The sequence below is a fragment of the Variovorax sp. 05N34 genome, from assembly GCF_056397405.1.
The window spans coordinates 555,153-598,545 of record NZ_JBFTNI010000003.1 but is presented as its reverse complement, the minus strand read 5'-3'; the positions used below and the strand labels follow the sequence as shown (position 1 = coordinate 598,545).

General features: G+C 62.9%; 53 protein-coding genes and 1 pseudogene (1 of these 54 running past the window's edge). 44 read left to right on the top strand and 10 right to left on the bottom strand.

Annotation, left to right across the window (positions count from 1 at the left end; genetic code table 11):
- The 15 genes and pseudogenes from AC1DMA_RS11935 to AC1DMA_RS11865 form a co-directional block, all read left to right on the top strand.
- A pseudogene (locus AC1DMA_RS11935) lies at positions 1 to 845 on the top strand (GTP-binding protein); the annotation flags it as partial.
- Between the two features lie 22 nt (positions 846 to 867).
- Complete coding sequence (rpsJ, locus tag AC1DMA_RS11930; RefSeq protein WP_028250951.1) at positions 868 to 1,182, top strand: 30S ribosomal protein S10; 315 nt, start codon at positions 868 to 870, stop codon at positions 1,180 to 1,182.
- Between the two features lie 148 nt (positions 1,183 to 1,330).
- A complete protein-coding gene (locus tag AC1DMA_RS11925; RefSeq protein WP_478144293.1) occupies positions 1,331 to 2,902 on the top strand; it encodes a hypothetical protein in 1,572 nt (523 codons plus the stop codon).
- A gap of 134 nt (positions 2,903 to 3,036) precedes the next feature.
- Positions 3,037 to 3,441: a hypothetical protein gene (locus tag AC1DMA_RS11920; protein WP_478144292.1), complete on the top strand. Its 405-nt coding sequence runs from the start codon at positions 3,037 to 3,039 to the stop codon at positions 3,439 to 3,441.
- 175 nt (positions 3,442 to 3,616) lie between these two features.
- Positions 3,617 to 4,297 carry a 50S ribosomal protein L3 gene (gene rplC / locus AC1DMA_RS11915; RefSeq protein WP_478144314.1) on the top strand — a complete coding sequence of 227 codons (681 nt, stop codon included), beginning with the start codon at positions 3,617 to 3,619 and terminating at the stop codon, positions 4,295 to 4,297.
- Positions 4,297 to 4,917, top strand: coding sequence for a 50S ribosomal protein L4 (gene rplD, locus AC1DMA_RS11910; protein WP_478125264.1), 621 nt, complete (start codon positions 4,297 to 4,299; stop codon positions 4,915 to 4,917). The genes rplC and rplD overlap by 1 nt, the downstream gene beginning before the upstream one ends.
- Positions 4,914 to 5,249, top strand: a complete 336-nt coding sequence (gene rplW, locus AC1DMA_RS11905) for a 50S ribosomal protein L23 (RefSeq protein WP_478125263.1) — start codon at positions 4,914 to 4,916, stop codon at positions 5,247 to 5,249. The genes rplD and rplW overlap by 4 nt, the downstream gene beginning before the upstream one ends.
- A 2-nt stretch (positions 5,250 to 5,251) precedes the next feature.
- A complete protein-coding gene (rplB, locus tag AC1DMA_RS11900) occupies positions 5,252 to 6,076 on the top strand; it encodes a 50S ribosomal protein L2 (protein WP_028250945.1) in 825 nt (274 codons plus the stop codon).
- A 10-nt stretch (positions 6,077 to 6,086) separates the two neighbouring features.
- Entirely contained in the window at positions 6,087 to 6,365 is a 279-nt protein-coding gene (gene rpsS / locus AC1DMA_RS11895) for a 30S ribosomal protein S19 (protein ID WP_062478874.1), read from the top strand.
- Positions 6,366 to 6,374: 9 nt separating this feature from the next.
- Complete coding sequence (gene rplV, locus AC1DMA_RS11890; protein WP_019657678.1) at positions 6,375 to 6,707, top strand: 50S ribosomal protein L22; 333 nt, start codon at positions 6,375 to 6,377, stop codon at positions 6,705 to 6,707.
- A 16-nt stretch (positions 6,708 to 6,723) separates the two neighbouring features.
- Positions 6,724 to 7,644, top strand: coding sequence for a 30S ribosomal protein S3 (gene rpsC, locus AC1DMA_RS11885; protein WP_478125262.1), 921 nt, complete (start codon positions 6,724 to 6,726; stop codon positions 7,642 to 7,644).
- 28 nt (positions 7,645 to 7,672) lie between these two features.
- Positions 7,673 to 8,089 carry a 50S ribosomal protein L16 gene (rplP, locus tag AC1DMA_RS11880; protein WP_028250943.1) on the top strand — a complete coding sequence of 139 codons (417 nt, stop codon included), beginning with the start codon at positions 7,673 to 7,675 and terminating at the stop codon, positions 8,087 to 8,089.
- Positions 8,090 to 8,103: 14 nt separating this feature from the next.
- Positions 8,104 to 8,355 (top strand): 50S ribosomal protein L29, encoded by a 252-nt coding sequence (gene rpmC, locus AC1DMA_RS11875; protein WP_478144291.1) that lies wholly within the window; start codon positions 8,104 to 8,106, stop codon positions 8,353 to 8,355.
- A gap of 9 nt (positions 8,356 to 8,364) precedes the next feature.
- Positions 8,365 to 8,634, top strand: a complete 270-nt coding sequence (rpsQ, locus tag AC1DMA_RS11870) for a 30S ribosomal protein S17 (RefSeq protein WP_478125260.1) — start codon at positions 8,365 to 8,367, stop codon at positions 8,632 to 8,634.
- 71 nt (positions 8,635 to 8,705) lie between these two features.
- Entirely contained in the window at positions 8,706 to 9,218 is a 513-nt protein-coding gene (locus tag AC1DMA_RS11865; protein WP_478125259.1) for a redoxin family protein, read from the top strand.
- Positions 9,219 to 9,244: 26 nt separating this feature from the next.
- Here the strand turns inward: AC1DMA_RS11865 and AC1DMA_RS11860 are convergent, their stop codons facing one another.
- On the bottom strand, positions 9,245 to 9,826 hold the full coding sequence (locus tag AC1DMA_RS11860) for a GNAT family N-acetyltransferase (protein ID WP_478144290.1): 582 nt from the start codon (positions 9,824 to 9,826) through the stop codon (positions 9,245 to 9,247).
- A complete protein-coding gene (locus AC1DMA_RS11855) occupies positions 9,823 to 10,497 on the bottom strand; it encodes a cytochrome b/b6 domain-containing protein (RefSeq protein ID WP_478144313.1) in 675 nt (224 codons plus the stop codon). The genes AC1DMA_RS11860 and AC1DMA_RS11855 overlap by 4 nt, the downstream gene beginning before the upstream one ends.
- Positions 10,498 to 10,686: 189 nt before the next feature.
- On the opposite strand from AC1DMA_RS11855, the gene AC1DMA_RS11850 reads away from it, so the two are divergent.
- Positions 10,687 to 11,133, top strand: coding sequence for a c-type cytochrome (locus AC1DMA_RS11850; protein ID WP_478144289.1), 447 nt, complete (start codon positions 10,687 to 10,689; stop codon positions 11,131 to 11,133).
- A gap of 42 nt (positions 11,134 to 11,175) precedes the next feature.
- Here AC1DMA_RS11850 and AC1DMA_RS11845 read toward each other — a convergent pair whose 3' ends face one another.
- Entirely contained in the window at positions 11,176 to 11,673 is a 498-nt protein-coding gene (locus AC1DMA_RS11845) for a TlpA disulfide reductase family protein (protein WP_478144288.1), read from the bottom strand.
- Positions 11,674 to 11,767: 94 nt separating this feature from the next.
- Between AC1DMA_RS11845 and AC1DMA_RS11840 the strand changes: the two genes are divergently transcribed.
- The 8 genes from AC1DMA_RS11840 (at position 11,768) to AC1DMA_RS11805 (ending at position 18,704) form a co-directional block, all read left to right on the top strand.
- Entirely contained in the window at positions 11,768 to 12,328 is a 561-nt protein-coding gene (locus AC1DMA_RS11840; protein ID WP_478125254.1) for a hypothetical protein, read from the top strand.
- A gap of 76 nt (positions 12,329 to 12,404) precedes the next feature.
- Entirely contained in the window at positions 12,405 to 12,860 is a 456-nt protein-coding gene (locus AC1DMA_RS11835; RefSeq protein ID WP_478125253.1) for a PTS sugar transporter subunit IIA, read from the top strand.
- On the top strand, positions 12,829 to 13,098 hold the full coding sequence (locus tag AC1DMA_RS11830) for an HPr family phosphocarrier protein (RefSeq protein ID WP_478125252.1): 270 nt from the start codon (positions 12,829 to 12,831) through the stop codon (positions 13,096 to 13,098). Before AC1DMA_RS11835 ends, AC1DMA_RS11830 begins: the two co-directional genes overlap by 32 nt.
- 37 nt (positions 13,099 to 13,135) lie before the next feature.
- Positions 13,136 to 14,950 carry a phosphoenolpyruvate--protein phosphotransferase gene (gene ptsP, locus AC1DMA_RS11825; protein ID WP_478144287.1) on the top strand — a complete coding sequence of 605 codons (1,815 nt, stop codon included), beginning with the start codon at positions 13,136 to 13,138 and terminating at the stop codon, positions 14,948 to 14,950.
- 100 nt (positions 14,951 to 15,050) lie between these two features.
- Positions 15,051 to 15,509: a Spy/CpxP family protein refolding chaperone gene (locus AC1DMA_RS11820; protein WP_478125250.1), complete on the top strand. Its 459-nt coding sequence runs from the start codon at positions 15,051 to 15,053 to the stop codon at positions 15,507 to 15,509.
- Between the two features lie 67 nt (positions 15,510 to 15,576).
- On the top strand, positions 15,577 to 16,263 hold the full coding sequence (locus tag AC1DMA_RS11815; protein ID WP_478125249.1) for a response regulator transcription factor: 687 nt from the start codon (positions 15,577 to 15,579) through the stop codon (positions 16,261 to 16,263).
- Entirely contained in the window at positions 16,260 to 17,540 is a 1,281-nt protein-coding gene (locus AC1DMA_RS11810) for a HAMP domain-containing sensor histidine kinase (protein ID WP_478144285.1), read from the top strand. Before AC1DMA_RS11815 ends, AC1DMA_RS11810 begins: the two co-directional genes overlap by 4 nt.
- Positions 17,541 to 17,669: 129 nt before the next feature.
- Complete coding sequence (locus tag AC1DMA_RS11805; RefSeq protein ID WP_478144284.1) at positions 17,670 to 18,704, top strand: NADP-dependent oxidoreductase; 1,035 nt, start codon at positions 17,670 to 17,672, stop codon at positions 18,702 to 18,704.
- Here the strand turns inward: AC1DMA_RS11805 and AC1DMA_RS11800 are convergent, their stop codons facing one another.
- The 3 genes from AC1DMA_RS11800 to AC1DMA_RS11790 are packed head-to-tail and all read right to left on the bottom strand — an operon-like array spanning position 18,705 to position 22,220.
- Complete coding sequence (locus AC1DMA_RS11800) at positions 18,705 to 19,553, bottom strand: DMT family transporter (RefSeq protein WP_478144283.1); 849 nt, start codon at positions 19,551 to 19,553, stop codon at positions 18,705 to 18,707.
- A 35-nt stretch (positions 19,554 to 19,588) separates the two neighbouring features.
- Positions 19,589 to 20,716: an SLC13 family permease gene (locus AC1DMA_RS11795; protein WP_478144282.1), complete on the bottom strand. Its 1,128-nt coding sequence runs from the start codon at positions 20,714 to 20,716 to the stop codon at positions 19,589 to 19,591.
- Entirely contained in the window at positions 20,697 to 22,220 is a 1,524-nt protein-coding gene (locus AC1DMA_RS11790) for a class I adenylate-forming enzyme family protein (RefSeq protein ID WP_478144312.1), read from the bottom strand. Before AC1DMA_RS11790 ends, AC1DMA_RS11795 begins: the two co-directional genes overlap by 20 nt.
- A gap of 317 nt (positions 22,221 to 22,537) precedes the next feature.
- On the opposite strand from AC1DMA_RS11790, the gene AC1DMA_RS11785 reads away from it, so the two are divergent.
- The 18 genes from AC1DMA_RS11785 to AC1DMA_RS11700 all read left to right on the top strand — a co-directional run bounded on the left by AC1DMA_RS11785 (position 22,538) and on the right by AC1DMA_RS11700 (position 39,541).
- Positions 22,538 to 22,843, top strand: coding sequence for an acyl carrier protein (locus AC1DMA_RS11785; protein ID WP_478144311.1), 306 nt, complete (start codon positions 22,538 to 22,540; stop codon positions 22,841 to 22,843).
- Positions 22,840 to 24,045 (top strand): beta-ketoacyl-[acyl-carrier-protein] synthase family protein, encoded by a 1,206-nt coding sequence (locus AC1DMA_RS11780; RefSeq protein ID WP_478125243.1) that lies wholly within the window; start codon positions 22,840 to 22,842, stop codon positions 24,043 to 24,045. The genes AC1DMA_RS11785 and AC1DMA_RS11780 overlap by 4 nt, the downstream gene beginning before the upstream one ends.
- A 16-nt stretch (positions 24,046 to 24,061) precedes the next feature.
- Positions 24,062 to 24,766 (top strand): ABC transporter ATP-binding protein, encoded by a 705-nt coding sequence (locus AC1DMA_RS11775; RefSeq protein ID WP_478144281.1) that lies wholly within the window; start codon positions 24,062 to 24,064, stop codon positions 24,764 to 24,766.
- Positions 24,760 to 26,217, top strand: a complete 1,458-nt coding sequence (locus AC1DMA_RS11770) for an ABC transporter permease (RefSeq protein ID WP_478144280.1) — start codon at positions 24,760 to 24,762, stop codon at positions 26,215 to 26,217. Before AC1DMA_RS11775 ends, AC1DMA_RS11770 begins: the two co-directional genes overlap by 7 nt.
- Positions 26,210 to 27,019, top strand: coding sequence for an outer membrane lipoprotein-sorting protein (locus tag AC1DMA_RS11765; protein WP_478144279.1), 810 nt, complete (start codon positions 26,210 to 26,212; stop codon positions 27,017 to 27,019). The genes AC1DMA_RS11770 and AC1DMA_RS11765 overlap by 8 nt, the downstream gene beginning before the upstream one ends.
- Positions 27,016 to 28,395, top strand: coding sequence for a hypothetical protein (locus tag AC1DMA_RS11760; protein WP_478144278.1), 1,380 nt, complete (start codon positions 27,016 to 27,018; stop codon positions 28,393 to 28,395). The genes AC1DMA_RS11765 and AC1DMA_RS11760 overlap by 4 nt, the downstream gene beginning before the upstream one ends.
- A 91-nt stretch (positions 28,396 to 28,486) precedes the next feature.
- Positions 28,487 to 30,034, top strand: a complete 1,548-nt coding sequence (locus AC1DMA_RS11755; protein ID WP_478144277.1) for an acyl-CoA ligase (AMP-forming), exosortase A system-associated — start codon at positions 28,487 to 28,489, stop codon at positions 30,032 to 30,034.
- A complete protein-coding gene (locus AC1DMA_RS11750) occupies positions 30,031 to 30,948 on the top strand; it encodes an ATP-binding cassette domain-containing protein (RefSeq protein WP_478144276.1) in 918 nt (305 codons plus the stop codon). Before AC1DMA_RS11755 ends, AC1DMA_RS11750 begins: the two co-directional genes overlap by 4 nt.
- Positions 30,945 to 32,054, top strand: coding sequence for an ABC transporter permease (locus tag AC1DMA_RS11745; protein WP_478125236.1), 1,110 nt, complete (start codon positions 30,945 to 30,947; stop codon positions 32,052 to 32,054). Before AC1DMA_RS11750 ends, AC1DMA_RS11745 begins: the two co-directional genes overlap by 4 nt.
- A gap of 51 nt (positions 32,055 to 32,105) precedes the next feature.
- Positions 32,106 to 32,363, top strand: coding sequence for an acyl carrier protein (locus tag AC1DMA_RS11740; RefSeq protein ID WP_478125235.1), 258 nt, complete (start codon positions 32,106 to 32,108; stop codon positions 32,361 to 32,363).
- Positions 32,363 to 33,541, top strand: a complete 1,179-nt coding sequence (locus AC1DMA_RS11735) for a type III PLP-dependent enzyme domain-containing protein (RefSeq protein WP_478125234.1) — start codon at positions 32,363 to 32,365, stop codon at positions 33,539 to 33,541. The genes AC1DMA_RS11740 and AC1DMA_RS11735 overlap by 1 nt, the downstream gene beginning before the upstream one ends.
- Entirely contained in the window at positions 33,538 to 34,128 is a 591-nt protein-coding gene (locus AC1DMA_RS11730) for a hypothetical protein (protein ID WP_478125233.1), read from the top strand. Before AC1DMA_RS11735 ends, AC1DMA_RS11730 begins: the two co-directional genes overlap by 4 nt.
- Positions 34,125 to 34,994: a hypothetical protein gene (locus AC1DMA_RS11725; protein ID WP_478144275.1), complete on the top strand. Its 870-nt coding sequence runs from the start codon at positions 34,125 to 34,127 to the stop codon at positions 34,992 to 34,994. Before AC1DMA_RS11730 ends, AC1DMA_RS11725 begins: the two co-directional genes overlap by 4 nt.
- 13 nt (positions 34,995 to 35,007) lie before the next feature.
- Positions 35,008 to 35,976, top strand: a complete 969-nt coding sequence (locus AC1DMA_RS11720; protein WP_478125231.1) for a hypothetical protein — start codon at positions 35,008 to 35,010, stop codon at positions 35,974 to 35,976.
- Complete coding sequence (locus AC1DMA_RS11715; protein ID WP_478144274.1) at positions 35,949 to 36,983, top strand: 3-oxoacyl-[acyl-carrier-protein] synthase III C-terminal domain-containing protein; 1,035 nt, start codon at positions 35,949 to 35,951, stop codon at positions 36,981 to 36,983. Before AC1DMA_RS11720 ends, AC1DMA_RS11715 begins: the two co-directional genes overlap by 28 nt.
- A 13-nt stretch (positions 36,984 to 36,996) precedes the next feature.
- A complete protein-coding gene (locus AC1DMA_RS11710) occupies positions 36,997 to 37,458 on the top strand; it encodes a DsrE family protein (protein ID WP_478125229.1) in 462 nt (153 codons plus the stop codon).
- A gap of 7 nt (positions 37,459 to 37,465) precedes the next feature.
- Positions 37,466 to 38,287 carry a c-type cytochrome gene (locus tag AC1DMA_RS11705; RefSeq protein ID WP_478125228.1) on the top strand — a complete coding sequence of 274 codons (822 nt, stop codon included), beginning with the start codon at positions 37,466 to 37,468 and terminating at the stop codon, positions 38,285 to 38,287.
- Positions 38,288 to 38,293: 6 nt separating this feature from the next.
- Complete coding sequence (locus AC1DMA_RS11700) at positions 38,294 to 39,541, top strand: SulP family inorganic anion transporter (protein ID WP_478144273.1); 1,248 nt, start codon at positions 38,294 to 38,296, stop codon at positions 39,539 to 39,541.
- A gap of 26 nt (positions 39,542 to 39,567) precedes the next feature.
- Here the strand turns inward: AC1DMA_RS11700 and lipA are convergent, their stop codons facing one another.
- From lipA to AC1DMA_RS11680, 4 genes are read right to left on the bottom strand one after another with little or no spacing between them, the layout of a single operon-like run.
- The gene (gene lipA / locus AC1DMA_RS11695) at positions 39,568 to 40,581 is read right to left on the bottom strand and encodes a lipoyl synthase (protein ID WP_478125226.1); all 1,014 of its coding nucleotides are present in this window, start codon (positions 40,579 to 40,581) and stop codon (positions 39,568 to 39,570) included.
- 19 nt (positions 40,582 to 40,600) lie between these two features.
- Positions 40,601 to 41,281, bottom strand: a complete 681-nt coding sequence (gene lipB / locus AC1DMA_RS11690; RefSeq protein ID WP_478144272.1) for a lipoyl(octanoyl) transferase LipB — start codon at positions 41,279 to 41,281, stop codon at positions 40,601 to 40,603.
- Positions 41,282 to 41,291: 10 nt separating this feature from the next.
- The gene (locus tag AC1DMA_RS11685) at positions 41,292 to 41,603 is read right to left on the bottom strand and encodes a YbeD family protein (RefSeq protein ID WP_478125224.1); all 312 of its coding nucleotides are present in this window, start codon (positions 41,601 to 41,603) and stop codon (positions 41,292 to 41,294) included.
- A complete protein-coding gene (locus tag AC1DMA_RS11680; protein WP_478125223.1) occupies positions 41,600 to 42,505 on the bottom strand; it encodes an aminotransferase class IV in 906 nt (301 codons plus the stop codon). Before AC1DMA_RS11680 ends, AC1DMA_RS11685 begins: the two co-directional genes overlap by 4 nt.
- A gap of 172 nt (positions 42,506 to 42,677) precedes the next feature.
- On the opposite strand from AC1DMA_RS11680, the gene AC1DMA_RS11675 reads away from it, so the two are divergent.
- Both AC1DMA_RS11675 and atpB read left to right on the top strand, forming a co-directional pair.
- Positions 42,678 to 43,166, top strand: a complete 489-nt coding sequence (locus AC1DMA_RS11675; RefSeq protein WP_478125222.1) for an ATP synthase subunit I — start codon at positions 42,678 to 42,680, stop codon at positions 43,164 to 43,166.
- 12 nt (positions 43,167 to 43,178) lie between these two features.
- On the top strand, positions 43,179 to 43,393 hold the beginning of the coding sequence (atpB, locus tag AC1DMA_RS11670; protein ID WP_478125221.1) for a F0F1 ATP synthase subunit A. Its footprint extends 655 nt past the window's final position; only the first 215 of its 870 coding nucleotides appear in the window; its start codon is at positions 43,179 to 43,181; its stop codon lies off the right edge, out of view.

Below are 43,393 nucleotides of genomic sequence, written 5' to 3'. Positions count from 1 at the left end.
AAGGCCTACGACCAGATCGACGCGGCGCCCGAAGAGAAGGCGCGCGGGATCACGATCAACACCGCGCACGTGGAGTACGAGACGGCCAACCGTCACTATGCGCACGTGGACTGCCCGGGGCACGCTGACTATGTGAAGAACATGATCACTGGCGCGGCTCAGATGGACGGCGCGATCCTGGTGTGCTCGGCTGCTGACGGCCCGATGCCCCAGACGCGCGAGCACATCCTGCTGGCCCGCCAGGTGGGCGTGGGCTACATCATCGTGTACCTGAACAAGTGCGACATGGTGGATGACAAGGAGTTGCTCGAACTGGTTGAAATGGAAGTTCGCGAGCTCCTGGACAAGTACGAATTCCCCGGCGACGACACCCCCATCATCCATGGCTCGGCCAAGCTGGCGCTGGAAGGCGACAAGGGCGAGCTGGGCGAAGGCTCGATCATGAAGCTGGCCGAGGCGCTGGACAGCTACATCCCCACGCCTGAGCGCGCGGTGGACGGTACGTTCCTGATGCCGGTGGAAGACGTGTTCTCGATCTCGGGTCGCGGCACGGTGGTCACTGGCGCGGTCGAGCGCGGCGTGATCAAGGTGGGCGAAGAAATCGAGATCGTGGGTATCCGCCCGACGCAAAAGACTACCGTCCGCAGTTCTACTTCCGCACGACGGACGTGACTGGCGCGATCGAGTTGCCCAAGGACAAGGAAATGGTCATGCCGGGCGACAACGTGTCGATCACAGTGAAGCTGATCAACCCGATTGCCATGGAAGAGGGCCTGCGCTTCGCAATTCGCGAAGGTGGCCGCACCGTCGGCTCGGGCGTCGTGGCAAAGATCCTCGACATCTGATCGAACGCACCAAGGAATTACCATGGCTACCAAGCAAAAAATTCGCATCCGCCTGAAGGCGTTCGACTACAAGCTGATCGACCAATCGGCTGCAGAGATCGTGGACACGGCCAAGCGTACAGGCGCGATCGTCAAGGGTCCCGTGCCCCTGCCGACTCGCATGAAGCGCTTCGACATTCTGCGTTCGCCGCACGTCAATAAAACGAGCCGGGATCAATTCGAAATCCGCACGCATCAGCGTCTGATGGACATCGTTGACCCAACCGACAAGACGGTCGATGCACTCATGAAGCTCGACTTGCCCGCAGGCGTCGACGTGGAGATCAAGCTGCAATAAGAGCCTTTGCTTACTTCAAAGCCCGCTGGCCTTTGTGTCAGCGGGCTTTTTTTGCGCCTGATATGGCATCCTAGAAGCAAGGCGGCAGGCCGTTGTGAAGGCCAGGGAGGCGCGGGATATGGGAAGTGAAGTGTTAAGGCGAGGATTAGTGTTATCTGCAGCACTGGCCCTCCTGGCGGGCTGCGGGGGCGGGGGTGGTGGCGGAACCGTCGGCGTCTCTCCCTCGGCGTCGCCCGCCTCTGGCGCGTCGGTGGCGGTAGCCAATGTTCGCTTGAGCGGAGCCGTTACCTATGACTCTGTCCCGAACATCACGGGCGCTCTGAACTATGCGGCAACAGTTGCGAAGCCGGTTCGAGGAGCAGTGGTCGAAATCTTGAACGCCGCATCAAACATCGTTGCCTCCGCCAATACGGATGAGAAAGGCCTGTACTCGGTGGCGGTCCCGTCGAATACATCGCTGATAGTGCGCGTCAAAGCTCAGTTGTCGCAACTGGGTGCTGGGCCGAGTTGGGATGTCTCGGTCCGCGACAACACCCAGGCCAATGCCATCTACGCAATGGAGACGCCTACGTTTGCCTCCGGCACCGCTGCTGTGCTCGCGCGTGACGTTCATGCGCCGTCCGGGTGGGGCGGGTCCGGATATAGCGGGATGCGTGTCGCGGCGCCGTTTGCTCTCCTGGATACGATTTATACGGCTCAGGCTAAGGTGTTGTCGGTCGCGCCCAATACGGCTTTTCCAGCGTTGCGTGTGTTCTGGAGTGCTAACAATGTCCCGGCCAGCGGCAATCCAGCTCTGGGGCAAATCGGCACGACCTTCTTTGGCAACGGAACGGGGGGCCGCACGATCTTTGTTCTGGGCAAGGAGAACGTTGACTCGGACGAGTACGATGAATCGGTGATTGCCCATGAATGGGGTCACTACTATCAGTCAGCATTCAGTCGTGACGATTCCCCTGGGGGCAGCCATGCCATCACGGACAGGCTCGATCGGCGGGTCGCGTTTTCGGAGGGTTGGGGCAATGCGTGGTCAGGCATCGCCCTGGGACGCAGCAATTACATCGATTCAGTCGGGCCCGGCCAAGCTCAAGGGTCCAATGTTGATCTCCGAGCCGGGGACGGTTCGGATCCTGGATGGTTTCGCGAGGCCTCCGTGCAGTCAATTCTGTGGATCTTGAATGGGCAAGTTGGCTTCAAGGCGATCCACGACACCATGACCGGGCCGTTCAAGCGCGGGTTGCCTGTGACCTCTATTCACCCGTTCGCCGCTGCCTTCTATTTGACCGCACCGGAAGGCGCTTCGAATCTGTCCGCGCTTTTGACGGGGCAGAAGATCAGCGCTTTTTCTGATCCGTACGGCGTTCTTGAAATGAACGATGGCGGAGTTCAGGCCGCTCTTCCCATGTATCAGAGCGCTGCGGCGGGCGCAGTCAAGTCGGCCTGTGTTTCCAATCAGGCGGGTGCCGGCAACAAACTGGGGAGTTACGCCTATCTCCGGCTCACCGCACCGGCGGCGGGTACCCATACGATCACAGTGCTAGCCGATTCGAGCGCGGTCGATCCGGACTGGGTCGTTTACAGCGGCGGACAGATTGCCGAAGCCGACGGTCTCGGCCAAAGTGAGGCGGCATCGGTCAATTTCCCAGCGGGAGAGAGCATCCTGGTAATCAACGACTTCAACAACACATCGGCCTCGACATGTTTCAAAGTGACCATTCAATGATCGCTGGACCTACGAAAGGAAAAGGCACCGTCGTCAGTGCGCCCCTTGCGTTGGCGCTTTTCGTTTCCTTGAATGCGTTGGCTGCTGCGGCGGACATGACTGGACTGCGCAAAGCGCCGGCCCCCAGCAAAACTATGAGCACGGCTCCGATGAAGGGGAACGGCTCGGGGGTGATCGTTCAGTATCGAGTCGACGGCACGCCCGTGCCCGGTGTTGCTGTTCCGGTGGTGCTGGCTTTCGACGGGGTGACTCAGCAGAGCGGCGCCGTGGTTAAGTTGACCACGGAGGGAGGTCTCAGGCTCCCAGGTGGCGAAGAGGTGCGCACGTTGCCAGCGGGCGAAGTGACGTCATTGACAGTCAACGTCACTCCCGCAGCGGCAGGTATTGGCTACCTACATGTGTTCACGACGCAGCACGGCGCGACCAGCGCAACTTCGATTCCAATCCAGACGCGAGCGTCCCCTTCTGCCCTACCGCATGCCGGCGAACTCAAGCAAACACCCGGTGGAGACCCAGTCCGATCGTATCGAGTGAAGTAGGCGTCCTGCTGGGCTGTTGGGAGCGTTGCGGTCTTTGCGAGATGCGCGCTATAATCTCCGGCTCTGCCCAAATTGCGCCTCCGAGCCTCTTTGCGCAGAGCTTTATTAACCTTCTTTCGCAAACCAAACGCTGTCGCCAATTGAAGTGGCAGCGGCGGAAGTTTTGGAGAAAACTATGAGTCTGAGCAACTCCCTCGGGTTGCTGGGCCGCAAGGTGGGGATGATGCGTCTCTTCACTGATGACGGGGACGCAGTTCCTGTCACGGTGGTGGATGTGTCGAACAACCGCGTGACCCAGATCAAAACCCAAGAGAATGATGGCTACGTCGCAGTTCAAGTGACGTTCGGTTCGCGCAAGGCATCGCGCGTCACCAAGCCTGAAGCCGGTCACCTCGCCAAGGCGGGCGTCGAGGCAGGCGAGATCATCCAGGAATTCCGCGTGACTGCCGATACGGCTGGTCAGCACAAGGCTGGCGGCGTCATTGCTGCCGCGAGCGTGTTCGCGGTTGGCCAGAAGGTCGACGTGCAAGGCACTTCGATCGGTAAGGGCTACGCTGGCACCATCAAGCGTCACAACATGAGTTCGCAGCGCGCATCGCACGGCAATAGCCGTTCGCACAATGTGCCGGGTTCTATCGGCATGGCGCAGGATCCCGGTCGCGTATTTCCGGGCAAGCGCATGACGGGCCATCTCGGCGATGTCACGGTAACAACCCAGAACCTCGATGTGATCCGTATCGACGAGGCTCGGCAGTTGCTCCTGATTAAGGGTGCAATTCCGGGTTCGAAGGGTGGCTTCGTCACCGTGCGTCCGGCCGTCAAGGCCAAGCCGCAAGCCGCTGAAGGAGCGAAGTAATGGAACTCGAACTCCTGAACGAACAAGGCCAGGCTGCCTCGAAGTACGAAGCGCCGGAGACCGTGTTCGGCCGTGACTACAACGAAGACCTGGTTCACCAGATCGTCGTCGCATTCCAGGCCAATGCCCGCCAAGGCACCCGCGCCCAAAAGGACCGCGAGCAGGTTAAGCATTCGACCAAAAAGCCGTTCAAGCAAAAGGGAACGGGCCGCGCCCGTGCTGGTATGACTTCCTCGCCGCTGTGGCGCGGAGGCGGCCGCATTTTCCCGAACATGCCTGACGAAAATTTCTCACAGAAGATCAACAAGAAGATGTATCGCGCTGGCATGGCGTCCATCTTCTCGCAACTCGCGCGCGAAGGTCGGTTGGCTGTGGTTGACTCGATCAAGGTTGACTCGCCGAAGACCAAGGCGCTGGCCGCCAAGTTCAAGGCAATGAATCTCGAGTCAGTGCTCGTGATTGCCGAAGAAGTCGATGAGAACCTGTATCTCGCTTCGCGCAACCTGGTCAACGTGCTTGTGGTCGAGCCGCGGTACGCCGATCCGGTGTCGCTGGTTCACTACAAAAAAGTGTTGGTCACAAAGGGTGCCGTCGACAAGCTCAAGGAGATGTTCGCATGAGCCGCATGAACCCTACTCCCGCACAACGTCAGTTCGACGAAGGTCGTCTGATGAACGTGCTGGTCGCCCCGATCGTGTCCGAAAAGGCCACGATGATCGGCGAAAAGTCGAATGCAGTCACCTTTAAGGTGTTGCAGGACGCCACCAAGCCCGAAATCAAAGCCGCCGTTGAACTGATGTTCAAGGTTGAGGTTCAGGGCGTGTCGGTGCTCAACACCAAGGGCAAGACCAAGCGCTTCGGCAAGTCCATCGGTCGCCGCGATAACGTTCGCAAGGCCTACGTGACGCTCAAGGCTGGTCAAGAGCTCAACCTCGTCGGGGAAGGCGCTTAATCATGGCCGTCATCAAGATGAAACCCACTTCGCCGGGCCAACGCGGCGCGGTGAAGATTTCGCGAGACCACCTCTACAAGGGTGCGCCGCATGCAGCTTTGCTGGAGCCGCAGTTCCAGAAGGCCGGCCGTAACAACAACGGCCACATCACGACTCGCCACAAGGGCGGTGGCCACAAGCATCACTATCGTGTGGTGGATTTTGTGCGCAACAAGGACGGCATTCCGGCCAAGGTCGAGCGTATCGAGTACGACCCGAATCGTACTGCTCACATTGCGCTCGTGTGCTACGCCGACGGCGAGCGCCGCTACATCATCGCCCCGCGGGGCCTGGAAGCCGGTGCAACGCTGCTGAGCGGTTCGGAAGCTCCGATCCGTGCCGGCAACACGCTGCCTATTCGCAACATTCCGGTGGGTTCGACGATCCACTGCATCGAGTTGCAACCCGGCAAGGGTGCGCAGATCGCGCGTTCGGCAGGCACCTCGGCCACGTTGCTGGCTCGTGAAGGCGTCTACGCACAGGTGCGCATGCGTTCCGGCGAAGTCCGACGCGTGCATGTGGAATGCCGCGCGACCATCGGTGAAGTCGCCAACGAAGAACACAGCCTGCGCCAACTCGGCAAGGCCGGTGTGAAGCGTTGGATGGGTATCCGCCCGACCGTTCGCGGTGTGGTAATGAACCCGGTGGACCACCCGCACGGTGGTGGCGAAGGCAAGACCGGCGAAGGCCGCCATCCTGTCGACCCCTGGGGCAATCTCACCAAGGGTTATCGCACCCGTAACAACAAGCGCACGCAGGTCTTCATCGTGTCGCGTCGCAAGAAGTAAGGGTTAGCAAATGACTCGCTCTCTCAAAAAGGGTCCGTTCGTGGATCACCACCTTGTGGCCAAGGCCGACAAGGCTGTGACGAACAAGGACAAGAAGCCGATCAAGACCTGGTCGCGTCGCTCGATGGTTCTGCCGGAATTCATCGGCCTGACGATCGCTGTGCACAACGGCAAACAGCACGTGCCCGTGTACATCACCGACCAGATGGTTGGTCACAAGCTCGGTGAATTTGCGCTCACGCGCACTTTCAAGGGGCATCCCGCGGACAAGAAAGTCCAGAAGAAGTAAGGAACGACCATGTCTGAAACACGTGCAGTCCTCCGCGGCGTTCGCCTTTCGGTCGACAAGGGCCGTCTGGTCGCTGACCTGATCCGCGGAAAGAAAGTCGATCAAGCACTCAACATTCTGCAATTCACGCAGAAGAAGGCCGCCGTCATCGTAAAGAAGGTGCTCGAATCGGCAATTGCCAACGCAGAGCACAACGACGGGGCCGATATCGACGAACTGAAGGTGAAGACCATCTACGTCGAACAGGGCGCCACGCTCAAGCGCTTCACCGCGCGCGCCAAGGGTCGCGGCAATCGCATCAGCAAGCCCACGTGCCATGTGTACGTGACGGTTGGCAACTAACAGGCCTGGAAGAAATATGGGACAGAAGATCCACCCAACCGGCTTCCGCCTTGCGGTCAGCCGTAACTGGTCAAGCCGCTGGTACGCAAGCAACCGCGACTTCGCCGGCATGCTGGCAGAAGATATCAAGGTACGTGAGTACCTGAAGAAGAAGCTCAAGAACGCGTCCGTTTCGCGCGTGCTGATCGAGCGTCCCGCCAAGAATGCACGTATCACGATCTACTCGGCGCGCCCGGGTGTCGTCATCGGCAAGAAGGGTGAAGACATCGAGAACCTCAAGCGCGAATTGGGCAAGCAACTCGGAGTACCGGTCGCTGTCAACATCGAAGAAGTACGCAAGCCCGAAATCGATGCACAACTGATCGCCGACAGCATCACTCAGCAGCTCGAGAAGCGGATCATGTTCCGCCGCGCCATGAAGCGCGCTATGCAGAACGCCATGCGTCTGGGTGCTCAAGGCATCAAGATCATGTCGGCTGGCCGGCTGAACGGCATCGAGATCGCACGTACCGAGTGGTACCGCGAAGGTCGAGTGCCCCTTCACACCCTCCGCGCCGATATCGACTACGGCACGTCGGAAGCTAAGACTACGTACGGCGTCATTGGCGTCAAGGTCTGGGTCTACAAGGGCGATACGCTGGGTCGCAACGATTTGCCTGCTGTCGAAACGCCACGCCCTGACGAAGAGCGTCGTCCTCGCGGCCCGCGCCGTGATGGCCGCCCGGGTGGCGACCGTCCGGGCTCTGACCGTCGTGGCCCGCGCGCCGGCGCTCGTGGCCCGATTGGTGGCAACGTCGCCCCAACCGACGGCAGCGACAAGCCCGCAGAAGCTACTGGCGCCGCTCCGGCAGCTCCAGGTGCAGACTCGAAACCCGCCGTTAAGCGCGTCCGCAAAGCCGCGCCAGCTGCAGCAGCTGACGGTGCCAAGACCGAGTGATCGGTCTTAGAACTACGGAGTAATAAACATGCTGCAACCTGCACGCAGAAAGTTCCGAAAGGAACAAAAGGGCCGCAACACCGGCATCGCGACCCGCGGTAATGCGGTGTCGTTCGGTGACTTCGGCCTGAAGTCGATCGACCGCGGCCGCCTTACGGCCCGTCAGATCGAAGCCGCACGTCGCGCGATCTCGCGTCACGTCAAGCGCGGCGGCCGCATCTGGATTCGTGTGTTCCCGGACAAGCCGATCTCTCACAAGCCCGCAGAAGTGCGGATGGGTAACGGTAAAGGCAACCCCGAGTACTACGTCGCCGAAATCCAGCCCGGCAAGGTGATCTATGAGATCGTCGGCGTTCCCGAAGAACTGGCTCGCGAAGCATTCCGTCTGGCCGCTGCCAAGCTGCCGTTGCGTACGACTTTCGTCGCACGCCAACTCGGCGCCTGATCGAGGAGAACACCATGGCAACACGTAAAAAGAAGGAAGTCGCGGCCCCGGCCAAGACTTCAAAGGCCACCGAGCTGCGCAACAAGGACGTTGCGGGCCTGCAAGCCGAAATCAAAGACCTGCAGAAGGCCCATTTCGGCCTGCGCATGCAGAAAGCCACGCAACAGCTGTCGAATACGTCGACACTGCGCGTGACGCGCCGCGACATTGCGCGCGCCAAGACCATTCTTGCTCAAAAGCAGCAAGAAGCCCGAGCCGCCAAGTAAGGAGTGAACATGACGGAAGCTAAAAAATCCCTCAAGCGCACCTTGATTGGCAAGGTGGTCAGCGACAAGCGTGAAAAGACCGTGACCGTGCTCGTTGAGCGTCGCGTGAAACACGAGCTTTACGGCAAGATCGTGGCGAAGACCAGCAAGTACCACGCCCATGACGAAAAGGGCGAATACAAGCTGGGTGACACCATTGAGATCACTGAGAGCCGGCCAATTTCGAAGTCGAAGAACTGGGTTGTGACCCGTTTGATCGAAAAGGCCGTTCTGGTCTGATCGCAGCCGAAGCAGTCCGAGCAAAAGCGGCCCACAATGTGGGCCGCTTTTCTTTTTCAGGAGTACTTCAAATGATCAATGTCGGTGACACGTTGCCTGCTGCAACGCTTCAGGAATATTCTGAGGTCGAAGGTGAGGGCTGCAGCATCGGGCCCAATCCTGTAGACGTCACCAAGGCTGCCGCTGGAAAGACTATAGCCGTCTTCGCTCTGCCTGGGGCTTTTACACCCACTTGCTCAGCGAAGCATGTTCCGGGGTATGTCCAGCATTTTGAAGATTTCAAGGCTGCCGGCGTGGACGAAATCTGGTGCGTGAGTGTCAACGATGCCTTCGTCATGGGCGCTTGGGCCCGTGATCAGAAGACGGGAAGCAAGGTTCGCATGCTGGCGGACGGCAGCGGCGCTTTTGCGAATGCAACCGGCCTGACGCTGGATCTGACCTCGCGCGGAATGGGTGTCCGCAGCAATCGCTATTCGATGCTGGTGAAAGACGGCAAGGTCGCGACACTCAACGTCGAAGATCCGGGCAAGTTCGAGGTCAGTGATGCTGACACGCTGTTGGCACAAGCCCGCAGCGTGGCGTAGCAACCCGTGGCCGACGCTCGCTTGAGCTACAGATCCGCCTTGAGATAGTGCGACCCTGCAATCGGGTTGTGATAGTAGGGGGGCACTTCGGCGAAGCCAAGCTCTTCGTAGAGTGCCCTCGCGGACTCCATATCGTCGAGCGTATCCAGCAGTACGCAAGCATAGCCCGCGCCGCGCGCAGCATCGAGGATGGCTTCCGCGAGCTGCCGTCCGACTCCCACTCCCCGAAACTCCGGCCGCACGTACAGGCGCTTCATCTCTGCCGCGTTGGGGTAATCCGCCGAATCCAACGGACGCAGCGCGCAACAGCCGGCAACGTGCGCGAAACCTCCATCGGACCGTCGCAATGGCCGCCCCTTCACGGGTACCGCCGTGTCGTCGGTGTCGACCAATGCCAAAAACAAAGCGCCCCGAGGTTCAGCATAGTCCCCCGGCAATTCGGCGAGTTCATCATCAAAATTCTGAAAACCGAGATCGATCTCAAGTGAAGCCGCATAGTCTCGAAAGATCGCCCGCGTCGCTTCAATCTCGTCCGGCTCATCGGGTGTCAAAAGCACGATTTCTGGTGTGCCTGCCAGGGGCAAGGGGCGTGACATTGAGTTGCTCATACGCGCAATGATGAGATCCAGCCTGCGAAGCTGGCGCAGGCCGCGAACACGACAATCGCCAGAAGCCTTGATGCGGCGTCATCGCGGCTTGACGCGCCGGTGCCGTCGGTGAGTGGCTTGTCACCGGAGATCATGGGCCGTATCAGCATGCGACCCTTGACAATCACGTAAAACAGAACGGCGAGCACGTGCAGGCTTACGAGCGTGATGACGAGCCACTTGCCTGGCATCGTGTGCCACTTTGTCGCGGCACTCACCAGCGAACCGGGAACGAAGCTTGTCAGCGGCCCCGACGCGGAGATCTCGTCATCGGCAACCAGCCCGGTCCCGACTTGCACCAGAAGCAGCCCAAGAACGGCGAACACCGATAGCGCGCCCAAAGGCGAGTGACCGATGAGCTGGTCCGGGTGCGCGCGGCCCCGCAGATACGAGACGACGGACCGCGGCGCGTAGATGAAAGCGGAGAAGCGCGACCACCGCCCGCCGACAAATCCCCAAAACAGCCGAAAAAGCAGGAGCGACAGCGCGGCGTAGCCGAGGCGGAAATGCCATTCCATGACCCCCGAAAGGCCGGTCGCGATCAGGCCGATCACGGTCAGTGCCAACAGCCAGTGAAAAACCCGCGTCGGCAAATCCCAGACACGGGTCGCTATGGCGCCAGGATCACCCAGCTTCGCGCGGCGCGTCGTGGGCTCGAAAGGGGCAGTCATCGATGGCTTGACGCAAGATGCGGGAAGCGCAGATTAGCAAACTTCGGCGCAAAGGTGACTTGCGGGTTGTCACTAGTCCCCGATGGCGCCGAGTCTCTAAACTGCCACGGCGCCGTACTCCGCGATGCGCGAGCAAAAAAAGGATCCACGATGAAATCTCTCGTCAGCCTTGCCCTGGCCGCCGTTTGCGCGGCCTTTTCTGTTTCGGCTAGCGCCCAGTTCGCCAAACCCGAAGATGCGATCAAGTACCGCCAGAGTGCAATGTTTATCCAGAGCCAGCACGTGGGCCGCCTGGGCGCCATGGCCAGCGGCCGCGTGCCGTACGATGCGACCGCCGCCGTTGCCAACGCGGAGGTGGTCGCGCAGATATCGAGGCTTCCGTGGCCTGCCTTCGGTCCTGGCACGGAGGGCGGAAAGGCAAAGCCGGAGATTTGGAAGGAGCAGGCCAAGTTCAAGGATCTGAGCGATCGGCTGATGGCCGGAACCGACAACCTCCTTGTCGCCGCCAAAGCCGGGAACGTCGACTCACTGAAGACCGCAATGGGGTCGCTTGGCGAAACCTGCAAGGCTTGCCACGACACCTTCAGGAGCAGGTGATCCGGACCAGCCGACTCGCGCCTAGCACGGCGGCGGCCCCATCTACGCTTCGGCGAGCAGCTTTTCGATCAACTTGTGCAGTTCGGCGAAGTCGGGCTCGCCGACATAGCGCTTCACGATCTCACCGCGCTTGTTGACCACGTAGGTGGTTGGCGTCAGCTGGACGTCACCCCATGCCTTGGCAACCGCACCTGTATTGTCGATAGCCACCTTGAACGGCAGCTTGCGTGTCTCGGCGTAATTGACGACGTATGCTGGCGGGTCGTAGCTCATTGCCACGGCGAGGGTCTCGTAGCCCTGGTTCTTGTACTTGTCATAGGTCGCGATGACCTTCGGCATCTCTCCCACGCAGGTGACGCAGCTCGTTGCCCAGAAATTGACGAGCGTGACCTTGCCCTTTAGGTCCTCGGTGCTCTTTCGCGTTCCGTCGAGAAGCACGAAGGTCGATGCCGGCGCAGCGGAAACCCCCGTGTTCAGGTAAACGCCAACCCCGACGGCCAGGGCGAGTGCGGTTGCGGCGGCGTAGATGACTTTTTTCATGGCGGGGCGGAGTAGTCCACGAATTTTAGATCGCAACGCAGAGTCGTGCCGGCCGCCCGGAACGGTCGAAGGGGCGTTCGATAATCGATGTTCCATGCCGATCCTGTCCTTTCTGCGCTTCGGTCGCGCGACCTTGGTCGTGACCGCAATCGTGCTTGCCGCGTGCAGCCCCACCTTCAACTGGCGAGAGGTTCCTGTGGGAGACGCCGACGTGGTCGTCCTGCTGCCTTGCAAGCCGGATCGAGCCACGCGCCAGCTGCCGCTCGGGACCGACATGGTTTCCGTCGACATGGCCGGCTGCAAGACTGGAGGCGCAACCTTCGCCATTGCGCACGCTTCAGCCGGCAGCGCCGAACAGGCGGAAAGCTGGATTCGGGCATGGCGGGCTGCCACCCGGACCCAGCTCTCGAATGCCCAGATCGTCGAAGCCCCCGCCTCCGTGCTGCGCGCCGCTGCTTCACCCGCCCCGGCGCGGCTCGATACCCAGGGCGACACCCAGGGCACGCCGGGGGAAAGCAAGGGAGAAGGTGCGCACGTCATCTGGTTCGCGCAGCAGCGGCCGGATGGAATGGCGATCTATCAGGCGACCGTCCTGGGTTCCCCGTCATCCCCAGAAGCGCTGGCGACGTTTTTTGAAGGAATCCGCGTTCCGTGAGCCGACTGCCGCCTTGCCTTGTTTCTACACCTGGACGGATGGCCCCTCATAATTGCCAGACTGCCCGCCGAAATCCATGAACAGCATTTTCATCATTGCCCACTCGCCGCTTGCGCAGGCGTTACGGCAGTGCGCGCTGCATGTGTTTCCCGATTCCGAGCACGCCGTGGCGGCGCTCGACGTCTTGCCCAACGTATCACCCGACGAAACCCTCGCCGCCGCGCGCATCACGCTTGCCCAGCTCCAGCGCACTCCGCGTTCGCAAGTGCTCGTGCTGGCCGACGTTTTTGGTGCAACACCATGCAATGTGGCTCAGAAGCTCGTCGACGGCGCCCGATCCCGGCTCGTCGCCGGCGTCAACCTGCCGATGTTGCTGCGCGCCGTGAGCTATCGAAATGAACCCCTTGATACTCTCGTGCAGCGCGCACTCACCGGCGGAACTGCGGGCGTGATGCAGGTGGCCGTGACCGCTCCCCAGAATCAGGCAAGAAGAAAGCATAGTGACCAAGACATCCGTGACCATCAGCAATAAGCTGGGCCTGCACGCGCGGGCATCGGCCAAACTCACCAAGCTTGCCGGGAGCTATCCGTGCGAGGTCTGGCTTGCACGCGGCGACCGCCGGGTGAACGCAAAGAGCATCATGGGCGTGATGATGCTCGCGGCAGGCATTGGCGTCACGGTGGAAGTGGAGACGATCGGCGAACGCGAGGAAGAGGCGCTGAACGCGATCGTGGCCCTCATGAACGACAAGTTCGGGGAAGGTGAATAGGGGAGGTGAATAGATGGCGCACTTGGGGGAGTAGACAGTGACATTCGCGATCCACGGTCTCCCGGTTGCCCGTGGCATTGCCATCGGCCGCGCCGTGCTCGTCGTTTCGAGCCGAATCGACGTCGCCCACTATTTCATCAAGCCCGAGGAAATCGATGCCGAGATCGACCGGGTGCGTGTCGCTCGAAACGCAGTGGCGGAGGAGCTACACAAGCTTCAGGCCAGCGTCGCATTGATGGGTCCCAATGACGCGCCGCACGAACTCTCCGCGCTTCTTGATGTGCACCAGATGCTGTTGCAGGACGAGGTACTCACCGGCGGCGTCAAGCACTGGATCGTGGAGCGCCTGTACAACGCCGAATGGGCGCTCACCACGCAACTCGAAGTCGTCGCGCGCCAGTTCGACGAGATGGAGGACGAGTACCTCCGCGAACGCAAGGCCGATCTGGAGCAGGTCGTCGAGCGACTGTTGCATCGCATGAAAGGGACGGCGGCGGTGCTCGCACCCACACCGCCGCGGCGCAAGCGCTCATCCGATGACGATGAGCATCCGGACCCGACCGCCGGCGACGGTATCGACGTGCCGCTGGTGCTGATTGCGCATGACCTTTCGCCGGCGGACATGCTGCAGTTCAAGAAGAGCGTGTTCGCAGGCTTCGTGACCGACGTCGGCGGACGCACCTCGCACACGGCGATCGTTGCCCGCAGCATGAACATCCCCGCCGTGGTGGGCGCACGCAGTGCGAGCCAACTGGTGCGGCAGGACGATTGGGTCATCATCGATGGCGATGCTGGCGTGGTGATCGTCGATCCTTCGCCGATCATCCTGGCCGAGTACGGCTTCAAGCAGCGGCAAGGCGACCTCGAACGCGGACGTCTGTCCCGGCTGCGGCACAAGCCCGCCGTGACGCTCGACGGCCAGCGCGTCGAGTTGCTCGCCAACATCGAAATGCCCGAAGACACGGTAGGCGCGGTCCGGGCCGGCGCTGTCGGTGTGGGGCTGTTCCGGAGCGAATTCCTTTTCATGGGCCGCGAAGCGCAGCGGATGACGCGCCTGCCCGACGAGGAAGAGCAATACCGGGCGTACCGGAATGCGGTCGAGGGCATGCAGGGCATGCCCGTGACCATCAGGACGATTGACGTCGGCGCGGACAAGCCGCTGGACGGCAAAGCCCTCCGAGAGGACTCCCACCTGAATCCTGCCTTGGGTCTGCGCGCGATCCGCTGGAGCCTGGCCGATCCGGCGATGTTCCTGACCCAGTTGCGCGCCATCCTGCGCGCTGCGGCGCATGGTGAGATTCACCTGCTGATCCCCATGCTGGCGCACGTGAGCGAAATCCGCCAGACCCTGTCGCTCATCGATTTCGCGCGGGCTGAACTGGACAACCGCGGGATGGTGCATGGCAACGTAAAGCTCGGCGCCATGATCGAAATCCCGGCCGCCGCGCTCACGCTGAAGACCTTCCTGAAGTACTTCGATTTCCTGTCGATCGGCACCAACGACCTCATCCAGTACACGCTCGCCATAGACCGGGCGGACGAATCGGTGGCGCATCTCTACGACCCCGCGCATCCGGCCGTGCTGCGCTTGGTGGCCGACACGATTGCCGAGTGCCGGCGCCAGGGCAAGAGCGTCAGTGTGTGCGGCGAAATGGCGGGCGACGTCATGTTCACCCGCTTGCTGCTTGGCTTGGGTCTGCGCAGCTTTTCGATGCATCCTTCGCAGATCCTGGCAGTCAAGCAGGAAGTGCTGCGCGCCGACACCAGAAAGCTGGAGCCCTGGGCGCAGGCTGTGATCGAGTCCGAGGAACCCGCCGCCGCGCTGGGGCCGATCGCGGGCGCACCGCAATAAAACGAAACATGCCGAAACCGCCGCGAAAGGACTTCACGGCGCTGCCAAAGCACCATCGAGTCTCCTGATCGACATCCGATCACATCCAAGGAAGACTCTCATGAAACGCTGGTTCAAACGTTCGCTCTTCGGTATTGCCGGTGCTGCACTGCTCGCAGGCAGCTTGGCAGGTTGCGGCCACCGCCCCGGCTGGGGTGGCGGCTCCGAGCAAGACCGGGCTGAATTCAGGGCGCGAATGGTCGAGCGCGTCAGCAGCAAGCTCGAACTCGACGCAACGCAGAAGCAGAAACTGCAGGTGCTGAGCGAAAAGATACAGGCCCAACGCGCAGCATTGCGTGGCGGCGGTGATCCTCGCTCGGAATTCCGCGCATTGTTCGCCGGCGCAAAGCTCGACCAGGAGCGCGCGAGAAAGCTGGTGGCCGACAAGACGGCTGCCGTGCAGGCTGGCAGCCCTGAAGTGATCGCGGCGGCGGCCGACTTCTTCGACAACCTGAATCCTGCCCAGCAACAGAAGGTGCGCGAATTCATGGACAGAGGCCGGCGCTGGAGGAGGGGATGAACGCCCGCTGACCATGCCCGCAGGCCTGGCGAACAGCCTACTTTTCGCGCGTATGCACAATGCCCGAATGCCCCGCATCCTGCTGATCGACGATGACGAGCACCTGGGCGCGCCGCTCGCCAGCTACTTCGCGCGCTTCGACTACGTGCTGGAGAGCACCACGCGGCCAAGCGAAGGGTTGGCGAAGCTGCGTGGAGCAACCTACGATGCCGCCATCCTGGACGTGATGCTGCCCGAGATGGACGGCTTTGCCCTGTGCCGCGAAATCCGCAAGGAAAGCGACATTCCGATCGTGATGCTGACAGCCCGCGGCGACGTCATGGACCGCGTGGTCGGTCTCGAACTCGGCGCCGATGATTATTTGCCGAAGCCATTCGAGCCGCGCGAATTGGTGGCACGTGTGCAGACCATCCTGCGCCGGCAAAGGGCAGCGGCGCCTGCTGCCTCATCCCAGCGCCGCGAGTTCGAGGGCCTGTCGATCGACCTCGACAGGCGGGAAGTGCTGCGACAGGGCGAGCGCGTGGACCTGACCGGGACCGAATTCGAACTTCTGGCCCTGCTGGCCGACCAGCCGGGCAAAGTCTGGAGCCGGGATGAAATCCTCAACCGTCTGCGCGGCCATGAAGCCGAGCTCTACACCCGGGCCGTCGACATCGTCGTGAGCCGGTTGCGCAAGAAGCTCGAGCCACTCGACTGCATCAAGACGCTGCGCAATGCGGGCTATGCGCTCGCTGTCGGCAAGAGCGGGCCATGAGGACGCGGCGAGCACGCCAGGGCTGGCGCCATCGCTGGGGCCACTCGTTGCGTGTGCGGCTGATCATCGTCTTCGTGCTGCTTGCGCTGGCGATGGCGGCGGTGTTCCTCGGCGGCATGCAGCGGGCCTTTTCGGGCGGGTGGCGCGATGCCGCCCGGCCACTGGTGGCCGACTACATGGACCGCATCGTGGCCGAACTCGGCACGCCGCCCGACGTGGCGCGCGCCGAGGCGCTGGTTGCCCGATTGCCGATCTCGATCCGCATCGAGGGGCCGGTGGTGAATTGGGATTCGCATCCGGAGCGCCATCAGCATGGCTTCGGTCCACGAGGCGACTGGCTCAGCCGCACGACTGCTGATGGTCATCGCATCAGTTTCGGGATTGCAACGCTGCCGTGGGAGCGTGAGCCGCAGGGTATCGGGTGGATCACGCTCGGGCTGTTGCTGGCGCTCATCGCTGTGGCGTATGCGTACGTTCGGCGACTGCTGCGGCCGCTGGACGATATCCGGGCGGGCGCCGAGCGCTTCGGGCAAGGGGCCTTCGAAGAGCCGATCCCGGTGCGTCGCCGAGACGAACTGGGTGACCTTGCCCTTCGCATCAACACCATGGCCCACGACATCCAGGGGATGCTTGATGCCAAGCGCGCCCTGCTGCTCGCACTCAGCCATGAGCTGCGTTCGCCGCTGACGCGGGCGCGTCTCAATGCCGAACTACTGCCCGCCACGCCCGAAGGCGCTGCCGAACGAGCAGCGCTGTTGCGCGATCTGGCCGAAATGCGCGACCTCATCAGCGACCTGCTCGAAAGCGAGCGGCTTGCCAGTCCGCACGCCGCGCTCCATCGCGAGCAGGTCGATTTCCCGGCCCTGGTACGTGAGGTGGCTGGCGAGCTTCCCGGCGGAGAGCAGGTTGCCGTGGAAACCCAGCCGGATCTGCCGTTGCTTTCGCTCGACAAGGCGCGCGTTCGTCTGCTCGTGCGAAACCTGCTGGACAACGCGCTGCGCCACGGCGCGGAGGGTGCCGCGCCTCCTCGCGTGACGCTGCGCAGGTCTGGCCCAGGCGTGGAACTGGAGGTGCGCGATTTCGGCCCGGGTGTCGATGCGGAGCAATTGCAGCGGTTGGTCGAGCCCTTCTATCGAACCGACAGCGCGCGCCAGCGGGCGACCGGCGGCGTAGGGCTGGGCATGTACCTGTGCCGTCTGGTGGCCGAGGCGCATGGCGGCAAGCTCACCGTGAAGAATGCGGAACCGGGGCTGTCCGTCACGGTGCTTCTCAGCTGAAGCTGCAGGGCCCCGGCGTCGAGGTTCGACCATCGACTGCCGATGATCGCTGTCGCCTTCGCTAACAACGCCCCGGCGCAGCGGCACTACGATGCGCTTGCCCCAGCAAGCCCTTCAGGAGACACGAGCATGAGCAATCCCCCCACCAATCGTCAAGTCCGACTCGCCAAGCGCCCTGACGGCATGGCAACGCGCGACAACTGGCAGTTCACCAACGAGCCTGCAGGCGAACCGGCCGAAGGTGGCGTTCTCGTCAAGACGCTGTCTCTCTCGCTCGATCCCGCCATGCGCGGGTGGATGAACGAGGGCAAGAGCTACATCCCGCCGGTCGAGATCGGCGCGGTCATGCGCGCCGGCGGGGTGGGGCGTGTCGCCGCTTCGCGCAATCCGGCGTTCGCGATCGGCGATGTCGTCTACGGCACGCTCGGAGTGCAGGAATACGCGCTGATCCCCCAAGAGGAAATCAAGCGCAATGGGCTCACGAAGATCGACTTGAACGCCGGTTCGATCACTCAATGGCTCAACGTGCTGGGCATGCCCGGCATGACCGGCTATTTCGGCCTGATGGACATCGGCGAACCCAAGCCGGGCGAGACGGTGCTCGTCTCCGGCGCCGCCGGTGCTGTCGGCCAGACTGTCGGGCAGCTCGCGAAAATCAAGGGCTGCCGCGCAGTGGGCATTGCGGGTGGCCAGGCCAAGTGTGAGTGGGTGGTGAAGGAGCTCGGCTTCGATGCATGCATCGACTACAAGGCCGGGCCGGCCGCCTTGCGCGAGGGCCTGAAGACGCATTGCCCGAAGGGCGTCGACATCTATTTCGACAACGTCGGCGGCGAGATCCTCGATGCGGCGTTGGCCAAGCTCGCACGCGGTGCCCGCATCATCATCTGCGGCGCCATCAGTCAATACAACAACACCACGCCCGTTCAGGGGCCGAAGAACTACCTCAGCCTGCTGGTGAACCGTGCTCGCATGCAGGGCATGGTCGTGTTCGACTACGCAGACCGATATCACGTGGCGATCGCCGAGATGTCGGGCTATCTCAAGGATGGCCGCATGAAGAGCCGCGAAGACGTCGTCGAAGGGATCGAGACTTTCCCGGAAGCGCTGACGAAGCTCTTCACGGGCGAGAACTTCGGCAAGCTGGTGCTCAAGGTCGCCGACTGATCAGCCTCGCGCTCGCGTCCCCATCACTGCGGCCGAGATGATGAGAACCGCGGCGAGCGCGATGGTCCAGCTCAGCGGGCGTTGCGTCACGACCAGCAGCAATGCGGTCGATGCCAACGGCGTGATGTAGCTCAGGATGCCGATCTGTCGTGCGTCGCCGCGCTTGAGCGCCACGTCCCAGAAGAAAAACGCTGCGCCCAGCGGGCCGAGGCCGCACAAGACCACGAGCAGCCAGTCGCGCGGCGAGAGCGCGACGGACGGCTCCAGCAGTGCGTGGCACGCCAGCGAAAGCGCGCCCGAGACGAGCCCGAAGAGACCGATGGCGCTCGTGGGAAAGGCGGGCACGCGCCGCGTCCACAGCGAATAGCTGGCCCAGATGAACGCAGAGCCAAGCGCCGGCAGGAAGCCCCAATAGCTGCTAGCTGCATCGGCTGAAGTCCCGCTGCGCGCGCCGAGGATTGCGATGGCCGCGCCCGCAAAGCCCAGCAGTGCCGCAATCACGTGCAGTGGCCGCAGCGACACGCCCCGCAGAAGCACCGGCGCCAGCACCACCATGAACAAAGGCCAGAGATAGTTGACGAGGTTTGCTTCTACCGGAGGCGCGTGCCGCAGCGCGATGAACAACAGGAAGTGAAAACCAAACAGGCCGTAGACGCCGAGCGCCAATGTGCGTGGCGGCACGGCCCATGCGCGGCGATTGCGCAAGACGAGCGGCCAACTCAGGGCACTGCCGATCATGAGCGCCAGCCCCGTCAGCAGAAAAGGAGGCAGATGAGACAGCGAAGTGCCCAGCGATGCCAGCGTGGCCCAGAGTGCAATGGCGGCGAGAGCGTTCAGCGTGGAAGACATGCCGCCGAGCTTAAGCGGGTGCATTGCCGTCGATGTCACGCGAGTCGAAGGAGCAGCGCCGTCGTGCCGCAGACCAGCAGGAACGGAATGCTGATGCGATGGAATTCGCGCAATCCGTTCGGCACCTTCGCGAGTCGCAATGCGATCAGGTTGGCCAATGATCCCAGCACGCAGCCGAATCCACCGACGCTCACGCCGGCCGCGAGCGCAGGCAGGTCTTTCACGAAACCGTCGAGCAGAATGGTGGCCGGCACATTGCTGATGACCTGCGACGTGAAGATGGCCGCGAGATACGCGCGCCATCCCTCGCCGATCGGCAAGCGACCCAGCAGCGCCGCGATAGCAGGCAGTTCGGCCATTTGGCGCAGATCGACGAACATCAGCGCGATGATCGCGAGCAAGGCCCAGTCCACGCCGAGCAACACCCGCGGGCGCAATAGCAGGAAAGCCCCGAAGACCCCCGTCAGGCCTGCAAGCAACCAGTGCCGGTCGAGCGCGATGACAAAACCGATGAAGAGCACGCCCGACAGGACAAGCAGTCGCGGCTGGAGCGGCGCAGTTTCGCCGGAGGGCTTCAGCATGATCGGAGCGCGAGGCACCAGGAACCGGATCGCCGCGAACAGCCAGAAGAGCATCACCGCCACAGTCGGCGCCATCATGCTCATGAATCCGATGAAGCTTTCGCCAGACCGATGCCAGAGGAAGAGATTCTGCGGATTGCCGATCGGCGTCAGTGCGGAGCCCGCATTCACCGCCATTGCTTCGATGACCACCAGCCTAGCCAATGGCAGGTGCGCCTGCGTTGCCAGCACGCGCGTGAGTGGCACGAGCAGAAACAGGCTCACGTCGTTGGTCACCAGTGCCGACAGCACCGCGGCGCTCGCGGCGAGCAGAAAGACCAGGTTGCGCAACTCGGTCGTGCGGGACAAGAGCCGCGCCGCGGCCGCCTGCAGCATGCCGCTTCGCTCCACGCCCTGAGTGATCGCGAGCAAGCCAGCGAGCGCTCCAACCGTCTGCCAGTCCACGAGCCGCACATAGTCCATCGGCGCGCGTGGGCGCACCACGGCGAAGACGAACGCCGCAACCAGCAGTACCCACAGCAGCCCATTGCCGCCGCCGTGTTCGGGCTCTGCCGGCGCGACGTCAGCGGGTGTGGAGTTCACGCAGTTCGCGCTTGAGCACCTTGCCGATCGCGCTGCGCGGAAGTTCGTCGATGACCTGCAGGCTTGCGAGCCGCTGGGTCTTTCCCACTTGTGCGTTGGCCCACTGCAGGAGCGCTTCGGCGGCCGTTTCATCACCCTCGCGCCGCACGACGAAAGCGATTGGCGTCTCGCCCCATTGCTCGGATGGCACGCCGATCACCGCGACATCGGCCACCGCCGAATGGCCGCGCAGCACCGCTTCGAGGTCACTCGGATAGATGTTGAAGCCGCCGCTGATGATCATGTCCTTCTTGCGGTCGAACAGCGTGAGGAAACCGTCGCCATCGAAGCGGCCGACGTCGCCAGTGCGGATGAAGCGCTTGCCGGAACGATCGAACCACTCGGCTTCGCGTGTCTTGCCGGGCCGCCGGTGGTAGCCGACCATCATCCCTGCCGAATGGCCCACGACTTCGCCAGCCTCGCCGGGGGCGACCTCATTGCCTGCCTCGTCGATCAGCCGGATGTCGCTGCCTTCGGCGGGGCGGCCGACCGTGTGCAGCTTGTCCGGATGGAGATGCGCTTCAAGGATGCAGGTGCCGCCGCCTTCGGTCATGCCATAGAACTCGATGAGCCCACCCGGCCAGCGATCAAGCACGTCGGCCTTCAGGGCTGCGTCGAATGGCGCACTGGTGCTGAACTTGAAGCGGAAGCTCGAAAGATCGTGTGCGCCGAATCCGGGATGCGCCATCAGACGCTGGTATTGAACCGGCACAAGCATGGTGTGAGTCGCGCGGTGACGCTCTGCCAGCTTGAGGTAGCCGCCAGCATCGAACTTGGGCATCAACACGACGCAGCCGCCGAATGCAATGGTCGGAAAAAACACGACGAGTGTGGTGTTCGAATAGAGCGGGGTCGAAAGCACGGTGACGGTGTCGGGGCCGTATTCGTACTTGGCGCCGCGCCTGACGTGCGCCCATCGCATGCCGTGGCCCTGCACGATCCCCTTGGGCTCGCCGGTGGTGCCCGACGAATAGATGATGTTGAAGGGCGATGAAGGTTGCAGTTCCACAGCGGTTGGCCGCGCGCCATCGGGGGCGACCCATCCTTCGAAATCATCGCCCGCGTCGGAGGCGTCGAGTGCGATTCGCGCAACGGCGCCGGAGCCCGCGGGCCCTAGCACCTGGGCTGCGGCCTCGTCCACGAACAGGATGCGGGCGCCTGCGTCTTCGATCATTCGCGCGAGGCTGGCGGAGGGGGAGCCTGGTGCCAGCGGAGCAACCGCGACACCTGCGCGCAAGGCACCCAGGAACACGGCCGCGTAGTTGACGCTCGACGCGGCGCAGATCGCGATCGCATCGCCCGCACGCAAACCGTCGCGCTGCAGGCTGGCGGCAATGCGGTCCATCAGAGCGTCGAGTTCGCCGTAGCTGACTTCGCGGCTCGCATCGATCAGGGCAGGCCTGTCGTGAGCTTGCCGAGCGTGCAGGCGTATGAGGTCGGCAATCACGCCGAAGTCGCGGTCCATCGCCGCCGAGATTTCATTCATGTGCGGAACCCGTTTTGTCGCCGAAAGCATAGCGTTGTTCGGGGGCGGAGGGTGTCGCGGCGGTATCGCACCCCAGGCGCATTTTGAATGCGCAGTCCATGCGAATTGTCTGATTCCCTAATCCGAACGGGAATTTATCTCCTACCTCAGGAACATTCCTTTTTAATATCCGGAAATGTCTGAATAGTATTTCGACTGCCTAAATAAATAGAACACTATGGTCCAATGCGATCCCTTCGGCAGTGCTACACCCATTTCATATTGACCGCTTCGAATCTCAGGAAATTAAAAAGACAATGACCGACACAAGTCGTGAATCAATTGAACAGCGAGTTGTGGAGCTCTTTGTGCGTACGACCAAGCTCGACGTCGCACAATTCCGCCCCGAATTGTTGCTCGTCGACACAGGAATTGACTCGCTCGGTCTGGTCGAACTAATTTTCGCGATCGAGGACGAGTACGACATTTCGATCCCGTTCAACGCCAATGAACAAGCTCGACAAGGTCGCTCTGCCGCGGCTTTCGAATCGGTGGGGCAGTTGATGGACCAGGTGGTCGGGCTCGTGCAAGCCAAGCAGTCCAATCCCGCCGTTGCTGCATGAGTCGGGTGGTCGTTACGGGGCGGGGCGTGGTCTCCGCCATCGGCCGGGGCGTGCCTGAGTTCTCCCGTTCGCTGCGCGCCGGCGCCCAAGGCATCGTCACGGTCGCGGACCTGCCGGTCAAAGCGGTGGCACCGGTCACCGGGTTCGAGCCTTCGATGGAATTCGGCGCGGGGGAATTGGCGTTTCTGGACAGATCGGCGCAATTCGCCTTATTGACTGCGAGAGAGGCTTTGGCTGAAAGCGGTCTGGACATTTCTGCCGGGCTGGGCGCGCGTGCGGCTGTGATCGTGGGTGCAGCTTCCGGCAATATCTGCAGCATCGACGAGTCATACCGACTGAGTTTGGTCGAGGGACGCCGGCGGCTTCCGCCATTCACCGTGCCGAAGATCATGGCCAATTCGCCGGCCTGCCACATCAGCATGGAATTCGGCGTGACCGGTCCGGCGTTCGTCGTGTCTACCGCCTGTGCGTCCTCTGCGTACGCGATCGGCCTGGGGCTGCAGCTGATTCGATCCCGCGCGGTAGACGTTGCGATCGTCGGCGGCAGCGAGGCCAGCCTTGTCGATGGCAATCTCAAGGGCTGGGAGTCGCTGCGCGTCCTGGCGCCTGACACCTGCCGGCCTTTTTCCAGGGAGCGTCGCGGGCTGGTCTTGGGCGAAGGCGCGGCCATGCTGGTCATGGAGTCGCTTGCACATGCGCGTCTCCGCGGCGCGCCCATCTTCGGCGAGGTTCGCGGCTGCGCACTCACCTCCGATGCACACCACATCCTGAGCCCGTCGATCGATGGCCAAGCCGACGCGGTCCGGAATTGCCTCCGCGATGCGCAGATGGGTGCCGATGATCTCGTCTACATCAACGCTCACGGAACGGCCACCGCCGCCAACGACGTCGCCGAAACGCGCGCGCTGCGGCTGTCACTCGGCGCAACCGTCGATCGCTTGCAGGTGTCGTCCACCAAGTCGATGCACGGCCACACGCTGGGTGCGGCCGGAGCGATCGAGTTGCTCGCAACGCTCGTGGGCCTGCAGGAGCGTTTTGCTCCGCCGACGTTGAACTACCTCGAGGCGGACCCCGAGTGCAACTTGAACTGCGTGCCCAACGAAGCGCAACCGCTGGGCCGCGGCGACTGCGCGCTGAGCAACTCCTTTGCCTTTGGTGGACACAACGCGGTGATCGCCGTTGCTTCCGCAGCGACGGTCTGACGGGGGCGACGGACAGATGTTTGAACTGCATGGCGTCAGCAAGACGTACCGGGAAGGCGACATCGAACTGCGCGCGGTGAAAGACGTGAACCTGCGCCTCCCGGCATCCAGCTTCTGCATGATCGTCGGCCCGTCGGGCAGCGGCAAGTCCACCTTGCTGAACCTGATCGGAACTCTCGATCGGCCCACGCACGGCCGTATCGTGATCGAAGGACAAGACGTCAATCGCCTTCCGGACCGCGAACTCACGCGCTTCCGGGCCGAGCGCATCGGCTTCATCTTCCAGTCCTTCAACCTCATGCCGGTGCTGACTGCCCAGGAAAACATCGAGTACGCGTTGCTGCAGACCGGCATGCCCAAATCGCAGCGGCGCGCACGCACCGGCGAACTCCTCGACGCCGTAGGGCTGACAGCGCATCGCCGGCACCGTCCGAACCAGTTGAGCGGAGGGCAGCGCCAGCGAGTCGCGATCGCTCGTGCGCTGGTCAAGCGACCGGCGCTGGTTCTGGCCGACGAGCCGACGGCCAACCTGGATTCGTCAAATGGCCTCGCGATCGTCGAACTGATGCGCCACATGCAGAGACAGTTCGACACCAGCTTCATCTTTTCCACGCATGACCCGATGCTGCTGGACCATGCGGACCAGGTGCTCTATGCCAATGATGGTCGAGTGACCTGCAATGAGGCCCCCCCGCAATCGGGGGGTGTGGCCGCATGCTGAACCTGTCCCTCGCGTGGCGGAACGTGCGGCGCAATCGGCGCCGTACGGGCATCACCTCGATGACCATTGCCCTGGGTGCGGCGGCACTGTTGCTGCTCGGCGCGCTCATGAACTACATCGTGCTGGAATTCCAGACCGCGACGGTGCGGCGCAGCGGACACGTGGCCGTTTTCCAGAGCGGCTACTTCCTGTACGGCGCAGGCAATCCTGCCGCCTATGGCATCAAGGACTACGCCGCGCTGATGGACGACATCCGCAGCGACCCGGACATGCGACCGCTGCTTCGGGTCGCGACGCCGGCGCAGATGATTGCCGGCGTGGCGGGAAACTACTCGGCGGGCGTCTCCAAGACCTTTTTCGGTCAGGGCGTGGTACCGGAGGACCGGCTTCGCATGCAGGGCTGGAACCAGCATGGGCTCGAAGGCATTGGCCCGAAGACCCATTCACCGCTGGCTCGCGAAGACGGTGTCGCGGTGGGAAAGGGCATGGCCCGCATTCTGCGTTTGTGCGACGGGGAAAGCTCAGGCGATTGCCCGCGCCACCCCAAGGTGCGAACGCAAGCTGCGGTGCCGGGGGTCGGGGGCAAGGTCGTGGGCGAGCTCGGGAGAGATGCCGAGAGAGACGCCGAGAGAAACGCCGAAGAGCAAGAACTCGTCCTGCTGAGCCAGCGTGAGCATGCGGACAGCGACGGCGCTCCTGCGGACGATGTGCCACGCATCGAGCTCCTGGCTGCGACTGCGGACGGCGCGCCCAATGTGGTGTCGGGTGCTGTGGAGCGGGTCGATGCCCACGGCGTGAAGGAGCTCAACGACAACCTGATCGTCATGCAACTGGGCAACGCCCAGCGGCTGGTCTATGGCCGCGGCGAGCGGCGAGCAACCGCCATCAATATTCAGCTTCAGCGCACCGAAGATGTTCCTGCGGCCCGGGCGGCGCTGGAGCGGCTTTTCACAGAGCGCGGACTGGATCTCGAAGTCCGCGACTTCGTCGAACTCAACTCCCTTTACGCGCAGACCCAGGCGTTCTTTTCCTTCCTGTTTGGTTTCGTTGCGCTGGTCATTGGAGCCATCGTCCTCTTCACCATCATGAACACCATGAGCATGAGCGTGATGGAGCGCTTCAGTGAAATAGGGACGGCGCGCGCATTGGGCGTGCAGCGCAGCAGCTTGAGGAACCTGTTCATTGTCGAAGGCGCGCTGCAAGGGCTGCTCGGCGTCACTGTTGGCGTTGTGCTCGCTGCCTTCATCGTCCTCGTGGTCAATCGCAGTGGCCTCGTCTGGAGCCCACCGACCACCTCGGGCGTCCTGCCCTTCAAGCTCTACCTGTTTGGCAGCCCCGCCATGATCGGCGCCACCTGGTTGTTGCTGATCTTCGTTGCCGCAGTGGCGGCCTGGCTCCCGGCGCACCGCGCATCACGCATGGCGATCGTCGATGCACTCCGCCATGTATAGCCGTCGCCTGCTACTGAAGGTCGTTCCGGCATCGTCGATTGCGATCTCTCCTCTCGGTGCCATTGCGCAGGACGCGAATCTCGCTCGGCGTGCCGTTGCGCGCGCCGACCAGATTCGCAATCCACAGCAATCCTTTCGGGCGCAGATGAGGCTGACCGAATACCGCAACGGCCGGGCGCGCGACTCGGCAACCCTGGTGCTTCACTCGAAGCCGGACACCCGAACCGGCCGCTTTCGCAACCTGGCGCGCTATGTAGAACCCGCTGCGGACCACGGAAAGGCCATCCTCATGGAAGACGAGGCCTACTGGTTCTACGACCCTGCCTCTTCCGCCAGCATACGAATCTCGCCGCAGCAGCGCCTCGTCGGGCAAGCGGCCAACGGCGACGTGATGAGCGTGAATTTCGGGCTCGACTACACGCCGCGCATGGTGGGCGAAGAGACCGTCAGGGACGCCGACAACGCCGAGCGCAAGACCTGGCGCATCGAACTCGACGCCGCAACGCCGGCGGCGGTCTACATGCGCATCGAGTACTGGATCGAGCGAGATAGCTATCAGCCAGTGAAGGCGCGGTTCTTCGTCGACAGTGGCCGGGCGCTCAAGCTGGCGTTCTATCGCAAGTTCAGCCGGCAGCTCGGGGAATTGCGGCCGGGCGAAGTCGTCATCCTGGACGAAGTGGACAAGAGCGTGGTCACCAAGCTCGTGCTCAGCGGCTACGCCGCCCGGGAGATTCCGGACAACTGGTTCAACCGCGGATACCTGCCCAAGTTGCGCGACAACGGCGGAGGCGCTCGACCGTGAAGTTGCTCGCTATGAGTGCGTGCGTGTGTGCGCTCGCGGCTCACGTCAGCCTTGCTGCGCAGCATGTGGCCGATGATGCCGGTCGGATTCCGTCTGCCGTGCTGCTCGATGACGACGGACCATTGCCGATGCCGCCTCGCATCGGGGCGGCCTTTGTAGAGCTGAACGCGGAGACGGTCGACAGGCGAACGCCCAGGGTGCCCATCGCCTCGACTGCGCTCACCCGCAACATCGCGCGCGGCATCGTCGATGCCAGGGGCGAGTGGCAATTGGGGCCCTCGCTGAGCGCTCGTGCGAGCGCGCGCGCCGGGCTTTCGCGCACGCACGACGGAGCCGTTTCGCGTGACGAGCATCTCGACCTGCGCGAAGCCGCAGTGCAATGGCGAGCCGACGATCGTGACCTGTTCGAAGTGGGACGCATCAATGTCCGCAATGGTGCCGCGGTCGGCTACAACCCGACCGACTACTTCAAGTCCCGCTCTGCCGTCGACAACAGCACCCGCGACCCCGAGGTGCAGCGAAACAATCGCCTCGGGACAGTCATGCTGTCCGCCCAGCGGATCGATTCGCACAGCGCAATCAGCGTGGCGGTAGCGCCGAAGCTGACCCGCCCCGAAGCGTTGGCCTTCAAGCCGCCCACCGAGCGGCTGCGCTTGGCCGACACCAACAGCGAACAGCGCGTGCTCTTCAAGGCAGCGTTCGATGCGCCTTCGTTCTGGAGCCCCGAAGTGCTGGCCTTCCGAGATTCGCGAGGATGGCGTCTGGGAAGCAACCTTACGCAGAACCTCGGTCGGAACACCACGATGTTCCTCGAGTATTCCGGCGGGCGTGGCGCTTCGCTCATGCAGCAGGCGTTGCGCAGCGGGGCAGCCCTTGGCGATTTGCCGGCGCGGGCATTGAGTTCGGCTCAGGTGCGGCCGGGCGACTCCTGGCAGAACGATGCGGCAATCGGCGCCACGTGGGCCGGCAGCTCCGGGCTGAGCTTCAGCGGTCAATTCAACTATCACGAGGCGGGGCTCGATTCGGCCGAGTGGCAGCGCTGGCTCGCCATGGGTTCTTCCAGCAAAGACGGTGCTGCGCTTGCCTGGTATGTCAGGAACTACGCGCAGGCCATGCAGGAGCCTCTTTCGCAGCGCAGCGTCTTTCTGCGCGCGCAGTGGGACCAGCTCGGATTTCGCGACCTGTATTTCAGCGCCTTCGTCAATCGGAGCCTTGACGACCAGTCATGGGTCTTCCAGACCGCCTTGGAGTACAGGCTGACGCCGGCCACCCGGCTGCGTGGCATGTGGGTCGCCACGGGCGGCAGCGCGGACAGCCTGTATGGCACCGATCCGGTCCGGCGGGCGCTTCTTCTCAGCATCACTCACTTCCTTTAGCCCACTCTCCTGTCATGAGCGAATTCATCGAGGCTCGCGCATGCCTGTGCGCACACGTGCTCTCCGGCGCCACCCTGAGGGGGATCTACTGATGGAGACGGTCGTCACCCAACTGCTCGATTCCGCGGCGCGCCGGCGGGAAAAGATTGCCCTCGTCGATGAGCGCAGTGAAATCAGCTATGCCGCGCTGGCTCAGCGGGTCGAGGACTTCGCGCACGCAATGATTGCGCTCGGGTTGCGCGACAAGGGCCGCGTCGCTGTGTTCATGGACAAGTCGATCGACGCCTGCGCACTCATCCTGGCCGCCATGCACGCGGGCGGCATCGTCGTGCCGCTCAATCCCAAACTGAAGCAGCAGCAACTGCGACACGTGCTGGTCGACTGCATGGCCGAGTTGCTTTTCACCACCACCGCGCGCCACGAAGAATTGGGCGGAAGCATCGACGATCTCGAAATTCGCGTGGTCCTTTGCGACCAGCCAGGCTCGCTGCCCAAGATCGTGCACGGAAAGGCGACTCTGCATCCCAGCATCGCCACGGACCCAGCGGCGCTGCTCTACACCTCGGGTTCGACGGGCCAGCCGAAGGGCGTCGTGGTTTCGCACGGCAATTTGATCGCCGGATGCAGCGCGGTCAACAGCTATCTGGGCACCAAGGAAGACGACGTCGTTCTGGCGCTGCTGCCGATCAGCTTCGACGCTGGCTTGAGCCAACTCACCACTGGGCTGGCTGCAGGCGCGCGCGTTGTGCTTCACTCACCGATGCTTGCACCCGCCGTTGCACGGCTCGTTGCCAGCCAGGGCGTGACGATGATCACGGCAGTACCGCCGCTCTGGTCCTTATTGACGCAGGCCCACTGGGACCAGGTCGATACCCGTTGCGTTCGTCTGTTCGCCAACACGGGCGGGCACATGAACGCAAGCCTCCTGGCGCAGTTGAGGGCGATCTTTCCTGCTGCGCGGCCCTTCCTCATGTATGGGCTGACGGAGGCCTTCAGGTCAACATATCTCGACCCCTCGGAAGTCGATCGCCGCGCCGGCTCCATCGGCAAGGCTATCCCGGGCGCTGAAATCCTCGTGGTGGATCCCGAGGGAGAAATTTGCGCAGTCGGGGAACCTGGCGAACTGGTGCATCGCGGGGCGCTGGTCACGCTGGGCTACTGGAACGCGCCGGCGCAGACGGCCGAGCGTTTTCGTCCGGTCCCCAGCCGCCTGTGCAGTGGCTTGACTCCGGAATACGCGGTCTGGTCGGGTGACATCGTCACACGTGACGCCGAAGGATTCCTCTACTTCGTCGGTCGGCGAGACGAAATGATCAAGTCGAGCGGCTACCGCATCAGCCCGACGGAAATAGAGAGCCTCATCATCGCCTTGCCAGAGGTTCGCGAAGTGGCCGTGTTGGGAGTACCCGCAGGCAACTTGGGCGATGCGATCTATGCGGCTGTCGTCGCATCCGCCGACAGCGGCGGGCTGGAGCATCTGAAGAGCAGCCTCGAAGCGCAGTGCCGAAAAATCCTGCCTTCCTACATGGTGCCGCAGCTCGTGCTTTTGTCTGAGCTGCCGCGCTCGGTCAACGGAAAGATCGACCGGCCGCAACTGCGCAGGCTGTGCGCAGACTTGCACAGCGGAGGAGGCGTGTGAGCACCGCAACCTTGTCCTCGGATCTGCATGTGCGCCGCCTCGCCGTACCCTTGCCGCAACGCGACCTGCAGGTGGACGACTGGTGGGTTCAGGCTGGCGAAAAGGTCGCGATCATCGGCCGCAACGGCGCGGGCAAGACCAGCCTGATGGAAGCGATCCTCGGCCTTCGTGCCACGGCCGTGGCGGAGGGCGACATGCTCGGCGTTGCACTCCAGCAGTGGAAACGCCGCCCCTTGCTGCGCCGACAGCTGGGCGTCCAGCTGCAGCGGGCGTTCTTTCCCGGCCGACCGCGCGTGAGCGAAATCGTCACCCTGCATCGAAACCTCTATCCCAAGACATCCGAGCGTGTGATGGATGCACTGGGGATTCCGGCTTTGTCCCGGCGGCTGTACGAGTTTCTCTCGCGGGGCGAAACGCAGCGCGTCGAGTTATTCCTCGCCCTGGCGCACGGGCCGCGCATCCTCTTTCTCGACGAGCCATTCACGGGTCTGGATCCGCAGTTCGCGCATCGGCTTCGCGAGCTGCTGAGCGAAATGCCGGACACCACGCTCGTGATGTGTTGTCACACGGTCGAAGAACTCGCACTTGCCTCGCACACCACCTGGTTGAGCCGCGAGGGCATCGTGCGTCACCAACCCACCGAGTCGCTGCGCCGCGATCTGGTCGGCGCATTCAAGTTGACGGTGCAATGCAAGGACGCGCAAAGCGCGCGGCAGCTCTCAATGCACGTGCAATGCAACTTTGACGTCGAGCGCCCGCCCGTCATCGAGCAGCAGACCCTGAGCCTGGCATCGTCCACGCCGTTGGCGGATCTGGCGAACGCCCTCATGAGCCATCCCGACGCATTGGCCGTCGAAGTCGGTCGCAGCCACCTGGCCGACCTGTTGCGCTATTGCGCGAAGGCATCGGAATGAGCTGGACGCTGCCCCGATTGATCGTGCACGAACTGAAGATCCTGACGAGAGATTCTTCCGCCTTGTTCTGGATCTTCCTGTTCCCGTTCTTTTTCATGTTCATGATGTTGTTCGCATTCGGTCGCGAGGGAAATCTCCCGCAGCAGATCGTCGAGATCGTCGATCTGGACGACACGACGCTCTCCCGGCGATACATCGGCGAGATGCGGCGCACGTTCTCCGGTGGCGAATCGATACCGGCCGAACTGCGCATGGCAGAGGATGAAGCGCCGGTGGCGGATCGTGCGTCTCGCGTGACCATTCCGGAAGGCTTCGGCCGGTATGTCGAGAATCGACGGCCGGTTCCGGTCGACGTCACCTTTGCACAGGATGGATTGCCCGCGCAGTTGGTCGTTCGTGTCATGCGCGCGCTGACGCTCAAGTTCGAGGGCGATGTCCGTGACGATCCGCCGCTGATCGAAGTCAGAGACGATCCGCGCGGCGCGCTGCCGGCGCTGTCCTTCGTGCATTACGTCCTGACAGGGACGATGGTGATGGCGATGCTTGCCGCCGGCATGAACTCCATCTGCAACTCGCTGGCGTATCGCCGGGAGCGCAGCGGCTTCAAGATGCTCGCGTGCATGCCGGTGAATGCGTTCACCTTCTTGCTGGGCATGCTGCTGTCGCGCTTGCTGCTGCTGATGCTGGCCTCCTGCGGGCTGGTCGCGGGGGCGCACTTTTTCTTCGATGTTCCGCTGTCGCTCGGCGCGGGCCAGGTACTTCGAGGCGGCGTGGTCATGTTCTTCGGCGGGATCATGCTGCTCGCGTTGGGCACTGCCATGGGTGCGCGCCTCGCGACGCTCTCCGCCGCGACCTTCACCACGGGCCTGGTCTATATCGCGCTGCTCTTCCTGTGCGACCTGACCATGCCCATGAATGCGATGCCCCCGGCGGTCAGCGCGGTGATGGCTCACCTGCCGCCAGCACTGCTGGTGGACGTGTTGCGCCATGTCTTCATCCAGGGCGACGACTTCGGCCAGCATCTGCGCAGCCTGGCCGAGATGGCAGGCTGGACCGGCCTCTTCGCGCTGGTCGCGTCGCTCACCTTCCGCTGGCACGAGCAATAGATCCGGATCCACGATCGCCTCCGCGACCACTTACTTTCAGGGAATGACGAAATGATCGAACAAGACACTCTCGGCCTGCTGGCCGGTCACCTCAAGGAAACAATGGGGCGGGACACCATCGATCCCGACGTTGCCATCGGCGAACTGGGCTTCGACTCGATGCGTGTCGTCGAGCTCATCATGATCTGCGACCAGGTCTATGGCACCACCATCGATGCGGAGTCCATGGAGCTGACGCAATACACGACCTTGCGAGAGATCGATTCGCAGTTTCGTGCCCAGGCACTTCGGGCGAGCGAGCAGGAGTGATGACGCCTGACCTCGCCCGCAATGCGCTGAACTCGTTGGACCCCGCCCAGCTGGCCAAACTCGAGACGCCTTGCTATCTCTTCGATCCGTCCATCGTGATCGATGACCTGAATCAACTGCAGCGAGAACTGGGCACTGAAGTCGTCGTTTCGCTCAAGGCCTGCCCGGTTCTCGATCTGCTGGTTCGTTGCAGCCATGCCCTCAATGGCGGGATAGAGGTCGCCTCCATCGGCGAATTGAACCTCACGATGGGCCGGATGAGTGTCCCGCGCTTTGTCAACACGCCAGCGCTGGACAGTCATCTGGCGGCTGCCGCAATGGCTTGTCGAGCCACACTGGTGGCGGACAGCCCGCACCAGATCCGACTGATCGAGCAAGTTCTCGAAGAGCGCAAGGCCGCGCAACGCGCGCCGCTCGGTATCGTGCTGCGCGTGAACGCTGCCAGCCTGCTCGAACAGCAAGGTCCGGCGGCGGATCACTTCGGCATGGAGGTGGCCGCGCTGCACCGTGAACTCGCGCGGCTGTCGGAGGGCGGCACCAAGCTCAAGGTCATAGGGCTGCACGTATTCGCGGGATCGAATAGCTTTGCCCGCAGCGCCAACGTGGTCGTGAAGCGGTTGACGGCACTTGTCGAGCACATCGACAGGTACGCCGCAGTGGATCTTCAGTTGACACTGATCGGCGCCGGTCTCCCCGCGGACTGGCAAGCCGATCGCGACACCGGCCTCGATTTCCCCAGCTATCGCGAAAGTGTCCGGAAGCTGCAAACACGCGTGCGCGTGCTGCACGAAGCCGGGCGTTCCGTCTTTTCTCGCGCCGGCCGCTTCGTCGCGCGCGTGGTCGCTACCAAGGAACTGCAGGGCGAGCCAGTCGTCGTGTGCGATGGCGGGATGGCGCAGTGTTTCAGCCTCGCGCAGACCGAGCATTTCGTGAAGCGCCGCCGGCAGCCCGTGCTGGTGCGATTGTCCGGTGGCGCCTTCGAAGACACGAACGCGATGCGTACGCACAAGATAGTGGGCAGCAGTTGCAGCCCTGCCGATGTGATCGGGCTCCTGCAGTCCCACGGATCGCCGGCCCCAGGCGACATGCTCGTCTTCGACCATTGCGGCGCGTATCACAGCTATTCGCCGACCGGATTTCTCAGCCTGCGTCAGGCCCAGCACTACATCGCGACATGAACCAGATCACGAGCCATCTGGCGGACCTGGGACCCCTGAGCGGCTGGTGCGCCGGCGGTGTGTATGCGCGTTCGCCCTTCGCCGGCAACTACCAGAAATCGGAATTGCAGTGCGTGCCGATGAAGGAAGCAGGGGACTATGCGCACGTCTCAGAGTTCGAGCATCGCTGCGACACCCCGGTGCTGATGTCCTTGAGCGAACGCAACGCCGTGCTGGCCGGTGTGGTGGGTGACCTGCGGGCTCATGTCCCTGACTTGGGGTGTGTTCTGGTTCGCTTGTACGGGCCGGACTTCAACATCCCGTTGCCAGCCGACCTTTTGGCGCCTGATGTTCTTCTGGTGCATTGGCCGGCGGACATGGTGACGAGCGTACTTGAATCCGGTCGTCGCAACGTCGCGGTCGTTCAGCATGACATTCGGGCCGATGGGGTCGAGCTCGGGCGCAATTCGCTGTCTGTTGCACTGCTTGCACCCGACGCGCTAGAAGCGGGGCTGGCGGCGTTCTCGCGTTTCGTCGCGCGTTGCTCCTTCGTCCACCGACTGAGCGGACTGCGCTTGCAATATCTCGGTGAGACGCCCACGGCATGACGCAGAAGATGGAAGAACTTGCCTTGGTGAAGGTGCACGCCATGATGCATGCGCGCGTGGTCGCGCCGTTGCTGGGCGTCGGGGCATCGTTCGAGGAACGCCTGACGTGGCTGCGTAACGAAGTTGGCGAGCAAGCGGCGCGAGTACGCGGCGGCGTGAGCGATGACTCCTGCATTCACCTGATCAGCACCTCGATGCTGAGCAAGATCGCCACGGGATGGGACGCCATCCGTGATGGCTTTGTCGATGCCGTGGCGAAGCGCTGCGGCCGGTCGCCCTCTGGCTTTCTGCAGGCCTACCAGTGCGCAGGCTGGGGCTATGCAATCCGGTTTGCGGCGCTGCATACGGATTGCCGGAACTTGACGCTCACGATCCTGGACGCTGATCTGCACGAGCTCTTCTCGGGCGAGTACGAAGCCACCCTCGGAAAGATCGGCTATGGCGTCACCACGCTGGCATTGGAACTCCCGCCTGGGTTGATGCTGCCGACTTGCGATGGGCCGCTTCCGAACCATGGCTTTACCGACATGCTTCATGCGCTGCGTGCCCACCGGAAGACCACTGGGCCTCTCGCCACCTTCCTGCCGTTCATGCCCGATGGCCTCGACGGCATCGCCAGGCGTTCGGTTGGGGGCCGCCTCGCGCCCAATCGGTACGCCGACTACGGCCATTGTTTTGGCGCGGACCCGTGGATCGGCCTCATGGAACGGCTGCGCGCGCAAGCGCCAACGGATGCGGAGTGCGTCACGCTCGGCTCCTTCGCCTTCAGTGGCTACTACGCGATCGGCAGCGTGCAAGTCGGCCCGTGGACTCGGGTCGAACCGATTTCGCCGGAGGGGGCATGTCTGGCCGCCCTCGGCGGCTGATGCCTGGCGCGCCATGGTCTATCTTTCCCCAATCGCTTCACATGAAGGCCGAGTCGACGAGCGCATGGGCTTGCGCCGCGCGCTCATTACGCGGCGTGCCAACCTGGGCGACTGCACCGATGCGCCGAGCGTCGTTCGACGTCTGTTGTCCAGGTCGTCCATGCGCTACCCCGCTGCGGTGATTCCGCTTGCCAGGCAGCGCACCGGCCAGGAAAGCGCGGTGGAGTTGGCACTGCAGGTTTCAAGTCGAGCGGTCGATGACGTCGACAAGGAGAGCGTCGGCGGAATCATCTACTGCCACGCGACGTCGGACGAGGAACCGACGGATTCCAGCGTCGGACACGTGCAGTTCGAATTGCAGTTGCGCAGCGCCTTCCCATTTTCGATTTCCCAGGCGCACAACACCGGGGTGTTTATTGCCTTGGACATGGCTGCGGCTCTGATCGAAGGCCCGGAGGCGATATCGAACGTGCTCGTGATCGCGTCCGACAAACTGCTTTATGGACGGGCACCCAACCGGCCCTCGCAAATGCATTGGCGCGACGTGGCCGCCGCCGTGGTGGTCAGTCGCGAGAAGCGCGATGGTTGGCGACTGGATCACGTCGCGGTTCATCATTTCGCCACCGAGTCCAGATCGCACCAGAGATGGCCGCAGCGCGAACTGGATACCTTCGCAGGCTTTTGCGCTGAGCGCATTGCAGGCTGCCTGAGCCATGCGGGGCTTGCGGCGGACGAACTCGGTGCGGTGTTGCCGATTTGCCCTGACGCCAGCCTGGAACGGCAAATCCAAGCATCCGCGGGCCTGAGTGCTCTGCGCCATGAAAAGCCCTCGGGCTTGCGCGCCGAGTACATCGCTTCGGCCGATCTGCTGGTGAGGCTGTCGGCCTTGGAGCAGCGGGCCGAAACCGATCGGCCGATCCTGGCCTGGTGTACCGGGAACAACGGAGAGTTCGCATGCTGCGTTCTGACACGATCGATCTGAAGACTGCCAATGCGCCTGCAATCCCGCAGTTCGGCATCGCAGCCGGCGCCAGCTACGTGCCGCCTATCAGCAGGCATCTCGATGAATGGGCCGCGGCGGCAGGGCCTGCTGCGAGAAAACTGCTGCCGACGATGATCGCGAACGGATTGGCGAACTACCGCGTGGCACCCGAACTCGACATCGAGGGACTCAGTTGCGCCGGTGTGCAGAAGCTGCTGGATGGCGGCGGCTTCGTGCCGGGCGACATCGACCTGGTCATCTTCTGCCATGCCGCGACCATGAGCACGATGGCAGCGCCGGCCAGCATCCCCGCAGTGATCATGAAGCGCTTCGGGCTGGGCAAAGCAATTGGGTATTCGATCTCGCAGCAGAACTGTGCGTCGATCATGTGCGCCGTGCGGCTGATTCGGACTTTGATGTGGCGACACCGGTCGCTGCACAACGTGCTGATCGTCGGCGCCGACAAAGTCGTCGGCGAGCCCTACCGGAATGTCGGGGCCTATGCCATCCAGAGCGATGGCGCGCTGGCCCTGCTGGTCCGTCGCGACAACCCACTCAACCGTATCGGGCAGATCGCCTATTCGATTGACAGCCGCTACTACCGCGGCACGGCCAAGAGCGCCGAACTCGGCCAGCGCTACGTGCTCAACTATCCCCTGTTGGCGCATCGGATGGTGTCGGACGTGATGTGTCGATCTGGCTGGTCTGCCGGTGACGTCGATGCCATTCTGCCCATGAATGCCAACCTGTCGGCCTTCAAGCGCGTGATGCAACTGCTGGGCTTGCCGCTGCACAAGCTGCACAGCCGGAACATCGGCGAGATCGGCCATGTCTTCTGCTGCGATCCCTTCGCGAACTTTCTGCAGCGTTTCGCGCAACCGCACGCTGTGGGCAGCGGCAACGCGATCTTGTTTGCCTCCGCGACCTCAGGCGTTTTTTGCGCCCTGGGGATTTCCGACGCCTGGACGGCGCAGGGGGCGCCCCCTCGCACGTCCCTCTCATCCTGAACCTGGAATTCTCATGAAATCGAATAACGCTTTGCTTCTGTCGGCCGTCGCCGGCTGCCTGTTTGTCGCCGCTCCTGTCGCGTTTGCCGAGACCCATGCCGCTCCTGCCACGAACATCGCTCCTGCGGGTCTGCGTGTGGTCTATCACGTGGATGACGTCGGTTCCCTGCGCAAGGCGCTCAACAACATCAACAATCAGTTGGCGGCCACCCCCAACGCCAATATCTCGCTCCTGGCCAATGGGCGGGGCATCTTCTCGCTCGTCAGCGGCGAGCGCGATCGCCAGGGAGATTTCGGCAGCGCCATTGCTGAGCTACAGGGCAAAGGCGTGCATTTCGTCGCCTGCGGTATGTCGATGAAGAAGAACAACGTGGCCGCTTCGTCTCTCATCGCTAATGTCGCGGTCGTCCCGTCCGCGGTGGTCGAGTTGACTCGCCTTCAAGGCGCCGAACGCTACGCCTACATCAAGCCCTGATGCTTGGATGAAAAGCGTCGTCCTTTGGCTTGCTGCTGCGCTGGCGCTGGCCGGCTGCGCGCCTCGCGCCGAGGTCGAGCCGGGCGCCGACGTCGAGACCGATGTCGCAGACCCGAGCGCCCGCGCGCAGTTCCCTGCGGACAAGCATGGAGAGCTTGTCTACCAGGGCTACCGGGTCTTCACGCAAACGCCGAAGGCGGCACGCATCTACACCGGCAATCGCCTGACCTGCGCGAGTTGCCATCTCGATGCTGGACGCAAAGCCGATGCGGCGCCCATGTGGGCCGCGTTCGGCATGTACCCGGCCTATGTATCGAAGGTCGATCGCGTTGTCACTCTCGAAGAACGCATTCAGCAGTGTTTCCGCTTCAGCATGAACGGTTTGTCTCCTCCGCAGGACAGCCACGAGATGCGAGCCTTGATGGCCTATCTGCAATGGCTGGCGATCGATCGCCCCGTGGGCGTCGAACAAGAGGGACGAGGTTTCCCGACGATCCCGCGCACGGGCTCCGACCCGAACCCGCTTCGGGGTAAGCAGGTGTATGCGCAGCGCTGCGCGAGCTGCCATGGTGAACAAGGCGAAGGCCGGGGCTACCAAGCCCGTGAGGGCACCTACGCGGCGCCGCCTGTGTGGGGATTCGGCAGCTTCAACAAAGGGGCGGGAATGCACCGCACCGATCTGCTGGCCGGCTTCCTGAAGGCCAACATGCCGCTCGGCAATGCGAACCTGACCGACCAGGAAGCATTGGACGTTGCGGCGTGGATGGGCCTGCAGGAACGCTGGCCTGATCCCCGCAAGGGCCTGTTGCCGGGCCTTCTTGCGAACTAGCCGCTGGTGCTCGAAGGTTGCGTCAAATACTTCCCGGCTCGAAGCGACGTCCGGGCTGCATGGGTGTCGGCGTTGATCATGCTGCCGCAAGGGATCGCGTTTGCGATGCTCGCGGGCTTGCCACCGGAAATGGGCATCTACGCGTCGATCATCCCGGTCATCGTCGCCTCTTTGTTGGGGCCGTCTGGCGTGCTCCTGTCCGGCCCGAACACGGCCGTCGCCATGATGCTGGGCATCGCGCTCCTTCCGCTCGGCGTGCCGGGCAGTGCAGACCACCTCCGGTTCGCAGCAACGCTGACTGCAATGGTTGGGTTGATGCAGCTCGCGGGCGCGTGGTGTGGTGTCGGTCGCTTCTTCGCGCTGCTGCCGCAATACACCGGGACGGGTCTCAACATCGGGATCGGCATGCTCATGCTGGCCAGCCAGATCGCACCCGCCATGGGCTTGCTGTCCGCGCCCGATCTGCCGCCCTGGGCGATGCCCTGGTTGTATCTGCAGCGTTGGGGAGATGCAAATCCTTGGGCGTTATTCGTGACCCTGATGTCCATTGGCGCGGGGCAGTTCTTTGCGCGATGGCGCAGGCCCTGGATGCCGTCGCTGGTGGCCGCGATGCTCTTCGGCGCCATCACAGGTGGCGTGCTGGACCTCCTGATCGGCGTGGAGCCGACACGCCTCGATCGAGTGGGACATCTGCAATTGACATGGGACGTGCTTCGACGGCCCGCGTTCGATTCAGGCGAGCTCTACACCCTCAAGCAGTTGGTGCTGAGCGCGGCCGGCATCGCGATTGTCGCAAGCCTTCAGTCCGTGATCATTCTTCGCTCCGTGGTGCCGGAGGCCGATCACCGGGCCTGCCGCCGCGAATTGTTGGCGCAGGGTTGCTCGAACCTGTCCGCATCCTTCACCAACAGTTTCGCTTGCTCCGGGTCTTTCAATCGGACCTCGGCTCACATTGAAGCCGGCGCGCTGACGCGGTGGGCTGCGGTGCTGTCGTCTTTGTTCATGCTGCTGCTGGCGTGGATCGCCTCGCCGGCGCTCGCCCATGTGACTCACGCCGCGATCGCGGGCACGCTCGCGCTGGTGGGATGGCGAATGGTGTGTTCCGGTTGGCAGACCGCGTGCCGAGAGCGCGGTTTCGGGCGCTTCGCCGCGGTGGGGCTCGGCCTCAGTGTTCCGCTCGCGGGCGTAGAGACGGCGTTGCTGCTCGCGATCGTGCTGGTAGTGGTGCAACTGGTCCTGAGCCGCTCGCGCTAGCAGCACCGCCCCACCTTTTTGCGGAATCAGGCTTGCGGCAGCACCTGAGCGTCTGCCGCGTGCGAAGCCGCCGCATGCGCCTGTTGGTCCGCGTGGTAGCTGCTGCGCACCATCGCGCCGACAGCCGCATGGCTGAAGCCCATCTTGTAGGCCTCTTCCTCAAACATCTTGAACGTGTCGGGATGCACGTAGCGACGCACCGGCAAGTGGCTGTTACTGGGCGAGAGGTACTGCCCGATCGTCAGCATGTCGATCTTGTGCGCGCGCATGTCGCGCATCACCTGCAGGATTTCTTCGTCGGTTTCTCCGAGCCCGACCATGATGCCGCTCTTTGTTGGCACGTCCGGATGCAGCGCCTTGAACTTCTTGAGCAGGTTGAGGCTGAACTGGTAGTCGCTGCCAGGCCGCGCTTCCTTGTAGAGGCGCGGTGCCGTCTCGAGATTGTGATTCATGACGTCCGGCGGCGCGGCCTTGAGGATCTCGAGGGCACGATCGTCGCGGCCGCGAAAATCTGGCACCAGGATCTCGATCTGCGTCTGCGGCGAAAGCTCGCGGATGTTGCGGATGCAATCGACGAAGTGCTGGCTGCCGCCGTCACGCAGGTCGTCGCGGTCCACGCTGGTGATCACCACATATTTGAGGCGCAGCTTTGCGATGGTCTTGGCGAGGTTGAGCGGCTCGTCCTTGTCGAGCGGATCGGGACGGCCATGGCCGACATCGCAAAACGGGCAGCGCCGCGTGCACTTGTCGCCCATGATCATGAAAGTTGCCGTGCCGTTGCCGAAGCATTCGCCGATGTTGGGGCACGAAGCCTCTTCGCAGACGGTGTGCAGGTTGCTTTCGCGAAGGATCTGCTTGATCTCGTAGAAGCGTGTCGTGGGGGAGCCTGCCTTGACGCGAATCCATTCCGGCTTCTTGAGCACTTCGCCCTGGACCACCTTGACGGGGATGCGCGACAGCTTGGCCGCGGCTTTCTGCTTGGCGAGAGGGTTGTAGTCCTCGGGGCTCTGCGCATCGCGGACAACATTGAGTGTGCTCATGGCTTCTCTTTGGCGGGGCTCAAGGTGCGAGATAGATGTTGAGCTTGCTGCCCAGCACCTGCGCGGCTTCGTCCCAGGTTGTTTGAACGCCGATTGTAGAAAGATCGACGGTTTTCAGCCCCGCGTACCCGCAAGGGTTGATGCGGGAAAAGGGTTCGAGGTCCATCGCGATGTTCAGTGCGACGCCGTGGTAGGTGCAATGGCGGCTGACCTTGATGCCCAGGGCGGCAATCTTGCCGAGACCTCGAAATGGATCGCCCGGATGAACGGGGCCGGTCAGCGCTGCGTGCGAATACGGGTCGTCTAGCCGCACGTAGATGCCGGGTGCGCCGCCGACGCGGTGGCCGGTGACGCCGAAATGGCTCAACGTGCGGATCACCGATTCCTCGATCCGATAGACGTATTCCTTGACGTAGTAGCCGGCGCGGCGCAGGTCGATGAGCGGGTACGCCACCACTTGCCCCGGCCCGTGGTAAGTCACCTGCCCGCCGCGGTCGGTCTGCATGACGGGAACAGGTCCAGGGCTCAATACGTGGTCCGCCTTGCCGGCCAAACCTTGCGTGTAGACCGGCTCGTGCTCGCAGATCCACAGCTGGTCGGGCGTTTCCGCTGTCCGCGCCTGCGTTGCCTTCTGCATCGCGTTGTAGGTCGCGGCATAGTCGACGCGTCCCAGCACCGTTACTTGGAGCGCTGCGGTCATCGGTAGGCGCTCAGAGCACCACCTTCACCATCGGATGACTGGAAAGCGCCCGGTACAGATCATCGAGCTGCTCGCGGCTGGTCGCGGTGACCGTGATCGTCACGCCGAGGTAATTGCCCGCCTTGCTGTTGCGCAGTTCGACGGTCGCCGCGTCGAAGGTCGGGTCGAACTGTTCGGCGATCTTCGTGACCGCGTGCACGAAACCGTCGACCTTCGCGCCCATGACCTTGATCGGGAACTTCGACGGGTACTCGATCAACGAGTCCTTGCGCGCGTCGGCTGTGGTTTCCGTCGGTCCGTCAGTGGGTGGGATGGTGCTCATGCTGCGACTCCGGTGTCTTGCTTGCTGCGCGCCTTGGCCTGCTGATAGCCGGCATGCAAGGCTTGGTAGATGGGTCCGGGCCGGCCTTCGCCAATCGTTTGCCCATCGAGCGTCACGACCGGCAGGATCTCCTTGCTGGCAGACGAAAGCAGAAGTTCGTCGGCCCCGAAAACTTCATCGCGCGCGATGCGGCGCAGGCTGAATGGAATGCCGGCATCGGCGCACAGCCGTTCGATCAGCCCGTAGCGAATGCCTGCAAGCACCAGCTCGTCCTTGGGCGGACCGCTGATCGCGCCGTCCTTCACGACCCAGACATTGCTCGAGGACGCCTCGCTCAGCGACTCGCCGCGAAACATGATGGTCTCCGCCGCGCCGGCTTCGACGCTGATCTGCCGAGCCAGCACGGCCCCAAGGAGGCTGGTGCTCTTGATGTGCGCCTTCTGCCAGCGGAAATCATGTGCACTCACGCAGGCGACGCCCTTGGTGCGCACTGAATCCGGCACTGGCTTCATCGGATTGGCCATCACGAAGACTGTGGGAGTGAGCCCCTGCGGCATCGCATGGTCGCGCGGTGCGACGCCACGCGTGACCTGAATATAGATACCCTGCATGCCGCTGCGGACGGTCGGCGGGGCCTCATCGATCAGCCGCATCGCAATGGTGCGCCACTGGCGCGCCGTCAGTGGATTCTTGATCTGCAGCTCGGCCAGCGAGCGATCGAGGCGGGCCATGTGCTCTTCGAAACAGAACGGCTGACCGCCGTAGACCGGCACCACTTCGTAGACGCCATCGCCGAAGATGAAGCCGCGATCCAGCACGCTCACTTTGGCATCGCGCAGCGGCGTGTAGTTGCCGTCGAGGTAACACATTGAATCGGGAAGAGCGTCGGTGATCGGATGCATATCGAATTATGGTGGGGGCTCATCCGGGCTTTCCAACCCGGACCCGATTCCACACCGGAGCGCAAGGATCATTTCCACGGCATGCTCGGTCAATTGGCGGGAAGCCGTAGCTTTCTCCCTATAATCAATGGCTTTGTAGAAATTCTGGGTCGTCATCCGGGCTTCATTCGAAATGAAAACAATCGCCCGCGATGCCTCCAAAGGGGTCCATGAGGACACCCTCGATTCAGAAGACGACTTCAAGCCGTTGACAGCCGAGGAGGCGCAACGGCTTCGCGACAAGAAGCCGTCGATCTCGCCATGGCGCGTGATCGCAATTCAAGTCGTGGCGGGGCTCCTGGTGGCGTTGGCCGCCTGGGGGTTGACAGGGAGGCTAAGTCTGGGGTGGTCCGCCGGGTACGGCGCACTGGCGGTGGTTGTGCCTGCTGCGGTTTTCGCGCGGGGACTGACCGGAAGGTTTTCTTCCTTGAATGCGGGCACTGCGGTGTTCGGATTCTTCTTGTGGGAGATGGTCAAGATGGTCTTGACGGTGGCGATGCTGATCGCCGCGCCAAGACTTGTAGTGGCGCTGAGCTGGCCAGCAATGCTGATCGGCCTGGTGGTGACAATGAAGGCGGCGTGGGTGGCGGTAATGTTTGCCCCCAAGCGCCAGAAACTTTGAGACGAGTAACGGATGGCTGCTGAAAACGCTGCGGAACATGGTCAAACCGCTGGTGAATACATCGTTCACCACTTGACGCATCTTCAGAGCTCCAAACCTGGAGGGGTTGCCGACTTCACCGTTTTCAACTTCGATTCGCTTTTCTTTTCGATCGCGCTCGGCGTGCTGGGCTGCTGGCTCCTGTGGCTGGCGGCTCGCAAGGCCACCTCGGGTGTGCCGGGCCGCTT

What these genes read in the sequence shown, in the direction of transcription:
- AC1DMA_RS11810 (WP_478144285.1), top strand. Translation starts at nt 16,260, where the DNA reads ATGAGGACGCGGCGAGCACGCCAGGGCTGGCGCCATCGCTGGGGCCAC.
- AC1DMA_RS11805 (WP_478144284.1), top strand. Translation starts at nt 17,670, where the DNA reads ATGAGCAATCCCCCCACCAATCGTCAAGTCCGACTCGCCAAGCGCCCT.
- AC1DMA_RS11720 (WP_478125231.1), top strand. Translation starts at nt 35,008, where the DNA reads ATGGTCTATCTTTCCCCAATCGCTTCACATGAAGGCCGAGTCGACGAG.
- AC1DMA_RS11735 (WP_478125234.1), top strand. Translation starts at nt 32,363, where the DNA reads ATGACGCCTGACCTCGCCCGCAATGCGCTGAACTCGTTGGACCCCGCC.
- AC1DMA_RS11745 (WP_478125236.1), top strand. Translation starts at nt 30,945, where the DNA reads ATGAGCTGGACGCTGCCCCGATTGATCGTGCACGAACTGAAGATCCTG.
- rpsJ (WP_028250951.1), top strand. Translation starts at nt 868, where the DNA reads ATGGCTACCAAGCAAAAAATTCGCATCCGCCTGAAGGCGTTCGACTAC.
- AC1DMA_RS11705 (WP_478125228.1), top strand. Translation starts at nt 37,466, where the DNA reads ATGAAAAGCGTCGTCCTTTGGCTTGCTGCTGCGCTGGCGCTGGCCGGC.
- lipB (WP_478144272.1), bottom strand. Translation starts at nt 41,281, where the DNA reads ATGACCGCAGCGCTCCAAGTAACGGTGCTGGGACGCGTCGACTATGCC.
- AC1DMA_RS11835 (WP_478125253.1), top strand. Translation starts at nt 12,405, where the DNA reads ATGAACAGCATTTTCATCATTGCCCACTCGCCGCTTGCGCAGGCGTTA.
- AC1DMA_RS11755 (WP_478144277.1), top strand. Translation starts at nt 28,487, where the DNA reads ATGGAGACGGTCGTCACCCAACTGCTCGATTCCGCGGCGCGCCGGCGG.
- AC1DMA_RS11860 (WP_478144290.1), bottom strand. Translation starts at nt 9,826, where the DNA reads ATGAGCAACTCAATGTCACGCCCCTTGCCCCTGGCAGGCACACCAGAA.
- lipA (WP_478125226.1), bottom strand. Translation starts at nt 40,581, where the DNA reads ATGAGCACACTCAATGTTGTCCGCGATGCGCAGAGCCCCGAGGACTAC.
- AC1DMA_RS11800 (WP_478144283.1), bottom strand. Translation starts at nt 19,553, where the DNA reads ATGTCTTCCACGCTGAACGCTCTCGCCGCCATTGCACTCTGGGCCACG.
- rplV (WP_019657678.1), top strand. Translation starts at nt 6,375, where the DNA reads ATGTCTGAAACACGTGCAGTCCTCCGCGGCGTTCGCCTTTCGGTCGAC.
- AC1DMA_RS11675 (WP_478125222.1), top strand. Translation starts at nt 42,678, where the DNA reads ATGAAAACAATCGCCCGCGATGCCTCCAAAGGGGTCCATGAGGACACC.
- AC1DMA_RS11840 (WP_478125254.1), top strand. Translation starts at nt 11,768, where the DNA reads ATGCCGATCCTGTCCTTTCTGCGCTTCGGTCGCGCGACCTTGGTCGTG.
- rpsS (WP_062478874.1), top strand. Translation starts at nt 6,087, where the DNA reads ATGACTCGCTCTCTCAAAAAGGGTCCGTTCGTGGATCACCACCTTGTG.
- AC1DMA_RS11725 (WP_478144275.1), top strand. Translation starts at nt 34,125, where the DNA reads ATGACGCAGAAGATGGAAGAACTTGCCTTGGTGAAGGTGCACGCCATG.
- AC1DMA_RS11710 (WP_478125229.1), top strand. Translation starts at nt 36,997, where the DNA reads ATGAAATCGAATAACGCTTTGCTTCTGTCGGCCGTCGCCGGCTGCCTG.
- rplP (WP_028250943.1), top strand. Translation starts at nt 7,673, where the DNA reads ATGCTGCAACCTGCACGCAGAAAGTTCCGAAAGGAACAAAAGGGCCGC.
- rpsC (WP_478125262.1), top strand. Translation starts at nt 6,724, where the DNA reads ATGGGACAGAAGATCCACCCAACCGGCTTCCGCCTTGCGGTCAGCCGT.
- rplW (WP_478125263.1), top strand. Translation starts at nt 4,914, where the DNA reads ATGAGCCGCATGAACCCTACTCCCGCACAACGTCAGTTCGACGAAGGT.
- AC1DMA_RS11865 (WP_478125259.1), top strand. Translation starts at nt 8,706, where the DNA reads ATGATCAATGTCGGTGACACGTTGCCTGCTGCAACGCTTCAGGAATAT.
- AC1DMA_RS11730 (WP_478125233.1), top strand. Translation starts at nt 33,538, where the DNA reads ATGAACCAGATCACGAGCCATCTGGCGGACCTGGGACCCCTGAGCGGC.
- rpsQ (WP_478125260.1), top strand. Translation starts at nt 8,365, where the DNA reads ATGACGGAAGCTAAAAAATCCCTCAAGCGCACCTTGATTGGCAAGGTG.
- AC1DMA_RS11815 (WP_478125249.1), top strand. Translation starts at nt 15,577, where the DNA reads ATGCCCCGCATCCTGCTGATCGACGATGACGAGCACCTGGGCGCGCCG.
- rplB (WP_028250945.1), top strand. Translation starts at nt 5,252, where the DNA reads ATGGCCGTCATCAAGATGAAACCCACTTCGCCGGGCCAACGCGGCGCG.
- AC1DMA_RS11920 (WP_478144292.1), top strand. Translation starts at nt 3,037, where the DNA reads ATGAGCACGGCTCCGATGAAGGGGAACGGCTCGGGGGTGATCGTTCAG.
- AC1DMA_RS11820 (WP_478125250.1), top strand. Translation starts at nt 15,051, where the DNA reads ATGAAACGCTGGTTCAAACGTTCGCTCTTCGGTATTGCCGGTGCTGCA.
- AC1DMA_RS11685 (WP_478125224.1), bottom strand. Translation starts at nt 41,603, where the DNA reads ATGAGCACCATCCCACCCACTGACGGACCGACGGAAACCACAGCCGAC.
- AC1DMA_RS11775 (WP_478144281.1), top strand. Translation starts at nt 24,062, where the DNA reads ATGTTTGAACTGCATGGCGTCAGCAAGACGTACCGGGAAGGCGACATC.
- AC1DMA_RS11770 (WP_478144280.1), top strand. Translation starts at nt 24,760, where the DNA reads ATGCTGAACCTGTCCCTCGCGTGGCGGAACGTGCGGCGCAATCGGCGC.
- rpmC (WP_478144291.1), top strand. Translation starts at nt 8,104, where the DNA reads ATGGCAACACGTAAAAAGAAGGAAGTCGCGGCCCCGGCCAAGACTTCA.
- AC1DMA_RS11785 (WP_478144311.1), top strand. Translation starts at nt 22,538, where the DNA reads ATGACCGACACAAGTCGTGAATCAATTGAACAGCGAGTTGTGGAGCTC.
- AC1DMA_RS11780 (WP_478125243.1), top strand. Translation starts at nt 22,840, where the DNA reads ATGAGTCGGGTGGTCGTTACGGGGCGGGGCGTGGTCTCCGCCATCGGC.
- rplD (WP_478125264.1), top strand. Translation starts at nt 4,297, where the DNA reads ATGGAACTCGAACTCCTGAACGAACAAGGCCAGGCTGCCTCGAAGTAC.
- AC1DMA_RS11845 (WP_478144288.1), bottom strand. Translation starts at nt 11,673, where the DNA reads ATGAAAAAAGTCATCTACGCCGCCGCAACCGCACTCGCCCTGGCCGTC.
- AC1DMA_RS11715 (WP_478144274.1), top strand. Translation starts at nt 35,949, where the DNA reads ATGCTGCGTTCTGACACGATCGATCTGAAGACTGCCAATGCGCCTGCA.
- AC1DMA_RS11740 (WP_478125235.1), top strand. Translation starts at nt 32,106, where the DNA reads ATGATCGAACAAGACACTCTCGGCCTGCTGGCCGGTCACCTCAAGGAA.
- AC1DMA_RS11765 (WP_478144279.1), top strand. Translation starts at nt 26,210, where the DNA reads ATGTATAGCCGTCGCCTGCTACTGAAGGTCGTTCCGGCATCGTCGATT.
- AC1DMA_RS11850 (WP_478144289.1), top strand. Translation starts at nt 10,687, where the DNA reads ATGAAATCTCTCGTCAGCCTTGCCCTGGCCGCCGTTTGCGCGGCCTTT.
- rplC (WP_478144314.1), top strand. Translation starts at nt 3,617, where the DNA reads ATGAGTCTGAGCAACTCCCTCGGGTTGCTGGGCCGCAAGGTGGGGATG.
- AC1DMA_RS11680 (WP_478125223.1), bottom strand. Translation starts at nt 42,505, where the DNA reads ATGCATCCGATCACCGACGCTCTTCCCGATTCAATGTGTTACCTCGAC.
- AC1DMA_RS11790 (WP_478144312.1), bottom strand. Translation starts at nt 22,220, where the DNA reads ATGGACCGCGACTTCGGCGTGATTGCCGACCTCATACGCCTGCACGCT.